This window comes from Paracoccus sp. 08 (genome assembly GCF_024105395.1).
Taxonomy (GTDB): Bacteria; Pseudomonadota; Alphaproteobacteria; order Rhodobacterales; family Rhodobacteraceae; genus Paracoccus; species Paracoccus marcusii.
This window is the reverse complement of record NZ_WEKR01000031.1, coordinates 1-47,537: the sequence shown is the minus strand read 5'-3', so window position 1 is coordinate 47,537 and position 47,537 is coordinate 1. Positions and strand designations below refer to the sequence as shown.

44 protein-coding genes, 1 tRNA gene and 2 pseudogenes are annotated in these 47,537 nt (G+C 68.7%); 24 read left to right on the top strand and 23 right to left on the bottom strand.

Translation table 11 applies throughout. From position 1 onward, the window contains the following. The 5 genes from mrdA to GBO37_RS11920 all read right to left on the bottom strand — a co-directional run. Nucleotides 1-1,309, bottom strand: a 1,309-nt coding sequence (gene mrdA, locus GBO37_RS11940) for a penicillin-binding protein 2 (protein ID WP_252929152.1), incomplete at its 3' end; no start/stop codon positions are given. Nucleotides 1,310-1,319: 10 nt separating this feature from the next. Next, the gene (locus GBO37_RS11935) at nucleotides 1,320-1,841 is read right to left on the bottom strand and encodes a rod shape-determining protein MreD (RefSeq protein WP_252929151.1); all 522 of its coding nucleotides are present in this window, start codon (nucleotides 1,839-1,841) and stop codon (nucleotides 1,320-1,322) included. Then, nucleotides 1,838-2,776: a rod shape-determining protein MreC gene (mreC, locus tag GBO37_RS11930; RefSeq protein WP_252929150.1), complete on the bottom strand. Its 939-nt coding sequence runs from the start codon at nucleotides 2,774-2,776 to the stop codon at nucleotides 1,838-1,840. The genes GBO37_RS11935 and mreC overlap by 4 nt, the downstream gene beginning before the upstream one ends. A gap of 23 nt (nucleotides 2,777-2,799) precedes the next feature. Further along, nucleotides 2,800-3,834: a rod shape-determining protein gene (locus GBO37_RS11925; RefSeq protein ID WP_045982734.1), complete on the bottom strand. Its 1,035-nt coding sequence runs from the start codon at nucleotides 3,832-3,834 to the stop codon at nucleotides 2,800-2,802. Nucleotides 3,835-4,017: 183 nt separating this feature from the next. Continuing rightward, a complete protein-coding gene (locus GBO37_RS11920) occupies nucleotides 4,018-5,580 on the bottom strand; it encodes a 2-isopropylmalate synthase (protein WP_148911657.1) in 1,563 nt (520 codons plus the stop codon). Nucleotides 5,581-5,935: 355 nt separating this feature from the next. Between GBO37_RS11920 and GBO37_RS11915 the strand changes: the two genes are divergently transcribed. The 4 genes from GBO37_RS11915 to GBO37_RS11900 all read left to right on the top strand — a co-directional run bounded on the left by GBO37_RS11915 (nucleotide 5,936) and on the right by GBO37_RS11900 (nucleotide 9,588). Further along, on the top strand, nucleotides 5,936-6,370 hold the full coding sequence (locus GBO37_RS11915) for a universal stress protein (RefSeq protein WP_045982732.1): 435 nt from the start codon (nucleotides 5,936-5,938) through the stop codon (nucleotides 6,368-6,370). 26 nt (nucleotides 6,371-6,396) lie between these two features. After that, complete coding sequence (locus tag GBO37_RS11910; protein ID WP_252929149.1) at nucleotides 6,397-7,929, top strand: sodium:alanine symporter family protein; 1,533 nt, start codon at nucleotides 6,397-6,399, stop codon at nucleotides 7,927-7,929. Between the two features lie 112 nt (nucleotides 7,930-8,041). Continuing rightward, a complete protein-coding gene (gene fucP, locus GBO37_RS11905; protein WP_252929148.1) occupies nucleotides 8,042-9,334 on the top strand; it encodes an L-fucose:H+ symporter permease in 1,293 nt (430 codons plus the stop codon). A 71-nt stretch (nucleotides 9,335-9,405) separates the two neighbouring features. After that, on the top strand, nucleotides 9,406-9,588 hold the full coding sequence (locus tag GBO37_RS11900) for a hypothetical protein (protein ID WP_252929147.1): 183 nt from the start codon (nucleotides 9,406-9,408) through the stop codon (nucleotides 9,586-9,588). On the opposite strand, the gene GBO37_RS11895 is transcribed toward GBO37_RS11900, so the two are convergent. Next, entirely contained in the window at nucleotides 9,585-10,289 is a 705-nt protein-coding gene (locus GBO37_RS11895; protein WP_045982728.1) for a phosphatidylcholine/phosphatidylserine synthase, read from the bottom strand. The two genes, GBO37_RS11900 and GBO37_RS11895, sit on opposite strands and share 4 nt — an antisense overlap. A 48-nt stretch (nucleotides 10,290-10,337) precedes the next feature. After that, entirely contained in the window at nucleotides 10,338-11,072 is a 735-nt protein-coding gene (locus tag GBO37_RS11890; protein WP_046000067.1) for an SseB family protein, read from the bottom strand. A 100-nt stretch (nucleotides 11,073-11,172) separates the two neighbouring features. On the opposite strand from GBO37_RS11890, the gene GBO37_RS11885 reads away from it, so the two are divergent. Next, on the top strand, nucleotides 11,173-12,183 hold the full coding sequence (locus GBO37_RS11885) for a serine hydrolase (RefSeq protein ID WP_252929146.1): 1,011 nt from the start codon (nucleotides 11,173-11,175) through the stop codon (nucleotides 12,181-12,183). 23 nt (nucleotides 12,184-12,206) lie between these two features. Here GBO37_RS11885 and GBO37_RS11880 read toward each other — a convergent pair whose 3' ends face one another. Continuing rightward, a complete protein-coding gene (locus GBO37_RS11880; RefSeq protein ID WP_045982726.1) occupies nucleotides 12,207-12,656 on the bottom strand; it encodes an outer membrane protein assembly factor BamE in 450 nt (149 codons plus the stop codon). A gap of 122 nt (nucleotides 12,657-12,778) precedes the next feature. On the opposite strand from GBO37_RS11880, the gene GBO37_RS11875 reads away from it, so the two are divergent. From GBO37_RS11875 to GBO37_RS11860, 4 genes are all read left to right on the top strand, one after another. Then, nucleotides 12,779-13,315 (top strand): DUF177 domain-containing protein, encoded by a 537-nt coding sequence (locus GBO37_RS11875; protein ID WP_252929145.1) that lies wholly within the window; start codon nucleotides 12,779-12,781, stop codon nucleotides 13,313-13,315. Between the two features lie 241 nt (nucleotides 13,316-13,556). Further along, nucleotides 13,557-13,763, top strand: a complete 207-nt coding sequence (rpmF, locus tag GBO37_RS11870) for a 50S ribosomal protein L32 (RefSeq protein WP_042251337.1) — start codon at nucleotides 13,557-13,559, stop codon at nucleotides 13,761-13,763. A gap of 19 nt (nucleotides 13,764-13,782) precedes the next feature. Then, complete coding sequence (gene plsX, locus GBO37_RS11865; protein WP_045982724.1) at nucleotides 13,783-14,889, top strand: phosphate acyltransferase PlsX; 1,107 nt, start codon at nucleotides 13,783-13,785, stop codon at nucleotides 14,887-14,889. Then, a complete protein-coding gene (locus GBO37_RS11860; RefSeq protein WP_045982723.1) occupies nucleotides 14,886-15,860 on the top strand; it encodes a beta-ketoacyl-ACP synthase III in 975 nt (324 codons plus the stop codon). The genes plsX and GBO37_RS11860 overlap by 4 nt, the downstream gene beginning before the upstream one ends. A 1-nt stretch (nucleotide 15,861) precedes the next feature. Here GBO37_RS11860 and GBO37_RS11855 read toward each other — a convergent pair whose 3' ends face one another. Further along, nucleotides 15,862-16,137 (bottom strand): DksA/TraR family C4-type zinc finger protein, encoded by a 276-nt coding sequence (locus GBO37_RS11855; RefSeq protein WP_252929144.1) that lies wholly within the window; start codon nucleotides 16,135-16,137, stop codon nucleotides 15,862-15,864. A 185-nt stretch (nucleotides 16,138-16,322) separates the two neighbouring features. Here GBO37_RS11855 and ihfA point away from each other — a divergent pair, with 185 nt between their 5' ends. From ihfA to GBO37_RS11835, 4 genes are all read left to right on the top strand, one after another. Next, the gene (gene ihfA / locus GBO37_RS11850; RefSeq protein WP_042251331.1) at nucleotides 16,323-16,625 is read left to right on the top strand and encodes an integration host factor subunit alpha; all 303 of its coding nucleotides are present in this window, start codon (nucleotides 16,323-16,325) and stop codon (nucleotides 16,623-16,625) included. Nucleotides 16,626-16,640: 15 nt separating this feature from the next. Next, nucleotides 16,641-17,132: a MerR family transcriptional regulator gene (locus GBO37_RS11845; protein WP_252929143.1), complete on the top strand. Its 492-nt coding sequence runs from the start codon at nucleotides 16,641-16,643 to the stop codon at nucleotides 17,130-17,132. Between the two features lie 79 nt (nucleotides 17,133-17,211). After that, a tRNA-Pro gene (locus GBO37_RS11840) sits at nucleotides 17,212-17,289 on the top strand. Nucleotides 17,290-17,361: 72 nt separating this feature from the next. Further along, a complete protein-coding gene (locus GBO37_RS11835) occupies nucleotides 17,362-18,432 on the top strand; it encodes a 2'-deoxycytidine 5'-triphosphate deaminase (protein ID WP_252929142.1) in 1,071 nt (356 codons plus the stop codon). On the opposite strand, the gene GBO37_RS11830 is transcribed toward GBO37_RS11835, so the two are convergent. The 7 genes and pseudogenes from GBO37_RS11830 to argS all read right to left on the bottom strand — a co-directional run bounded on the left by GBO37_RS11830 (nucleotide 18,429) and on the right by argS (nucleotide 25,251). After that, the gene (locus GBO37_RS11830) at nucleotides 18,429-19,547 is read right to left on the bottom strand and encodes a class I SAM-dependent RNA methyltransferase (protein WP_252929141.1); all 1,119 of its coding nucleotides are present in this window, start codon (nucleotides 19,545-19,547) and stop codon (nucleotides 18,429-18,431) included. The genes GBO37_RS11835 and GBO37_RS11830 overlap by 4 nt on opposite strands. Before the next feature lie 38 nt (nucleotides 19,548-19,585). Further along, nucleotides 19,586-19,819 (bottom strand): hypothetical protein, encoded by a 234-nt coding sequence (locus GBO37_RS11825; protein ID WP_252929140.1) that lies wholly within the window; start codon nucleotides 19,817-19,819, stop codon nucleotides 19,586-19,588. A 3-nt stretch (nucleotides 19,820-19,822) separates the two neighbouring features. Beyond that, a complete protein-coding gene (gene scpB, locus GBO37_RS11820) occupies nucleotides 19,823-20,461 on the bottom strand; it encodes an SMC-Scp complex subunit ScpB (RefSeq protein WP_252929139.1) in 639 nt (212 codons plus the stop codon). After that, a pseudogene (locus GBO37_RS11815) lies at nucleotides 20,445-21,255 on the bottom strand (ScpA family protein). The gene scpB and the pseudogene GBO37_RS11815 overlap by 17 nt, the downstream one beginning before the upstream one ends. 49 nt (nucleotides 21,256-21,304) lie before the next feature. Next, nucleotides 21,305-22,282 carry a glycoside hydrolase family 3 N-terminal domain-containing protein gene (locus GBO37_RS11810; RefSeq protein WP_252929138.1) on the bottom strand — a complete coding sequence of 326 codons (978 nt, stop codon included), beginning with the start codon at nucleotides 22,280-22,282 and terminating at the stop codon, nucleotides 21,305-21,307. A 4-nt stretch (nucleotides 22,283-22,286) separates the two neighbouring features. After that, on the bottom strand, nucleotides 22,287-23,435 hold the full coding sequence (locus tag GBO37_RS11805; protein ID WP_252929137.1) for an SPOR domain-containing protein: 1,149 nt from the start codon (nucleotides 23,433-23,435) through the stop codon (nucleotides 22,287-22,289). Between the two features lie 73 nt (nucleotides 23,436-23,508). Further along, nucleotides 23,509-25,251, bottom strand: a complete 1,743-nt coding sequence (argS, locus tag GBO37_RS11800) for an arginine--tRNA ligase (protein WP_252929154.1) — start codon at nucleotides 25,249-25,251, stop codon at nucleotides 23,509-23,511. Nucleotides 25,252-25,521: 270 nt separating this feature from the next. Here argS and GBO37_RS11795 point away from each other — a divergent pair. Beyond that, nucleotides 25,522-27,099, top strand: a pseudogene (locus GBO37_RS11795) (DEAD/DEAH box helicase); the annotation flags it as partial. Nucleotides 27,100-27,656: 557 nt separating this feature from the next. Further along, the gene (lnt, locus tag GBO37_RS11790; protein ID WP_252929136.1) at nucleotides 27,657-29,174 is read left to right on the top strand and encodes an apolipoprotein N-acyltransferase; all 1,518 of its coding nucleotides are present in this window, start codon (nucleotides 27,657-27,659) and stop codon (nucleotides 29,172-29,174) included. 19 nt (nucleotides 29,175-29,193) lie between these two features. Here lnt and GBO37_RS11785 read toward each other — a convergent pair whose 3' ends face one another. Continuing rightward, nucleotides 29,194-29,823 (bottom strand): J domain-containing protein, encoded by a 630-nt coding sequence (locus GBO37_RS11785; protein WP_046000058.1) that lies wholly within the window; start codon nucleotides 29,821-29,823, stop codon nucleotides 29,194-29,196. An 82-nt stretch (nucleotides 29,824-29,905) separates the two neighbouring features. Between GBO37_RS11785 and GBO37_RS11780 the strand changes: the two genes are divergently transcribed. From GBO37_RS11780 to GBO37_RS11760, 5 genes are all read left to right on the top strand, one after another. Continuing rightward, nucleotides 29,906-30,166, top strand: a complete 261-nt coding sequence (locus GBO37_RS11780; protein ID WP_045981785.1) for a BolA family transcriptional regulator — start codon at nucleotides 29,906-29,908, stop codon at nucleotides 30,164-30,166. Between the two features lie 73 nt (nucleotides 30,167-30,239). Beyond that, complete coding sequence (gene glpX / locus GBO37_RS11775; RefSeq protein WP_045981784.1) at nucleotides 30,240-31,205, top strand: class II fructose-bisphosphatase; 966 nt, start codon at nucleotides 30,240-30,242, stop codon at nucleotides 31,203-31,205. Between the two features lie 70 nt (nucleotides 31,206-31,275). Further along, complete coding sequence (gene recJ / locus GBO37_RS11770) at nucleotides 31,276-33,027, top strand: single-stranded-DNA-specific exonuclease RecJ (RefSeq protein WP_252929135.1); 1,752 nt, start codon at nucleotides 31,276-31,278, stop codon at nucleotides 33,025-33,027. A 69-nt stretch (nucleotides 33,028-33,096) separates the two neighbouring features. After that, the gene (locus GBO37_RS11765) at nucleotides 33,097-33,789 is read left to right on the top strand and encodes a metal-dependent hydrolase (protein ID WP_148911318.1); all 693 of its coding nucleotides are present in this window, start codon (nucleotides 33,097-33,099) and stop codon (nucleotides 33,787-33,789) included. Continuing rightward, nucleotides 33,786-35,591: an aminopeptidase P family protein gene (locus GBO37_RS11760; RefSeq protein WP_371927569.1), complete on the top strand. Its 1,806-nt coding sequence runs from the start codon at nucleotides 33,786-33,788 to the stop codon at nucleotides 35,589-35,591. The genes GBO37_RS11765 and GBO37_RS11760 overlap by 4 nt, the downstream gene beginning before the upstream one ends. Before the next feature lie 55 nt (nucleotides 35,592-35,646). Here GBO37_RS11760 and GBO37_RS11755 read toward each other — a convergent pair whose 3' ends face one another. The 3 genes from GBO37_RS11755 to gltX form a co-directional block, all read right to left on the bottom strand. Then, nucleotides 35,647-36,312 carry an SDR family oxidoreductase gene (locus GBO37_RS11755; RefSeq protein ID WP_046000053.1) on the bottom strand — a complete coding sequence of 222 codons (666 nt, stop codon included), beginning with the start codon at nucleotides 36,310-36,312 and terminating at the stop codon, nucleotides 35,647-35,649. Nucleotides 36,313-36,400: 88 nt separating this feature from the next. Continuing rightward, nucleotides 36,401-37,690: a citrate synthase gene (locus tag GBO37_RS11750; protein ID WP_252929133.1), complete on the bottom strand. Its 1,290-nt coding sequence runs from the start codon at nucleotides 37,688-37,690 to the stop codon at nucleotides 36,401-36,403. A 79-nt stretch (nucleotides 37,691-37,769) separates the two neighbouring features. Further along, nucleotides 37,770-39,158 carry a glutamate--tRNA ligase gene (gene gltX / locus GBO37_RS11745; RefSeq protein WP_252929132.1) on the bottom strand — a complete coding sequence of 463 codons (1,389 nt, stop codon included), beginning with the start codon at nucleotides 39,156-39,158 and terminating at the stop codon, nucleotides 37,770-37,772. A gap of 107 nt (nucleotides 39,159-39,265) precedes the next feature. Here gltX and GBO37_RS11740 point away from each other — a divergent pair, with 107 nt between their 5' ends. Next, complete coding sequence (locus GBO37_RS11740; RefSeq protein WP_252929131.1) at nucleotides 39,266-41,407, top strand: ComEC/Rec2 family competence protein; 2,142 nt, start codon at nucleotides 39,266-39,268, stop codon at nucleotides 41,405-41,407. 107 nt (nucleotides 41,408-41,514) lie between these two features. Here the strand turns inward: GBO37_RS11740 and GBO37_RS11735 are convergent, their stop codons facing one another. Beyond that, on the bottom strand, nucleotides 41,515-41,739 hold the full coding sequence (locus GBO37_RS11735) for a DUF2798 domain-containing protein (protein ID WP_046000050.1): 225 nt from the start codon (nucleotides 41,737-41,739) through the stop codon (nucleotides 41,515-41,517). A 36-nt stretch (nucleotides 41,740-41,775) separates the two neighbouring features. After that, complete coding sequence (locus GBO37_RS11730) at nucleotides 41,776-43,137, bottom strand: aminotransferase (protein ID WP_045981777.1); 1,362 nt, start codon at nucleotides 43,135-43,137, stop codon at nucleotides 41,776-41,778. Nucleotides 43,138-43,260: 123 nt separating this feature from the next. Here GBO37_RS11730 and GBO37_RS11725 point away from each other — a divergent pair, with 123 nt between their 5' ends. Further along, nucleotides 43,261-44,556 (top strand): alpha/beta fold hydrolase, encoded by a 1,296-nt coding sequence (locus tag GBO37_RS11725; RefSeq protein WP_252929130.1) that lies wholly within the window; start codon nucleotides 43,261-43,263, stop codon nucleotides 44,554-44,556. 4 nt (nucleotides 44,557-44,560) lie between these two features. On the opposite strand, the gene GBO37_RS11720 is transcribed toward GBO37_RS11725, so the two are convergent. Beyond that, nucleotides 44,561-44,881 carry a TfoX/Sxy family protein gene (locus GBO37_RS11720; protein ID WP_045981775.1) on the bottom strand — a complete coding sequence of 107 codons (321 nt, stop codon included), beginning with the start codon at nucleotides 44,879-44,881 and terminating at the stop codon, nucleotides 44,561-44,563. Nucleotides 44,882-44,945: 64 nt separating this feature from the next. Here GBO37_RS11720 and miaB point away from each other — a divergent pair, with 64 nt between their 5' ends. Both miaB and GBO37_RS11710 read left to right on the top strand, forming a co-directional pair. Beyond that, nucleotides 44,946-46,259: a tRNA (N6-isopentenyl adenosine(37)-C2)-methylthiotransferase MiaB gene (gene miaB / locus GBO37_RS11715; protein ID WP_252929129.1), complete on the top strand. Its 1,314-nt coding sequence runs from the start codon at nucleotides 44,946-44,948 to the stop codon at nucleotides 46,257-46,259. Nucleotides 46,260-46,663: 404 nt separating this feature from the next. Further along, entirely contained in the window at nucleotides 46,664-47,503 is an 840-nt protein-coding gene (locus GBO37_RS11710) for a universal stress protein (RefSeq protein ID WP_252929128.1), read from the top strand. Nucleotides 47,504-47,537: the final 34 nt, after the last annotated feature.

Here is a 47,537-nt window from a genome sequence, read left to right as displayed (position 1 = left end):
GGCCGTGGCGGGCCATCTTCCATTCGCGGTCGGGGGCGATCCCTTCGGCCACCGCCGACATGGGCAGGTCGTGGCGCTGGCCCAGGCCAAGCTCGCGCGCCATGATCGCAATCCGGTCGATGCCCACCCGCTGCGCCAGTTCGTAGTAGTAGACGTCGCAGCTTTCCTCGAGGCTCTTGATCGCATCGACGGTGCCATGCCCGCCGCGCCGCCAGCAGTGGAACCGCCGGCCGCCCAGTTCGGTGTAGCCCGGACAATAGAACCGGGTGCCCGCGTCGATCACCCCGGCCTCCAGCCCGGCCATCAGCGTGACCATCTTGAAGGTCGAGCCGGGCGGATAGACGCCCTGCACCGTCTTGTCGGCCAGGGGGCGGTGGTCGTGATCCATCAGCGCGCGGTATTCGGGACTGCTGATGCCGCGCACGAACTTGTTGGGATCGAAGCTGGGCGACGAACAGATCGTCAGCAGCTCTCCAGTCTGGCAGTCGGTGATGACGGCGGCGGCGCTTTCGGTGCCCATCCGCTGCGCGGCATAGTTCTGCAAGGCGGCATCCAGCGTCAGCTGCAGCGTGGCCCCCTGTTCGCCCTGCTGGCGCGACAGCTGGCGCATCTCGCGGCCCTGGGCGTTGACCTCGACGCGGCGGGCGCCCGCCTTGCCGCGCAGGATCTCCTCCATGCGGCCCTCGACCCCGATCTTGCCCAGCTGAAAGTCCGGCAGCAGCAGGACCGGGTCAGGGTCCTCGATCCGCGACAGGTCGTAATCGCTGACGGGGCCGACATAGCCCATGACATGCGCGAAATCGCCCGCCCGCGGATAGGCGCGCGACAGCGCCGATTCGGGCGTGACGCCGGGCAGCGACGGGGCGTTGACCGCGATGGCGCTGAACTGCTCCCAGGTCAGGCGGTCGGCCAGCACGATGGGGGTGATGGCGCTGCGGCGGGAGAACTCGTCCATCAGCTCGGCCATGCGGGCGTCGGTCATGGGCMCCAGCCGCGACAGGCGGCGCAGCACGGCCTGGACGTCGCCGCCCGCCTCCTCGCGCGTCAGGGTGACGCGATAGTTCTGTTCGTTCCCCGCGATGATGATCCCGTTGCGGTCCAGGATCAGCCCGCGCGACGGCGGCAGCAGCCGGATCTTGATCGAGTTGCCGTCCGCCAGCGTGCGGTATTCCTCGGCATGGTCCAGCTGCATCGACCGCATCTTCAGCGCCAGCGTGGTGACGGTGGCCACCTGGATGCCGGCCAGCATCAGCCCGCGCCGGGTGATCTGGCGGGAGCTGTCCAGGATCTCGCGTTGGGACTTCTTCATGCCCTTGTCCTCATGTCGGATCGCCGCGGCCAAGGCGGCGCAGCCCGATCAGCCAACGCGCCCCGAAGACGACCAGCGGATAGGCCGCCACCGTCGCCAGAAACTGCAGGATCACCTGCCCCAGGGCCGGCACCTGCAGCGCGAACACGACCTGCACCAAGCGATAGCCCAGCATCATCAGCCCGATCAGCACGCCCACGCGGAACCATTCAACCATGAATGGCTGATCGCGCCAACGGGGCTCTCGCAGACGTGCGGCCTCGGATCCCAGCAGCACGATGGCGGTCCACAGGCCCAGGGGGCGCATCAGCAGCACGTCCTCGACCAGGATGGCCAGCACGATGACCGGCGCGGCCAGCTGGTCGGGGCGGCGCAGCACCCAGGCCAGAATAAGCGCCAGCGCCAGGTCGGGGCCGGGCCAGCCCATGATGCCCGCCGACAGGGGCAGCAGCCGCACGAACAGCAGCGCCCAGACCGAGGCCAGAAACACCAGCGTTCCCAAGACGAAGCTGCGGCTGGGCAGCTGGATCATGGCGTGGAACCCGGGTCCAGCGGATCGCTGGCCGCCGCCGCGTCGACCGGAGAGGCCGGCAGCTGCGGCCCGATCAGCCCGCTGTCCTGGCCCAGGATGATGGCGGCGCTGTCGACCACCGCCTCGGCCGGATGCGACCGCAGCACGCGCAGGAACTCCAAGCGTTCGTAATCGGCCGCCATGCGCAGGCGCAGCCGCCCGTCGCTGCCCTGCGCGACCTGACCCACCAGCACCCCGGCGGGAAAGACGCCCCCGTCGCCCGAGGTCACGACCCGGTCGCCAGGACGGACGTTGTCGGCCTGCTCGACGAATTCCAGCAGCGGCAGCGGCGTGTTGTCGCCCGTCAGCAGCGCCCGTTCGCCGGTCGGCTGGACCGTCACCGGCAACCGCGACGAGGGGTCCGTCAACAGCACGACGCGGCTGGTCCGGTTCCCAACGCCGGAAATGCGCCCGACCAGCCCCAGCCCGTCCATGGTGGCCCATCCCTCGATGATGCCGTCCTGGGCGCCGACGTTCAGCAGCACCGACTGGCGGAAGGCCGAACCGCTGTCGACCATCACCACGCCCGTGACGCTGGTCAGGGCCGGGTCGATGCGGACGTTGTTCTGCGCCATCAGCTTGGAGTTCTCCTGCTCCAGCTGGACGGCGGCCTCACGCCAGGCGGACATGCGCTGCAATTCGCGGCGCAGTTCCTGGTTCTGCTCATAGATGCGCGCATAGCTTTGAAAGCCCGCGACCATCTGGGTGACCTTGGTCACCGGGGCCACGGCCCATTCGAACCGCGGCACGATGCGGTCGATCATCGCCGTGCGCATCATCTCGGCCCGCGGGCTGTCGATGCGCCAGAACAGGAACACCGCCAGCAGCGAAAGCGCCAGCACCGCGATCAGGACGCGGCGCACGGGGGTGGCGAAATCGGTGCTCTTCTGCGCCATTCAGGCGCTCCCTGCCTGCGCGATCAGCTGTCGTAGTCGATGACGTGACGCAGCTGCTTTTCGAACTCCAGCGCCTTGCCGGTGCCCAGGGCCACGCAGCTCATCGGCTGGTCGGCCAGGCTGATCGACAGGCCGGTCTGCTCGCGCAGCGCCAGGTCCAGCTCGCCCAGCATGGCGCCGCCGCCGGTCAGCATCACGCCGCGGTCGACGATGTCGGCGGCCAGATCCGGGGGCGTCGCCTCCAGCGCGACCATCACGGCCTCGCAGATGGCCTGGACGGGCTCGGACAGCGCCTCGGCGACCATGGCCTGGCTGATCTCGATTTCCTTCGGGATGCCGTTCAGCAGGTCGCGGCCGCGCACCATCAGGGTCGCGCCGCGCCCGTCATCGGGCATGCGGGCGGTGCCGATGCTGGTCTTGATGCGTTCGGCGGTCGATTCCCCGATCAGCATGTTCTGGTTGCGGCGCAGATAGTTGATGATCGCCTCGTCCATGCGGTCGCCGCCGATGCGCACCGAGCGCGCATAGACCACGTCGCCCAGGGACAGGACCGCGACTTCGGTCGTGCCGCCGCCGATGTCCACGACCATGCTGCCGGTGGGTTCGGTGATGGGCATGCCTGCGCCGATGGCCGCCGCGATCGGTTCGGCGATCAGGCCCGCCTTGCGCGCGCCCGCGGACAGGACCGACTGGCGGATGGCGCGTTTCTCGACCGGGGTCGCGCCGTGCGGGACGCAGACGATGATCTTGGGCTTGGAGAAGGTCGTGCGCTTGAACACCTTCTTGATGAAATGCTTGATCATCTGCTCGGCGCTGTCGAAATCGGCGATGACGCCCTCGCGCATCGGGCGGATGGCCTCGATACTTCCCGGCGTGCGGCCCAGCATCAGCTTGGCGTCCTCTCCGACCGCCAGGACGACGCGCTTGCCGTCCTTGACGTGATAGGCGACGACCGAGGGCTCGTTCAGGATGATGCCCTTGCCCTTGACATAGATCAGCGTGTTCGCCGTCCCCAGGTCGATTGCGATGTCGGTCGAAAACAAACCGCCGAATGCCATGCCCGTATCCTTTTCCCGCCGGTTGGCCCGGCCTGCCCTGTTTTGATGGTGCGTGATCGCCCTGACGGACGTGGCCCCGTATAGAGCCGTGCGCCGCACCGGAAAAGCCCCGATGCGCGCATTGGGCCGACAGCGGCATTTCTCGCGGGGGTGGTGCCGGGGGGACACGATGCCCCCCGCGCCTCAGTGCGAATACATGCTGATCTGCTTGGCGTCAGTGTCGCGACCGGTCATCGCGCGGCGCAGAATCAGCCGGTTCAGCGCCCCCACATAGGCCTTGACCGAGGCCAGGATCGTGTCCGTATCGGCGGCCTGGCCGGTGACGATGCGGCCCTCCTCCTCCATGCGGACGCTGACGGTGGCCTGCGCATCGGTGCCCTCGGTCACGGCATGGACCTGGTACAGCTGCAGCCGCGCGTCGTGCGGAAAGATCTCCCGCACCGCGTTGAAGCACGCATCGACCGGCCCGTCGCCGGTCGTCTCGGCCCGCTTCTCGACCCCGTCCACGATCATGGTCAGGGCCGCGGACTGGCCGTCGCTGCCGCAGACGACGCGCAGGTGCTTGACCTGCAGGTGATCCTCGGCCGTGTTGGCGGCAGCGTCCAGGACCAGGGCCACGATGTCGTCGTCATAGACCTCCTTCTTGCGGTCGGCCAAGGCCTTGAACCGCACGAAGATGTCCTTCAACTGGTTGTCCCCGACCTCGTATCCCAGATCGGCCAGCTTGGCGCGCAGCGCGGCGCGGCCCGAATGCTTGCCCATGGCGATGTTGTTCTCGGTCAGGCCAATATCGGCAGGGCGCATGATCTCGAAGGTCTCGACGTTCTTCAGCACGCCGTCCTGGTGGATGCCGGATTCGTGCAGGAAGGCGTTCTTGCCGACGATGGCCTTGTTGAACTGCACCGGAAAGCCCGACACGGCCGCCACGCGACGCGAGATGCCCATGATCTTGGTCGTGTCGATGCCTGTGCGGAACGGCATGATGTCGTTGCGGACCCGCATCGCCATCACCACCTCCTCCAGCGCGGTGTTGCCGGCGCGTTCGCCAAGACCGTTGATCGTGCATTCGATCTGGCGGGCACCGGCCTCGACCGCGGCCAGGGCGTTGGCGGTCGCCATGCCCAGGTCGTTGTGGCAATGCGTGGCAAAGATGATCTGGTCCGCGCCGGGCACGCGCTCCAGCAGCATTGCGATCAGGGCGGCGCTTTCGCGCGGCGCGGTATAGCCCACCGTGTCGGGGATGTTGATCGTGGTGGCGCCGGCCTTGATGGCGATTTCCACCACCCGGCACAGATAATCATGCTCGGTCCGCGTGGCGTCCATGGGCGACCATTGCACGTTGTCGCACAGGTTGCGCGCATGGGTCACCGTCTGGTGGATGCGGTCCGCCATCTGGTCCATGTCCAGGTTCGGGATCGCCCGGTGCAGCGGCGAGGTGCCGATGAAGGTGTGGATGCGCGGCTGGCGGGCATGCTTCACGGCCTCCCAGCAGCGGTCGATATCGGGCAGCTGGGCGCGGGCCAGACCGCAGATCACGCTGTTCCTGGACTGTTTCGCGATCTCGGACACGGCGGCAAAGTCGCCTTCCGAGGCGATGGGAAATCCGGCCTCGATCACGTCCACGCCCATCTCGTCCAGCATAGCAGCGATTTCCAGCTTTTCGGCGTGGGACATGGTGGCGCCGGGCGACTGTTCGCCGTCGCGCAGCGTGGTGTCAAAGATCACGACGCGGTTCTGTTCGGTCATTGGCTTGGTCCTTCTTACGTGGTCCTGTGGGGTTTCCCGGGCGCTGACCTGTCTGAGCGGCGGCCCGGAAGACCCGCTCAGCGCAGCGTAAGAAGCAGCAGACCGCGAAGCTGCACGGCCAGACGCGCGCCGTGGGGCGCGGTGCGGGCGGTGGCGATGTGGCGCATCCGGGTCATGGCCGCGAATATGCCCCCCCGCGCGCATCTTGAAAACCCCTGATCGACACCGCCCGTCCGCAAGGCAGTTCCGACCTTTGCCATTGTAGCGACACATTTATGTCTGGCCCCGCCCGGCAAGCCTGCCTATCCTTTGATCACGACAACGAAAAACGACAACCAACAGATGAGGGCAACGAATGTCACGCAAGATCGTCGTCGGTTTCGACGGCAGCGATGCCTCGATCCGCGCCTTGGACTTTGCCATCTCGCGCGCGCAGGCGCAGGGCGATCACATCCTGATCGCGCATGTTCTGGAATGGTCGCCCTACAGCTTCCTGACGCCAAGCGAGGTCGAGGAACGACACCGCCGCCGCAAGGAGGAGCTGCAGCGCGCCGAAGCCGCCATCCTGACCCCCATGGTCAAGCGGGTCGAGGACGCGGGCATCCCCTGCGCGACCACGCTGCGATACGGCCACATCGCCGAAACGCTGTGCCGCATCGCCAAGGATGAGGGCGCGGCGATGATCTTCATCGGCCGGATGGGCGATTCGGGCTTTGCCTCGCGCATCTTCGGATCGGTCGCGGCGACGCTGGCGCAGGTCGCGCCGGTGCCCGTGGTCATCGTGCCGTGACCGGCCAACCAACAGGGACAAGAGCAATGAGAACACGCATCACAGCCGCGGCCCTTGCGGCGCTGGCCGCGGGGCCCGCCGCGGCACAGGGCATCGACGAAACCGTCAACCAGGTCTTTGCCAATTCCACGGGCTGGTTCGTCAGCCTGATCTTTTCCAACTTTCCCGGCACCAGCTTTCCCTGGATCGTCGCCTGGCTGGTGATCGCGGCCACGACCTTTACCATCTATTTTGGCGTGATCCAGCTGCGCGCCTTCGGCCATGCCATTGCGCTGGTCCGGGGCGACTATTCGGATCCGAACGACGCCGGAGAGGTCAGCCATTTCCAGGCGCTGACCACCGCCCTGTCGGGCACCGTGGGCCTGGGCAACATCGCGGGCGTCGCGGTGGCCGTCAGCATCGGCGGGCCGGGCGCCACGTTCTGGATGATCCTGGCGGGTCTTCTGGGCATGGCGGCCAAGTTCACCGAATGCACGCTTGGCGTCAAATACCGCAACGAATACGCGGACGGCACCGTGTCGGGCGGCCCGATGTACTATATGGTCAAGGGATTCGCCGAACGCGGCCTGCCCGGCGGGCGCATCCTGGCCGTGCTGTTCGCGATCTTCTGCATCCTGGGCAGCTTTGGCGGCGGGAACATGTTCCAGGCCAATCAGGCCCATGCCCAGCTGATCAACGTGGTGGGCGACTATCCCGGCTGGATCACCGGCGTGGTGATGGCGATCATCGTGTTCCTGGTCATCGTCGGCGGCCTGAAATCCATCGCCAGCGTGACCGAGAAGATCGTGCCCTTCATGGCCGCGCTCTACGTCGGGACGGCGCTGATCATCATCGTCATGAACTATGACATGATCGGTCAGGCGTTCTATCAGATCTTCGCGGGCGCCTTCACCAATGACGGCGTCGTGGGCGGGGCCATCGGGGCCCTGATCCAGGGCTTCCGCCGGGCCGCCTTCTCGAACGAGGCCGGCATCGGTTCCGCCGCGATCGCCCACAGCGCCGTGCGTACCAAGGAGCCGGTGACCGAGGGCTTCGTGTCGCTGCTGGAGCCGTTCATCGACACCGTCGTCATCTGCACCATGACCGCGCTGGTGATCATCATCACCGGGCAGCTGATCGCCGACCCCACGACCGGCATGTTCGTCCTAAACGAGGCGGGCGACCAGATCCGCACCGTGACCGGCAACACGGGCGTTGCCCTGACGTCGGATGCCTTCAGCAGCGCGTTCGGCTGGTTCCGCTATGTGCTGGTGCTGGCGGTGGTGCTGTTCGCCTTCTCGACCATGATCTCGTGGAGCTATTACGGGCTGAAGGCCTGGACCTTCCTCTTCGGGGAGGGCCAGACCAAGGAGCTGATCTTCAAGATCATCTTCTGCCTGTTCGTGGTCATCGGCGCCTCGGCCAGCCTGGGCCCGGTCATCGACTTCTCGGACGCGATGATCTTTGCGATGGCGATCCCCAACATCATCGCGCTGTACCTGCTGATGCCCGTCGTCAAGGCCGAGATGAACCGCTATCTGGGCCGCCTGAAATCCGGCGACATCCGCAAGTACGAATAACGCCCGCGACAGCGACGCGACCAGGGGGCGGGGAACCGCCCCCCTTTTCATTCGCGGTGGTCCGCGCGGACGATCTGTGCCAAACGGCGCCGGTCCGCGCAGGAGAACCCCGATGCCAAAGCCCCCCTTCGTCCATCCCGGAATGCGGTTGCCCTTCGCGCTGCTGGTGACCTGCTTCGCGGCTTGGGGGATCGCGGCGAACATGACCGACCCGCTGGTCCAGGTCTTCTCGCGCATCTTCTCGATGTCGACGCTGCAGGCGTCCTTCGTCCAGTTCGCCTATTACGGGGCCTATTTCCTGCTGGCCCTGCCCGCGGCCTTCATCAACCGGCGCTTCTCCTACAAGACCGGCATCCTGACGGGCCTGGGCTGCGCGGTGGCGGGCGCCTTCCTGTTCTATCCGGCGGCGCAGGCCATGACCTTCGGGTACTTCCTGGCCGCGCTGTTCCTGCTGGCGGGGGGGCTGTCGATCCTGGAGACCTCGGCCAACCCCTTCGTCATCGCGATGGGCCCCGAGGGCAATGCCACGCGCCGCCTGAACCTGGCCCAGGCCTTCAATCCGGTCGGCACGAACATCGGCGTGTTCCTGGCCGCGACGCTGATCCTGCCGCGTCTGAACCCGGCAACCGACGCCGAACGCGCCGCCATGCCCGCCGCGACGCTGGAGCAGATCCAGCGCGCCGAGCTGTCCGCGGTCATGACGCCCTATGTCGGGCTGGCCTTCGTGCTGCTGGTCATCTGGATCGCCATCGCCTTCCTGCGCATCCCGACCGACCGCGAATCCATCGCCCCCGACGCCGCCCGCGTTCAGTTCGCACCGACGCTGCGGCGGCTGCTGTCGAACCGGCATTACGTGTTCGGGGTGGTGGCCCAGTTCTTCAACGTGGCCGCCCAGACCTGCGTCTGGACCTTCACCATCCAGTACGTGATCGCCGCCATTGGCGGGACCGAGGCGCAGGCCGGATGGTACCTGCAGGCCAGCCTGATCGTGTTCCTGATCGCCCGTTTCGTGATGGTCGGCGTGATGGGCGTGATCCGCCCAGCGGCGCTGCTGACGGTAATGGCCGTGGCGGGGACGGGCCTGTGCCTGTTCGCAGCCACCGGGCCGGGGCTGGCGGGTGTCTGGGCGGTGGTCGCCGTATCGGCCTGCCTGTCGCTGATGTTTCCCACCATCTACGGCATCGCCCTGCACGGCCTGGGCGACGACACCAAGTTCGGCGCGGCGGGCCTGGTCATGGCGATCCTGGGCGGTGCGACCGTGCCGCTGATCCATGGCGCGGTCATGGATTCCCACGGCGCGGCGCTGTCCTATGTGGTGCCGGGATTGTGCTTCCTGGTCGTCGCGACCTTCGGGCTGTTCGACCTGCGCTCGACCCGCCATGCGGATGCTGCAACGCAGCATTGACCAGCCAGGCGGTTGCCTGCTGGGCTGATAGCGCCAACATAGGGGTCAGGATCTGCGAAAGGACCACCCCCATGCTTGCCTATCACGGACTGTATCTCGACGACGCCGGCCGGGCGATGGCGCGCCGTGCGCCGCGGCCCACCGCGGGGCTGTTCCTGCTGCCCCATCAGATCGGCGCATTGAACGCCACGCGCCACGGCGGACCCCTGCGTGCGCTGCTGCGGCGGCTGACCGGACGGCTGCGCGCGGCCTAAGGGCGGCGGCGGCGACGTACCGGGATCATCTGCTGCGCGCCACCGGCCACCAGCAGCCATGCCGAGGTCAGGACAAGACCCCAGTTCGCCCAGCTTTCAGGGTGAAAGTCGACCACAGCGGCCCAGCCCGCGAACAGCACCCAAGCCAGCGCCACCGGCAACGAGATCGCCTGCCAGCGCTTAGTCCGGACGGGGTGGATGAACTTGATGTTGGTGAACATCGCGGCGCTCAACGCCGTGACGATCAGCAGGATGATGGTCCAGTGCGGCTTGACCGCGAACAGGACCAGGATGACCATGTTCCAGCAGCCGGGAAAGCCCGCGAAGGAATTGTCCCGCGTCTTCATCCGCGTGTCCGCGAAATAGACGACGCTGGTGAACACGATCACGATGATCGCGAACCAGCCCGTCCAGCCCGACAGCAGCCCCGACTGGAACAGCGCAAAGGCCGGGATGAACACGTAGGTCAGATAGTCGATGATCAGGTCCATCAGCACGCCGTCATAGGCGGGCCAGTTCTTCTTGACGTCGTAACGTCGCGCCAGCGGGCCGTCGATGCCGTCGACGACGAAGGCCACCACCAGCCACAGGAACATCAGCGCCCAGTCCGCCTGCACGGCGGCCAGCATGGCCAGCATGGCCAGAACGGCTCCGGTGGCGGTCAAAAGATGGACGGAAAGGGCTTTGTGACGCATCTGCATGCGGTTTAATCGCAGGTTGAACCCCCCAACGCAACCGCACTTGCCCGGTCAGCGCAGGATCGGGGGGCCTTTCGGGCGCGGTGCCGGTTCCTCGGGCGCGGGGGGCGTCAGGTCGAACAGCAGCGCACCGGCCGGGGGCGGCGCGTCCGAAAAGCTGATGTCGACGCCGCCGGGCTGGGCGGGAAGGAACGCCAGCGCCTCGGCCAGGGCCTTGGCGATGGCCGGCTGGCGGTCGACGGGCGCGCCGGTGATGACCAGGAGATGCCCGGCACCGTCCCCCGACGCGCCGACCAGCGCCGCGCCTGCGACCAGTCCGCGCAGGTCGGCCAGCCGTTCGGCCAGCGGATCGGCCAAGGCCTGCGCCACCTGCGGGTCGGGCGCGGTCAGGCGCAACCGGGCCTGGCCCTCCTGAGGGGCGGCATCCAGCGCACCTGTCAGCCAATCCAGCATGCCGCTGTCCAGCAGCATCTCGGACGGGTGGCCGGGATTGACCAGCAACCCCGCTCCGTCCGCATTCAGCAGTCCCGCCAGCACCCGCCCCGGCAGCGCCGCGTAAGCCACGGGATGGCCGAAGAAATCCGCCAGCCGATCCTCGGCGTCGCAGGCCAGCGCGACGCGCGCCCCGTCCAGATCGAAGATCTGCAATTCGACCTGGTCATGCACCGGCTCGCGCAGCAGGGCCACGGTCAGCTCGGTATCCGCCAGCCGCGACAGCATCCGCGCCCGCTGCGGCGCATCCGCGTCGTGGAACGGGACGGGGGCAAGATCATCCAGCGCGCTCATGGTCGGGCCTTTCCGAATTGGCTGGCCAAGCGGTAAAGCCCGCGCCGTGCCCACGCAAGCGTGATTGCCCATGCCCGGCCCCCCGCCCCATATTGTGCGCATGAAAAGACGCGCCCTGATCCTGACCGCCGCCGCCCTGCCGCTGCTGGCAGCCCCCCGCATCGCCCGCGCCAGCCTGGCCCCCCTGCTGTCGCAGGCCGGATCGATGCCGCCCCTGCGCGCCATCGCCCTGTGGCAGGACGACGGCGCCCAGGGGGCTGAACTGGCGGCCCAGGGCTATCACGGCTTTACGCCGGACAGCCCGACGAACATCAAGTCGGCGTCGAAATCGGTGGTGTCGGCGCTGGCGGGCATCGCCATCGGCCGCGGCCTGCTGGAGAGCGCGGATCAGCCCATCGCACCGCTGCTGCGCAGCGACCTGCCCGCATCGGCCGACCCGCGGCTGGCGCGCGTCACCCTGGGCAACCTGCTGTCGATGCAGGCCGGGCTGGAACGCCAGTCGGGACAGAATTACGGCCGATGGGTCAGCAGCCCGAACTGGGTGCGCAGCGCGCTGGCCGCGCCCTTCGTCCAGGATCCCGGCACGCGGATGCAGTATTCGACCGCATCGACGCATCTGGTCGCGGCGATCCTGACCCGCGTCACCGGCCGCCCGCTGCTGGACGTCGCACGCGACTGGCTGTCGCCCATTCCCGGATTTCGCATCACCGGATGGGACCGCGATCCGCAGGGCATCTATCTGGGCGGCAACCAGATGGCGATGAGCACCCGGTCGCTGCTGGCCTTCGGTGCGACATACGCGCGGGGCGGTCAGGCGGGCGGGCGGCAGGTCGTCCCCGCGGCCTGGATCGACGAAAGCTGGCGGCGCCGCACCTCCAGCATCTTCAGCGGCCAGGGATACGGCTATGGCTGGTTCCTGGGGCGGATGGCGGGGCGGGACGTGCGCTATGGCTGGGGCTATGGCGGGCAGATGGTCTATGTGTTCCCCGCGACGCGGCGCCAGCCGGCGCTGTCCATCGCGATGACGTCGGACCCGGACCTGCCGTCGGGGCGCACCGGGCATCGCGATGACCTGCACCGCCTGGCGGAACAGCTGGCCGGCGCGGTCTAGGCGACCGCGCCCGGCCTGCGCCGTCAGTCGACGAAATCGCCGGCCTGGAAGTTGCCCAGGTTGCCCAGAAGCTGTCCGATGAACGAGATGTCGGTCACGCTGCCGTCGGTCACGCGGCGCGACAGGCTGACCACGCGGCCGCGTTCCAGCCCAAAGGTCTCGACATTGCTGACCACGCCGGTGGGCGCGAACGAGATGGCGACGACCTTGCGGTCGATCTCGCGCGGGGCGGCTGGGCCGAGGCGGCGCCAGCGCGATCCGACATAGTACCAGCCGGACCCCGTCAGCAGGCCCTGGGCCGACGGGCGACCGATCAGACCGGGCAGTTCCTCCATCGTGGTCTGCCCCGGCACGACCTGCGCCAGCTCCAGATCGGGGGGGACGTATCCGTGGTTCCGTTCGATGGGTGCACAGGCGGCAAGCCCGAGGACAGCCAGAAACGCCAGTGTCATCAGGCTTCTGATGGCGGACATGGGCGGGTTCCCTCCTTGGGGCGGTTGACGCGGCCCGCCCTGCCTAGCAAACTCGGCCACCCTGCTCAAGAATATCAATCCTCGGGGTCACGCGCCCCGCGCCGCATCGACAAAGGTCCGACATGATCACCCCCGAATCGCATCCGCAGCGGCTGCGCGTCGCGCATCTGAACCCGAACGCGCCGACGACCTTTCACCTGCGCCCCGACGAAGGCGTGCGGGAGGCCCTGGCGGCCGAGCTGGGACTGGACGCACTGACGCGCCTGGACTTTCGCGGCACGCTGCGCGCGCATGGCACCGACAGCTGGCTGCTGACGGCCACGCTGGCCGCGCGGGTGACGCAACCCTGCGTCATCACGCTGAAGCCCGTGCGCACCGACATCTCGGAACCGGTCCGCATCCAGTTCTCTCCGCATGTGGCCGCCCCCGAGGGCGACGAGATCGAGATGCCGGACGAGACGCTGGAACCCCTTGGCAACTTCATCGACCTGACCGCGATCATGGTCGAGGCCCTGTCGCTGGCCCTGCCCGCCTATCCGCGGGCCGAGGGGGCAAGCCTGCCGCAGGCCGCGGCGGCCGACGACGATGCCGCCGGCGACACACGGCGTCCCTTTGCCGGGTTGGACAAGCTGCTGGGCGGCAAGGACCGCGAATCCTGACCCGGGCTGCGTGGCCATCGGGCCACAGGTGGGCGCGAAATGCGCCCGAACCCGCCGCCGGGGGGCGCAATCGCGACTCGTTCGCGGCAAAGGGGGGCCATGTGCGGTGCGTTTGCGGCCGTCCCCTGGCCTTCGGGGCTTGCGGGCGCGGTCGTCATGGCGTATCTGCGCGGTTCATTTACGAATTCAAATCTGGTGTGATCGCGTTCTGGCGCCGCACCCTGACAACCGAGGTGGTGACATGGCTGTCCCTCAGAATCGCGTAACCCGGTCCAAGCGCAACATGCGCCGTGCGCATGATGCGCTGGTCGCGGGCAACCCGAACGAATGCTCCAACTGCGGCGAGCTGAAGCGCCCGCATCACGTCTGCCCGTCCTGCGGCCACTACGCCGACCGCGAAGTGATCGCGAAGGCGAACGAGATCGACCTGGACGACGACGCGGCCTGATTCCGGCGCGCCCGTCCTGATGTCCGTCCCCTCCGCGAGCACGCCGACACCGCGCGTCCCCGAATCCGGGGGCAGCGTGGTGATATCGGTTGACGCCATGGGTGGCGACCGCGGCCCTGCCGTCGTCGTCGCAGGCATGGCCGAAAGCGCCGAGAAGAACCCCGAGATCCGCTTCATCGTCCATGGCGACGAGGCAGAGCTTGCGGGCCTGATCGCGCGCCGCAAAGTGCTGGCGGGTCGCTGCGACATCCGCCATGCTGCGGGCGTGGTGACGATGCATGACAAGCCCAGCCAGGTCCTGCGCAAGGGCGAGGGCACGTCGATGTGGTCCACGCTGGAATCGGTCAAGGCTGGAGAGGCGCAGGTCGCCGTGTCCTGCGGGAACACCGGCGCGCTGATGGCGCTGTCGATGATGCGCCTGCGCAAGCTGCCGGGCGTGAACCGGCCGGCCATCGCCTGTCTGTGGCCGTCGCGCAACCCCCAAGGGTTCAACATCATGCTGGACGTGGGCGCGGACATCCGCGCCGATGCGCATGACCTGCTGCAATATGCCCTGATGGGGGCATCCTATGCGCGCAACGGCCTGGGCCTGCCCATGCCGCGCGTCGGCCTGCTGAACGTGGGCACCGAGGAACACAAGGGCCGCGCCGAACTGAAGCAGGCCCACGAGATGATCGAGCAGGCCGCCGCCGGCAGCTATACCTATGTCGGCTTCGTCGAGGGTGGCGACCTGCCGTCCGACCGCGTGGATGTGATCGTCACCGACGGATTCACCGGCAATGTCGCCTTGAAGACCGGGGAAGGCACCGCCAAGCTGGTCGGCGACTTCCTCAAGGACGCCTTCTCGAATTCGATCATGTCAAAATTTGCGGCCGTCCTGGCCATGAGCTCGCTCAAGCGCCTGCAGAAGCGGATCGACCCGCGCCGCGTGAACGGCGGCATCTTCCTGGGCCTGAACGGCACGGTCGTGAAATCGCACGGCTCCGCCGATGCGACCGGCGTGTCCGCGGCCATCAAGCTGGCCTTCACCCTGGCCAAGTCGGGCTTCCAGGACCGCCTGGCCGCCCGCGTGGCCCAAGGTGCCGCGGCATCCGCCAGCGCCACCGATACAGGAGCATCGTCGTGACGCGTCGTTCGGTCATCTGCGGCACCGGGCATTACCTGCCTGAACGCATCGTCGAGAATAGCTGGTTCGAGGACAAGCTGGACACCACCGACGAATGGATCCGCTCTCGCACCGGGATCGAGCGTCGCCACTTCGCGGCCGAGGGCCAGACCACCAGCGACCTGGCCATCCGCGCCGCCAAGGCCGCGCTGGACCGCGCAGGCATGACCGCAGACGACATCGACGGTGTCGTGCTGGCGACCTCCACCCCCGACTTCACCTTTCCGGCCGTCGCGACCATGGTCCAGGCCGGTCTGGGGATGAAGCGCGGCTTTGCCTATGACGTGCAGGCCGTCTGCGCGGGCTTCGTCTTTGCGCTGGCCAATGCGGACGCGATGATTCGCGCGGGCCAGGCTGACCGCATCCTGGTGATCGGGGCCGAGACCTTCTCGCGGATCATGGACTGGACCGACCGTGGCACCTGCGTGCTGTTCGGCGACGGCGCCGGCGCGGTCGTCCTGCAGGCTGAGGACGGTGCAGGCACCAGCGATGACCGGGGCATCCTGGCCAGCGACCTGAACAGCGACGGCACCTATCGCGAGCTTCTGTATGTCGATGGCGGCGTGTCCTCCACCGGGACGGCAGGCCAACTGCGGATGCAGGGCAACCTGGTCTTCCGCCATGCGGTCGAAAAGCTGGCCAAGACGGCGCATACCGCGCTGGACCGTGCCGGGCTGACGCCTGCCGACGTGGACTGGCTGGTCCCGCACCAAGCGAACATGCGCATCATCACCGCCACCGCGCAGAAGATGCAGCTGCCGCTGGACAAGGTCGTGCTGACCGTGGCCGATCACGGGAACACCTCGGCCGCGTCGATTCCGCTGGCCCTGTCCGTCGCCGACGGCCAGGGACGGTTCGCGCCAGGCCAGGTTCTGGTGACCGAGGCGATTGGCGGCGGTCTCAGCTGGGGCGCCGTCGTCCTGCGCTGGTAGACTATTTCAACAACGCATCCTTGCTGGCGCGGCGGTTCATCCCGCCCGAGGGTCGTCTTGCGCGATCATGGCCCGACTGACAGGCCACGCACAGCTGCACCCCGGGCTGCGCGGCGCGGCGCGCCTCGGGGATCGGTTCGTCGCATTCCGCGCAGACCCGTGCGCTGTCGCTCACCTGACGGCGCGACGCGGCCAGCCGGGCACGGGCGATCGCCTCGGCCGTGCTGACATCGATCTGGTCGTTCACCGCGTCGTCGCGGGCCCATCCGCCTGCCATCCTGTCCTCCATCGCTATCCTGCTGCCTCAACAGATGGGAAGCATCGCGCCGGAATCAATCGCCCTACCCTGTCCAAGGGCGTGCCGGCGCATGACAAGTATCGGGCGGGGAACGATTTCCCCGCGGGCCTCGTTGACAGCCATGGGAATTCGAACCATCCTTCCCGCATTCAAGAGGATCAATCATGGGCGACAAGACCTTGACCCGGATGGACTTGGCCGAAGCGGTATTCCGTGACGTCGGCCTGTCCCGTCACGAATCGGCACAGCTGGTCGAAAGCGTGCTGGACCACATCTCGGACGCGCTGGTGCAGGGAGAGCAGGTCAAGATCTCGTCCTTCGGCACCTTTTCGGTGCGCGACAAGAACGAGCGGATCGGCCGCAATCCCAAGACCGGCGAAGAGGTGCCCATCACGCCCCGCCGCGTGCTGTCCTTCCGGCCCTCGCACCTGATGAAGGATCGCGTGGCAGCCGGAAACAAGCGATAGCCCCGGCCCGACCCCATGGCGAAAGGCGCAGAGGCATTCCGGTCGATCGGAGAGGTGGCGACCCTGATCGGCGTCGCCCCTCATGTCCTGCGCTATTGGGAAACCCAGTTCTCGGCGCTGAAGCCGATGAAGCGCCCCGACGGCAGACGCTACTATCGCCCCGCCGATGTCGAGATGGCAGCGGGCATCTGTGCCCTGCTGCGAGACGACGGGCTGACGATTCGCGGAGCGATTCGCCAGATCGCCACCGACCGCGGACAATCCGTCCGCAGGCGGGGCGCACAGCAGCTCTCTCCGCCGCGGGACACAGCACCCCCGGCCCCTGCCCCCGCACCCGCACCCGCGCGCATCGCCCCTGTCAGCCCTCCATCGCACCCCCCCGTCTGGCTGGCACGCCTCAGCGATATGGCGCGTCATCTGCAGCAGATTTCACCCGTCGATCGACGCTGGCCGCGGGCCAAGCCTGTTGTCATCCGGCTGGCGCAGGCCATGTTGAGCCTGTCCTGATCCCCGCATGCGATTTGTCAAAGTTTTCCGCGCCCAGGCCCTTGTGCTGGCCTGCCGGATCGCTTTATAGCATGCGCGTCGGGCCGTGGCGCAGCCTGGTTAGCGCGTCCGTCTGGGGGGCGGAAGGCCGAGAGTTCGAATCTCTCCGGCCCGACCATTCCGAAAACGCCCATCCTTTTCCAAGGGTGGGCGTTTCCCTTATCCCCCACCCGCATCAGGGGCTTGCGACATGAATGGCGTTCTGCCCGACAGCGATATCCGCAATCTGATCGACCAAGGCGTCATCCGCGCCGATGCCCCCGTCACGCTCGAACAGATCCAGCCCGCCAGCCTGGACCTGCGGCTTGGCCGCACCGCCTATCGCCTGCGTGCCAGCTTTCTGGCCGGGCGCGGGCGGCGCATCGCGGACCGGCTGGCCGATTTCCAGATGCACCAGATGGACCTGTCCGACGGCGCCGTGCTGGAACGCGGCTGCGTCTACCTGATCCCGCTGCAGGAGCGGATCGCCCTGCCCGCGGGCATGTCGGCGGTCGCCAACGCCAAGTCATCGACCGGGCGGCTGGACCTGCTGACGCGGCTGGTGACCGATGACGGCACCGAATTCGACCGCCTGCCCGAGGGTTACGACGGACCGCTTTACGCCGAGATCTGCCCGCGCAGCTTTTCGGTGCTGGTGCGGCCCGGCATGCGCCTGAACCAGCTGCGCCTGCGCCGGGGTCAGGCCGTCCTGTCGGACGCCGATCTGACCGCGCTGCATGCGGATCAGCCGCTGGTGGGCGGTGCGCCGGTGCTGATCGATCACGGTCTGGGCTTCTCAGTCGATCTGCGTCCTGCGCAGGGCGATCTGGTCGGCTATCGCGCCCGGCCGCATAGCGGGGTGATCGATCTGGACCGCATCGGCGCCTATCCCGTGGCAGAGTTCTGGGACGAGCTGCGCACGACCGAGGGCCGCCTGATCCTGGATCCCGGCGCCTTCTATATCCTGGTCAGCCGCGAATCGGTGGCGATCCCTGCCGACTACGCGGCCGAGATGGCGCCCTATCTGGCGATGGTGGGGGAATTCCGGGTCCATTACGCGGGCTTCTTCGATCCCGGCTTTGGTATCGGGGATGAGGGGCACGGGGCACGCGGCGTCCTCGAGGTACGCTGCCACGAGGCGCCCTTCGTGCTGGAACACGGCCAGACTGTCGGCCGCCTGGTCTATGAACGCATGGGCGCCCGCCCGCAGCGCCTTTACGGCGAGGGGATCCGGTCGAACTATCAGGGTCAGGGCCTGAAGCTGGCCAAGCAGTTTCGCTAAAGCGGCCCGGTCTGCCACAGGCGGACCTTAAGCCCGCCATGGGCCACGACCGGACCCGGTGCCTTCCATGGCAGGGCGGTGGCCTTGGCCAGTCCGGCCTCGGACGTGACCATGCCGATGCGCCACCCTTGGAACCGGTCCCGGAACACCGTGCCCATCTGGCCGTGCAGGCCGAACAGCGGACCCTTGTTGCCGATCCGGGTGCCATAGGGCGGGTTCACAATCACGATGCCCGGCGGGCCGTCGGGGCGCTGCAGGTCGGTCACCTGCCCCGCCTGGAACCGCGTCACCGCGGACACGCCCGCACGGGCGGCATTCGCCTCGCTCATCCGGATCGCGCCGGGGTCACGGTCGAAACCCAGGAACCGGATGGACAGGTCGCGCGGCGCGGGCGCAGCGTTCATCGTGGCGAATGCAGCTGCGTCGTAATTCGCAAATCGCTGGAATGCGAAGCCGCGGCTGCGGCCGGGCAGAAGGCCCAGGGCGATCTCGGCAGCCTCCAGCACGAAGGTGCCCGATCCGCACATCGGGTCCAGCACCGGCTGGCTGCCGTCAAAGCCCATCTCGGCCAGGAACATCGCGGCCATGGTCTCGCGCAGGGGGGCCTTGGCGACGGCCTCCTTGTGGCCTCGCTTGTGCAGCGATTCGCCGGTCGTATCCAGGCTGAAGGTCACCAGGTCGTCCTCGATCCGCGCCTTGACGGTGATCGACGGGCCGCGATCCTTCGGCGTGGCCAAGGGGGCGCCCAGCTCCTCGGTGATGGCGCGTTCGATGCGCTGCGTCGCAGCGCCGGCATGATAGATCCGGGAGGCGCGGCAGATGCTCTCGACCCGCACGGGCAGGTCGCGGGGCAGCAGGTCCGCCCAAGGGAACTTGCGGGCGCGCTTGTCCAACTGGGCCAGGTGCATGGCGCGGAACCCGCCGATGCGGGCCAGCACGCGCGTGGCCCCGCGCAGCATCAGGTTCGCGCGCCAGACATCGGTCCAGCCGCCCGTGATGGTGACGCCGCCGGGCTGGATCACGCCGGTCCAGCCAAGGGCCTTGGCCTCGGCCGCCAGCGGCGCCTCGAGGCCGGGGGTGGCCACCAGAAAGATCTCGAAAGGGGTGTTGTCCATCGCGCAGCCCTAGCGCGCGTCGCGGGGAAAGCCCAGCCTCAGCGACGCGTCAGCCGCGACAGGGTCCGCATCTTGCGCGCCAGGTCCTGCATCTGCGCATCGCTGCGGCGCTTGCCCGACCCCGACTTGCCGAACCCTGCGTTGCCGAAACCCGTCTTGCCGGACCCGGTCTTGCCACGCGACAGGGTGCCCAGCCCCTTGTTGATGCCCCAGGTCATCGCACGGCGCGCGACAAGGCGGGTGAACATGCTGATCAGCTGGTTGGCGTTCATCGCTTACTCATCCTCGAACAACTCTTCGGGGTCGATATCGGGGTCCGCATCCCCGCCGACAAGGGGCAGGCCCAGACCATCGGCGGGCGGGCGCGATTCCAGCAACCCCGCCGCGCGCAGTTCCGCAAGCCCGGGCAGATCGCGCGCCGATTCCAAGCCGAAATGGTCCAGAAACGCCTCGGTCACGATATAGGTCGCGGGACGGCCGGGCGTCATGCGGCGGCGGCCGACACGCACCCATTCCATCTCGATCAGCTGGTCAAGCGTGCCGCGGCTGAGGGCGACGCCGCGCACCTCCTCGATCTCGGTCCGGGTGACCGGCTGATGATAGGCGATGATCGCCAAGGTCTCGATGGCGGCGCGCGACAGGCGGCGGGTGTCCACCGTCTCGGTCTGCATCAGGAACGACAGGTCGGGCGCGGTCCGAAAGGCATAGGCGTCGCCGATGCGTTCCAAGACCACGCCGCGCCCCTGATAGGTCGCGCGCAGCCGGGCCACCGCCGCGGCCGGGTCGCAGCCCTGCGGCATCCGCACGGTCAGATCGCGCAGGCTCATCGGTTGCACGGCCGCGAACAGGATCGCCTCGACCATGCGGGCCTGTTCGTCCAGCGCCGGAGAGGTGGGGTCAGCTGTGGTCGTCATGGGACTTTTGCCGGTAATGGATGGGCGCGAAGGTTTGCGCCTGCCGTATCTCCAGCCGGCCCTGGCGCGCAAGCTCCAGCGAGGCGGCAAAGGTCGCGGCGGTGGCGCTGCGCCGCCGCTTTGGGTCGTCCGACCAGCCGTCGGGCAGGAACACCGACAGGTCGGTCCACTGGCCGGTGAACCCGATCATCCGCCGCAACCGGTCCAGCGCCTGTTCCATCGTGAAGATGTCATGCCGGTCGAACGCATAGGGGCGGAACTCGTCGCGCGTCTTGAGCCGGGCATAGGCGCGCATCAGGTCGATCAGCCCCGCCTGCCATTGGGTGCGGCGGGGGGGTGCGCGCGACGGTTTCGGGGGCGCCGCGGGCGAAGCGCGACAGGCCAAGCCGGTCGCGGCCCATCAGCTGCGCCGCCGCCTGCCGCATCGCGGCCAGACGCTCCAGCTGGAAGGCCAGATGGGCGGCCATGTCCTGGGCCGAGGGGCCTTCGGCCTCGGGGTCGGGGGGCAGCAGCAGGCGGGATTTCAGGAAGGCCAGCCAAGCGGCCATGACCAGATAGTCGGCTGCAAGCTCGATCCGCAGGGCGTGGGCCTTCTCGACAAAGGCCAGGTACTGTTCGGCCAGGTCCAGCACCCGGATCTTGAGCAGATCCACCTTTTGCGTGCGCGCCAGCGTCAGCAGCAGGTCCAGCGGCCCCTCATAGCCGTCGACATCGACGATCAGCGCCTCGTCCGCGCGCCGCTGCGCGACATCGGCATCCGCGACGGGCTGAAGATAGAGAACCTGTCTGGCCACGAAGCCTCCTTGGCACGGGCGCAAAGGGTCATGCCCCCGCGCCTGCCTGTCAAGCGCTCAGCACCCGCCACTGATCGATCAGCGCGGCGATGTCGGCCTCTGCCGGCGTCTGTCTGCGGGCCAGGGCGGCATCGGCGCGGCGCATGGCGTCCCGCGTCATCGGACCGGCGGCCTCGACCACAGGCGCCATCTGGTCGATCGTGCCGTTGCAATGCAGCACCAGAKCGCAGCCCGCCGCGATGGATGCGGCCGCGCGTTCGGCCTGCGTCCCCGACAGCGCGTTCATCGTGATGTCGTCGGTCATCAGCAGGCCGTCGAACCCGATCCGGTCGCGGATCAGCCCGATCATCCGGCGCGAGGCCGTGGCGGGCCCATCATCAAGTGCCGGAAAGCGGATATGCGCGGTCATGCCCATCGGCAGATCGTTCAGCGCCCGGAACGGCGCGAAATCGACCGCGTCCAGTTCGGCCTCGGTCGCGTCGACCACGGGCAGGCCATGATGGCTGTCGACCTGCGCGCGACCATGGCCCGGCATGTGCTTGACCACCGGCAGAACGCCCGCGGCCAGCAACCCGTCCGCCGCCGCGCGGCCCAGTTCGGCCACGCGGTCAGGGTCGGTGCCCAGGCAGCGGTTGCGCAGGAAGGGATGCGTCCCGTCCTGCGCCACGTCCAACGTGGGGGCGCAGTTCGAATCGATGCCCACGGCCCGCAGCTCTTGCCCGATCAGGTGATAGTACAGCCACATCGCCTGCGGTCCCGCCCGCGCCTGGTCCAGCGGCGCCGGCCAGTCGGTCCAATGGGGCGCGCGCATGCGCTGCACACGCCCGCCCTCCTGGTCGATGGTGATCACGCAGTCGCGGCCTACGGCCTCGCGCAGCTGCGCGGTCAGGCGGCGCAGCTGATCGGGCGCGTCGACATTGCGTCCGAACAGGATGAAGCCCCAGGGGTCGGCCTCGCGAAAGAACGCGGCCTCGTCCGGCGTCAGGGACAGGCCACCGACGCCGCCCAGAATGGTTGCGTTCTGCACGGCCTCAGCCGCCAAGCGCCAGGCAGTCGGTCCCCGAGGATTGCAGCGCGGAACAGAACTGCCGCGCCTCGGACAGCGAATCAAAGCCCGCGACCCGCAGCCGCCAGAAGGTGCGGCCGTTCGACTGATGTTCCTGGATGACCGGCGACTTGCCCGAGAACAGGCCGCCATTGCGCCCCGCCAGCCGCTGCCATTCGCCATTGGCGATGGAGTCGCTGTCGAACGCGCCGACCTGCACGACGGGACCGCTGGCGCTGCGCGCCGCGGCGGGTGCCGGGGCCGGCGTGGGTGCTGCCGCGGGACGGTCGGGGGCCGGCGCCGGGGCCTGGGCCAGGGCGGTCTGCGCGGCGACGGGTGCGGGTGCCGCGGCAACCTGCGTCACACGGGGGCGCGGCGTGGGGCGGGCCGATGCGACGACCACGGCGGGGTTCGCCTCGGCCTGGGCCTGTGCCAGCGCCTCGGCGATGGCCGCGGACTGTGCCGGAAGGCCGTTCTCGTCGGTGACGACCTCGGTCACCGCACCCTCGCTGGCGGGGGCGTCGATGATCGCGGCCTGGTTGACGGCGTGATCGGCCAGGGCGCGTTCCGCGGCGGCGGCCGCCTCGGCCTCGGCCAGGGCGCGGGCCTCGCTGTCGGACAGCGGCACGATGGGCTCGCCCGCGAAGGTCAGCGGCGTCTCCGACGGGTTCGAGGGTTCGCGGGCGGTGGCGCCCAATTCTCCCATGGCGACGTCATCGGCGGACAGGTCCACCGGCGCCGGCGCGATCGCGACCTGCTCGGTCGGCGACAGGACCTGCCCACCGGCGACCGAATTCACGGCAAGTCCGGTATGATTGGTCAGCTGACCGCCCGGATCCTCGGCGGTGGTGCGGGCCTCGCCCTGGACGGCGCGGATGACGGGCACGCCCGACACGTCGCGCGACACCAGCTGCCAGCCCCAGGCCATCAACCCGACCATCAGCGCCACCGATGCGACCGCGCCCATGTAATGGGTCACCCGCGCCAGCCGCGCCGGCAGGCCGTCGGCCTGCCCGGGTTGCTGTGCCTGACCGGCAGCCGCTGCCGGCTGTCCGTTCTGATCGTAAGAGAATTCGCGCTTCACCTTGTGACGCGAGAAAACGTAGCCGCCTTCGCGGAAGTCCATCACTGCCATGTTCGCCTGCCCGCCGGTTGTCCCGGATTAACTTTTGCCTGCTCTCAGCCTTCCCCGACGGCGATGCATTCGGTCAGCGCATTTCTTCCGCCGGAGTGACGCCAAGAATAGCGAGACCAGATGAAATAACAACGCCAACCGCCCGGACCAGCGCAATTTTTCCTTGGCTTGTGACCGCATCGCCATCCTGGATGAATCGCAGCGACATGTCGTCATTGCCGCGATTCCACAGCGAATGCAGGTCGGATGCCAGTTCATACAGGAAGAACGCCACGCGATGGGGCTCGTGCGCGCGGGCCGCGTTCTCGACCAGGCGCGGCCATTCGGCGACCTTGCGGGCCAGCTCCAGCTCGGCCGGGTGGGACAGGACGGACAGATCGGCATCCGCCAGGGTCGAATCGTCGACCGCGATCCCGGCCTCGGTCGCGCGGCGCAGCACCGAATGGACGCGGGCGCTGGCATACTGGACGTACCACACCGGGTTGTCCTTGGACTGTTCCAGCACGCGGGCAAAGTCGAAATCCAGCGCCGCGTCGTTCTTGCGCGTCAGCATGATGAAGCGGGTGACGTCGGCCCCCGCCTCCTCGACCACGTCGCGCAGGGTCACGAAGGTGCCGGCGCGCTTGGACATCTTGAACGGCTCGCCGTTCTTGTACAGCTTGACCAGCTGGATCAGCTTGACGTCCAGCGGCACGCGGCCGTTCGACAGCGCCTTGACCGCCGCGTTCATCCGCTTGACGTAGCCGCCGTGATCGGCGCCGAAGACGTCGATCAGCTGATCGAAGCCGCGGTCGATCTTGTCCCAGTGATAGGCGATGTCGGGCGCGAAATAGGTCCAGGCCCCGTCCGACTTCTGGATCGGCCGGTCCACGTCGTCGCCATGCGCGCTGGAGCGGAACAGCAGCTGCTCGCGCGCCTCCCAGTCCTCGGGCAGCTTGCCTTTCGGCGGCTCCAGCACGCCGCGATAGATCAGGCCCTGCGTGTCCAGGCGCGCGATCGCATCCTCGATCCGCCCGGTGCCGTACAGCGCCTTCTCGCTGGAATAGACGTCCATCTCGACGCCCAGGATCGCCAGGTCGCCGCGGATCTGCTCCATCATCGCCTGCGTCGCGAATTCGCGGATCTCCTCCAGCCATTCGGCCTCGGGGCGGTCCAGCAGGCTGTCGCCGTACTTGGCCTTCAGCGCCTCTCCGACGGGGATCAGATAGTCGCCGGGATACAGCCCCTCGCGGATCTCGGGCTCCAGCCCGTTCGCCTCGCGATAGCGCTCGTACGCCGAGCGGGCCAGCACGTCGACCTGCGCGCCGCCGTCATTGATATAGTATTCGCGCGTGACGTCATGGCCGGAGAACGCCAGCAGCCGCGCCAGCGCATCGCCGAAGACCGCGCCGCGGACATGGCCCACATGCATCGGACCGGTGGGGTTGGCGCTGACGAACTCGACGTTGACCTTGGCATTCGCCCCAAGGTCGGACCGCCCGAATTCGGTGCCGGCCTGCAGGGCCGACCGGATCACGCCCTGCCAGACCACCGGAGACAGGCGCAGGTTCAGGAAACCGGGGCCCGCGACCTCGGCCGCGCTGATGCGGGGGTCGGTCAGGCGCGCGGCCAGGCGGTCGGCGATCTCGCGCGGCTTCATGCCGGCGGGCTTGGCCAGCACCATCGCGGCATTGGTGGCCMTGTCGCCATGCGCCGGGTCGCGGGGCGGTTCGACCGTGACATTGGCGGTATCCAGGCCGGCGGGCAGCTCTCCTGCGGCGGCCATCTGGTCCAGCGCCTCGACGACGACGCCGCGCAAATCGGTGAAAAGGTTCATCATGGGCTTCCTGATTGACCCCCGGGGGTTACCCTTTCGGACGGGGAGAGGTCAACCGAAAGCCCCGCGCCACCGCCCCGCCGGCGGGACGGACCACGCAAAAGATTGACGCGGCAGCGCCTTTGGTCTACGCGATGCGGGCCTGCATCCGGCAGGCATCAAGGCGGGGCGTCCGTGTTTGCGTCCCAACTTAGCCGCCACTGCGCCAGACGGGCGCGCGGCTTGGAACGCATCGCGCCAGAACGGGCGCGGCTTAATGGAAAGCCCCGAATGACCAAGTTCTCTGATCTGAAGCTGGACCCCAAAGTGCTGCAGGCCGTGCTGGAAGCCGGCTACGAGACGCCGACGCCCATCCAGCAGGGGGCGATCCCGCCCGCCCTGGAAGGCCGCGACGTGCTGGGGATAGCGCAGACCGGAACCGGCAAGACCGCCAGCTTCACCCTGCCGATGATCACGCTGCTCGGCCGTGGCCGGGCCCGCGCGCGCATGCCGCGCAGCCTTGTGCTGTGCCCCACGCGTGAACTGGCCGCCCAGGTGGCCGAGAATTTCGACACCTATGCCAAGCACACCCGCCTGACCAAGGCGCTGCTGATCGGCGGCGTCAGCTTCGGCGAACAGGACAAGCTGATCGATCGCGGCGTGGACGTGCTGATCGCCACCCCGGGCCGCCTGCTGGACCACGTCGAGCGTGGCAAGCTGCTGCTGACCGGCGTTCAGATCATGGTCGTGGACGAGGCCGACCGCATGCTGGACATGGGCTTCATCCCCGATATCGAGCGCATCTTCCAGCTGACGCCCTTCACCCGCCAGACGCTGTTCTTCAGCGCCACCATGGCCCCCGAGATCGAGCGGATCACCAACACCTTCCTGCACTCGCCCGAACGGGTCGAGGTCGCGCGCCAGGCCTCGGCCAGCGAGACGATCACGCAGCGCCTGATCCAGCTGACCCCCACCCGCCGCGACATGGCCGCCAAGCAGAAGCGCGACCTGCTGCGCGCCCTGATCGACGCCGAGGGCGAGGGGCTGACCAACGCCATCGTCTTCTGCAACCGCAAGACGGACGTCGACATCGTCGCCAAGTCGCTGGCGAAATACGGATACGACGCGGCCCCGATCCACGGCGACCTGGACCAGAGCCAGCGGACCCGCACGCTGGAATCGTTCCGCGACGGCAAGCTGCGCCTGCTGATCGCATCCGACGTCGCGGCGCGCGGCCTGGACATCCCGGCGGTCAGCCATGTCTTCAACTATGATCTGCCCAGCCATGCCGAGGACTATGTCCACCGCATCGGGCGCACCGGCCGCGCGGGCCGTCTTGGCACCTCGATCAGCATCGCCGTGCCGTCCGACGACAAGTATCTGGCCGCGATCGAGCAGTTGCTGAAATCCTCGCTGCCGCGGGTCGACGCGCCGGCAGGATTTGCCGGTGGCGACGCGCCTGCGCGCGACGACCGCAAGGCCGAAGGCAACGCCACGGAGGATCGCAAGGGCGGATCGCGCGAACGCGGCCGTCGCCGCCGTCGCGACGAACCCCGCCCCGAGGCGGAAGCCGCAGCGCCCCCCGCACCCGTCGCGACCGCAGCCGAACCGGAGGCCCGCATGGAGCCCAAAGCGCAGCCTGAACCCCGCCCCGAACCCGAAGCACGCGCCGAGCAGCCGCGCCGCGAGGAGACCCGCAAGGACGAACGCCGCGAGGATCGTCGTGACGACCGCCGCGGCGACCGCCGGGATGACCGTCGCGACGGACGCCGTGGTCGCGATCAGGACCACCGCGGGTCGCAGGTGATGGGCATGGGCGATCACATCCCCCAGTTCATGCTGGTCGAACTGCGCAGCGTCGGCCTGTCGGACGACGCCCCGACCGAAACCGTGGCAGAGGCCCCCGCCGCCGATCCCGCCCCCAAGCCCGCACGCCGGTCGCGCGGCCGCGGTCGCGGCAAGGCGCAGGCCGAGACGGCGACCGAAGCCCCCGTCGAAGCCCAACCCCAGGCCATGCAGCCCGAGACCGTACCGGCCGATGCCGTTCAGGACGCGCAGCCCGTGGCTGAAGCGCCCGTTCAGGCAGAGACACCGGCGGTCGAACCCGCTGCGGAACCCAAGCCCAAGCGCACCCGCGGCCGCAAGAAGGCCGAGACGGCCGAAACCGACTCCCCTGCCGCCGAGCCGGTCGAGGAGACAGCGCCCAAGCCCAAGCGGACGCGCAGCCGCAAGCCCGCCACCGATGCGGCAGAGGCCCCTGCCGAAGCCTCGGTTGATGCGCCCAAGCCCACCCGTCGCCGCAAGGCCGCGACCGCCGATGCGCCCGCCGCCGATGCCGCGACGGACGCGCCGGAAAAGCCCAAGCGCACCCGCCGCAAGAAGGCCGACGCCGACGCGCAGCCCAAGGACGCTGACGCGCAGGCCTGATGCGCGGCACGCCTCGCCCGCTATCCCGACTGCGCGGGGGCCGTCCGCCCCTGCGCAGTCTTCTGCCCGATCTTGCCTTGGGCCTGATCGCCGCCCTGGGCCTTGCGCCCCTGGGCATCTGGGCCGCGACGCCGCTGGCGATGGCCGCGCTGATCTGGCGCCTGTCGCCCCTGCCCGCCGCCGCCGTGTTCTGGCACGTGCTGGCCGCGGGCTTTGGCTGGTTCGCCCTGTCGCTGTCCTGGATCACCGAACCCTTCCTGGTCGACATTGCCCGCCACGGCTGGATGGCGCCCTTTGCGCTGATCCTGATGGCGTTTGGGGGTGCCCTGTTCTGGGCGGTGCCGGCCGGCGCGGCCGCGCGTCTGGCCCGCGGTCCCGCTGCGCAGGCCACGGCGATCGCTGCGGCACTGGTCCTGTCGGACTGGCTGCGCGGCTGGATCTTCACCGGCTTTCCCTGGGCCCAGATCGGCCACGCATGGATCGACACGCCCGTCGCCCAGATGGCCGCGTGGACCGGGGCCCTGGGCCTTGGCACGCTGACGATGGCGCTGGCCGCACTGCCGGTTCTGTTGCGCGGGCGCGCGGTGATGGCGACAGCCCTGGCCGCGGCCCTGCTGGCAGGTCCGTGGATCGCGGGGACGATGCGGCTGGCCGCGCCGATGCCCGCCGACCGGCCCGTGACCCTGCGGATCGTGCAGCCCGATGCGGCGCAGCACCTGAAGTGGGACCCCGAATGGTCCACGGTCTTCTTCCAGCGCCTGCTGGACCTGTCCGCCGAACCCGGCCCCCGCGATCTGGTCATCTGGCCCGAGACGGCCGTGAACTTCCTGCTGGAGGATGCCGACGCGGTCCTGCCGATGATGTCCCAGGCCGCGGGCGCGCCTCTGGTCATGGGCATCCAGCGCCGCGAAAGCAGCCGCTTCTTCAACAGCCTTGCGACCGTCGTGCCGGGCGGACAGATCACCCAAGTCTATGACAAGTTCCATCTGGTGCCGTTCGGCGAATACGTTCCCTGGGGCGACGCACTGGCCCATCTGGGCATCGGCGCCTTTGCCGCGCGGCAGGGCAACGGCTATTCCGCCGGTCCCGGACCGCAGATCATGTCCGCGCCGGGCGTCCCCGACTTTCAGCCGCTGATCTGCTATGAGGCGATCTTTCCCCAGCACCTGCGCCATCTGGACCAGCGCCCCGGCTGGCTGCTGCAGGCCACCAACGACGCATGGTTCGGCACCCTGTCGGGCCCGTACCAGCATCTGGACCAAGCCCGCCTGCGTGCGATCGAGACGGGGCTGCCACTGGTGCGCGCCGCGAATACAGGGGTCAGCGCGGTGATCGACGCCCGCGGGCGCATCCTGGCCAGCCTGCCCCTGAACCAGCTCGGCAAGATCGACGCATCGCTGCCCGGGGCGCTGCCCGCGACGCCGTGGCTGGCGGTCGGGAACGTGCCGGTCGTGACACTGCTGTTGCTGGTTCTGGGCCTGGCCCTATGGCCGCGCCGCCGGGGGCGCACGGCCTGACGCTGTCCGCCTGGCGACCCTAGTCGCGGATGAACCGGCTTTCCTTGATCTGATCCCAGGCCCAGACCACCTCGGACAGGCGATCCTCGTCGGAACGGTCGCCGCCGTTCATGTCGGGGTGCAGGTCCTTGACCAGCGACTTGTACTGCTTGCGGATCTCGGCGCGGGTCCAGTGATCCTTGGCCTCCAGGATGTCCAGGGCGCGGCGTTCGGTGGGCGGCAGCTTGCGCGCGCTGGACTGCGCGCGCGATTCCGGCGCGGTGCCGTTCGCGCCCAGGATCTCCAACGGGTCGCTGACGCCGTGGCGGGCCCACTTGTCCTCGGCCGCGGCGCGACCGAAGGGCTTGGTGGGGCGTTCCCAGACCGTCGCATTGTCGATGAACTGCTGGAACTCCTCCTCGGACTGGCCCTGGAAGTAGTTCCAGTTCGCGTTGTAATCGCGGACGTGCTCTTTGCAGAACCAGAAATAGTCGTCCAAGTTGCGCGGGTTCTTGGGCGCGCGATACTGGCCCGGCTCGTCGCATCCCTCGCGCTCGCAGGTGCGGGTCGAGGTCTCGAACGCCCCCGACATGCCGCGCCGCCCTTTGGTCTTGCGCTTCTTGTCCTTGGCGGCGGAAATGTCGAAACCGAACGGGTCGTTCTTGCTCATCCTGGGGCACCTTTGCGACTCAAGGCGGGCAGTTTAGGCTATCTGACGGGACATGAAACCCCTTGACGGAAAGGATATGCGGATGATCGCGGACCAGATGACCGAACGGCTGGCAGCCCTGCAGCCCACGACCCTGCAGGTGCTGGACGAAAGCGAGGATCATCGCGGCCATGCAGGCTTTCGCGACGGGGGCGAAAGCCATTTCCGCATCCGCATGGCCAGCCCGGCCTTTGCCGGGCTGACGCGGATCCAGCAGCACCGCCTGGTCCATGCGACCCTGGGCGACATCGTGCCGCGTATCCACGCGCTGGCGCTGGAACTGTCGGAAAGCCCGGACCGTTAGCGCCGTCAGGCTTGCTGCCCCCTGCCCCGCCCCCTAGAAAGCCCCCAACCTGCAGCACGAAGGGATGAGGGACATGACCGCGCCGAAGGATTTCAACGACAGGATGCTGTCCCTGGGCCTGGCCCGCGTCAGCGAGGCGGCGGCCCATGCCTCGGCCCGGCTGATCGGCCGCGGCGACGAGAAGGCCGCCGACCAGGCCGCGGTGAACGCGATGCGCGACCAGCTGAACATGCTGGACATCAAGGGCGTCGTCGTCATCGGCGAGGGCGAGCGCGACGAGGCGCCGATGCTGTTCATCGGCGAGGAGGTCGGCACCGGCGAGGGCCCCGAGGTGGACATCGCGCTGGACCCGCTGGAAGGCACCACGCTGACCGCTAAGGACATGCCGAACGCGCTGACCGTCATCGCGATGGCGCCGCGCGGCACGCTGCTGCACGCGCCCGACGTCTATATGGACAAGCTGGCCGTGGGGCCGGGTTATCCCAAGGACGTCGTCAGCCTGGACATGAGCCCTTCCGAACGCGTGCGCGCCCTGGCCCGCGCCCGCGGCTGCGAGGACGGAGACATCACCGTCTGTATCCTGGAGCGTCCGCGCCATGAGGAGATGATCGCCGAGGTTCGCCAGACCGGCGCCGCGATCCGCCTGATCACCGACGGCGACGTGGCCGGCGTGATCCACTGCGCCGAGGCCGAGCTGACCGGCATCGACATGTACATGGGTTCGGGCGGCGCGCCCGAGGGCGTCCTGGCCGCGGCGGCACTGAAATGCATGGGCGGGCAGATGTGGGGCCGGCTGATGTTCCGCAACGACGACGAACGCGGACGCGCGAAGAAGGCCGGGATCACCGACCTGGACCGCATCTATGCCCGCGACGACCTGGTCACCGACGACGTGATCTTTGCCGCGACCGGCGTCACCGACGGCTCGATCGTCGCCGGCGTCAAGCGCGAGCCGGGATACCTGACGACCGAGACCATCCTGATGCGGTCCAAGACCGGATCGGTGCGGCGCATGACCTATCGCAACCCGGTGAAGTGAGGTAAGGGGGGCCCCGCGCCCCCCTGTCCCGTCCCGGGACGACCCCGGGGCCCTTGGACAAAGAAGACACATGACGGCATTTCTGGGCATCGACAGCTCGTTGACCGGGCGGCGGTGGATCGGACCGCCCGCCGATCTGGAACGGCTGGCCGAAGGGCTGGCCCAGCAGGCGGCCCTGCCCCTGCCGGTGGCCCGCGTGCTGGCCGAACGCGGCGTGCCGCCCGCCGAGGCGGCCGGGTTCCTGGCACCCAAGCTGCGCGACCTGCTGCCGGACCCGCTGACCCTCCGCGACATGGACGTCGCCGCCGAACGGCTGGTCGATGCCGCCGTCAACGGCCAGCGCATCGCGATCTTTGCCGATTACGACGTGGACGGCGGATCGTCGGCCGCCCTGCTGATCGACTGGCTGCACCAGCACGGGCGCCAGGCGACGCTTTATATCCCCGACCGCATCGACGAGGGTTACGGCCCCAACGTCCCCGCCATGACCGCGCTGGCAGCGGCGCACGACCTGATCGTCTGCGTCGACTGCGGGACGCTGTCCCATGACGCGCTGGCCGCCGCCGCGGGCTGCGACGTGATCGTCCTGGACCACCACCTGGGCGGAGAGACCCTTCCCCCCGCGCTGGCGGTCGTGAACCCCAACCGCATGGACGAGGACGGCGCCCTGGGCCATCTGTGCGCCGCGGGCGTGGTGTTCCTGACGCTGGTGCAGGCCGGTCGCGTGCTGCGCCAGCGGGGCCTGCCGCAACCGGACCTGATGGCGATGCTGGATCTGGTCGCGCTGGCCACGGTCGCCGATGTCGCGCCGCTGGTCGGCGTCAACCGCGCGTTTGTCCGCCAGGGGCTGGCCGTGATGGCGCGCAGGCAGCGGGCGGGTCTGGTCGCGCTGTCCGACATCGCCCGGCTGGACGGCGCGCCAAGCGCGTTCCACCTGGGCTTCCTACTGGGTCCGCGCATCAATGCGGGTGGGCGCGTGGGTCGCGCCGATCTGGGCGCGCTATGCCTGTCCTGCCGCGACGCGTCGCAGGCCGATCAGCTGGCCCGTCAGCTGGACGCGCTAAACAGCGACCGCCGCGCGATCGAGGCCGCCGTCCGCCTAGAGGCCCTGGCCCAGGTCGAGGCGCGGGGCGATGCGCGCCTGTCCTGGGCTGCGGGCGCGGGCTGGCACCCGGGCGTGGTCGGCATTGTCGCCGCCCGCGTCAAGGAGGCGACCGATCTGCCATCCGTGGTGATCGGGGTCGATCACGGCATCGGCAAGGGCAGCGCCCGGTCGGTCCCCGGCGTCGATCTGGGCCGTGCGATCCAGCGTCTGGCGCATGAGGGTCTGCTGCTGAAGGGCGGCGGGCACACCATGGCCGCAGGCCTGACCGTCGAGGAGGCAAAGATCCCCGCCGCGATGGACCGCCTGGCCGAACTGATCGCCCGCGATCTGGCGGGCCGCACCGGGTCGGGCGACCTGCGCATTTCGGGCCTCCTGGAGCCGTCGGGTGCCACCGCGCCCATGTACCGCATGCTGGAGGATGCCGGTCCCTTCGGGCAGGCCGCCCCCGCGCCGCGCTTTGCGTTTTCCGACCAGCTGATCGACAGCGCCGCGACCATGGGCGACCGCCACCTGCGCCTGCAGTTCCGCAGCCCCGGCAGCCCCCCGATGGAGGCCGTGGCCTGGGGCGCGATGGACGGCCCGCTTGGTCCCGGCCTGATCGGCGCCAAGGGGCGGCGGTTCCACCTGGCCGGCAAGCTGGAGCTGTCGACCTGGGGCGGGCGGGAACGCCTGCGCCTGCGCCTGGACGATGCGGCACCCGCGACCGGCAACCTTTGACCCCGCCGGGGGTTCTGGTCACGACCGGACGCGGCCGCTAACCTGCCGCGACAGCGCGAAGGAGACCCCATGAAACTGACCTGGCTTGGCCATTCCGGCTTTCGTCTACAGATCGAACAGGCCGTGATCCTGATCGACCCCTGGTTCAGCGGAAACCCCGTCTTTCCCGACGACCGGCGCGCCGAGGCCATCGACGGCGCCACGCATATCCTGATCACCCACGGCCATGGCGATCATACCGGCGACACGCTGGCCCTTGCCAAGGAGCTGAAGATCCCCGTCGTGGGCATCTTCGACCTGATCGGCCATTGGGAAAAGACCGACAAGATCGAGGGCATCGGCTTCAACAAGGGCGGCACGGTCGACCTGGGCGGCGCGCAGGTGACGATGGTGAACGCGACGCATTCCAGCTCGATCAGCGGGCCGGACGGTCCTGTCTATGCGGGCCACGAATCGGGTTACATGATCGCGGGCGACGGGCATGTGATCTATGTCTCGGGCGACACCGACATCATGGCCGACATGGAATGGATGGGCGACCTGCACAAGCCAGACATCGGCATCCTGTGCGCGGGCGGGCATTTCACCATGGACATGTCGCGCGCGGCCTATGCGGCCAAGCGCTATTTCGACTTTAAGACCGTGATCCCCTGCCATTACAAGACCTTCCCCCTGCTGGAACAGTCGGCGCAGGTGCTGATCGACGCCCTGCCCGGCGTCGACGTGATCGAACCCAAGGTGATGGAGGCCGTCGCGCTGTGAGCTTTCAGACCTTCGACGACCCGGCGGGCGGTGGCGATCATGCCGCCCGCCTGACCGCCCTCCGCCAGTTGATGGCCCGCGAACAGCTGGACGCGGTCATCGTGCCGCGGGCCGATGTGCATCAGGGCGAATACGTGGCCGATGCCGACGCCCGACTGGCCTGGCTGACCGGGTTCACCGGCAGCGCAGGATTCGCGATCGTGACGGCTGACCAGGCGGGCGTCTTCATCGACGGCCGCTATCGCGTGCAGGTGCGCAGCCAGATCGACCTTGGTCATTTCACCCCGGTGCCCTGGCCCGAGACGCGCCCCTCCGCCTGGCTGGCCGAGGCCTTGCCCCACGGCGGGCGCGTGGGTTTCGACCCCTGGCTGCACACACGCAAGGAGATCGCCGGAATGGAGGGCGCGCTGACCGACACCGGCATCGCCCTGATCGCGCTGGACCACAATCCGGTCGACGCGATCTGGCCCGACCGCCCCGCCCCGCCCGTGGGCCCTGCCCGCATCCACCCCGACGCCATCGCCGGAGAGAGCGCGGCGCAGAAACGCGCCCGCCTGGCCACCGATCTCAAGGCGCAGGGGCAGGCAGCGGCGCTGTTGACGCTGCCCGACTCGATATCCTGGCTGCTGAACATCCGCGGCAGCGACCTGCCCAAGAACCCGGTGGTGCAATCCTTTGCGGTGCTGTCGGACAGCGGCGATCTTGCGCTGTTCGCGGACCCGGCCAAGTTCGACGCCGACCTGCGCGCGCATCTGGGCAATCATGTCCACATCCTGCCGCATGACGCGCTGGCTGCGGCGCTGACCGACCTCGAAGGCCCCGTTCGCCTCGATCCCGGCTCCGCGCCCGAGGCCGCGTTCCGCATCCTAGAGGCCGCGGGCACCACCGTCGTCGCAGGCCCCGATCCCGCCGTCCTGCCCAAGGCCCGCAAGAACGCGGCAGAGCTTTCGGGCATGCGCAGCGCCCATCACCGTGACGGGCTGGCCATGGTGCGCCTGTTGGCATGGCTAGACCGTCAGGATCCCGCCGCCCTGTCCGAGATCGACGTGGTCCGTCAACTGGAGCGGCTGCGCCGTGATCAGGGCATCCTCGATATCAGCTTCGACACGATCATGGGCGCCGGTCCGAACGGCGCCATTGTCCATTACCGCGTGACCGAGGCGACCAACCGTCGGTTGGCTGCGGGCGACCTGCTGCTGATCGATTCCGGCGGCCAATACGCCGACGGCACCACCGATATCACCCGCACCGTGCCCTTGGGCGATCCGCGCCCGGACGCGGTCGGGCCCTTCACCGCAGTGCTGCGCGGCATGATCGCCCTGTCGCGGGCGCGCTTTCCGACCGGCGTGACCGGGGGGCATCTGGACGCCCTGGCGCGTCAGTTCCTGTGGTCGCAGGGTCTGGACTACGATCACGGCACCGGCCACGGCGTCGGCGCGGCACTTTGCGTGCATGAAGGACCGGCGCGGATCAGCCGCGTCAGCGACGTGCCGCTGGAACCCGGCATGATCCTGTCGAACGAGCCCGGCTACTATCGCGAAGGCAGCTTCGGCATCCGAATCGAGAATCTGATCGTCGTGACCCAGGCCGATGCCGAACCGGGCCGCCAGATGCTGGGCTTCGACACGCTGACGCTGTGCCCCATCGACCGCCGCCTGATCGACCGCGCCGCGCTGTCGGCCGACGATGTCGCCTGGCTGGACGCCTATCACGCCCAAGTTCGGATCAGCCTGTCGCCCGATCTTCAGGGGCAGGATCTGGACTGGCTGACGGCGGCGACAGAACCGCTCGGCCAGGTGTGACATCCGGGGGGTGCGGGGGGCAGGCAGCCCCCCGCGCCGCCGCGGGACGCAAACCTCACAACAGCGACAGGATGCGCGCCGCCTCGTCCCTGCACGGTGCCAGCGCGCCGCGATCCTCGCCCGGATGGAACCGCGCGCGGACGGCGGTCGGCATGGGCGCCGGCGAATCGATCAGCACCCGTGGGCCGGTCTGCACCGTCTCGGCCTGCCAGCTGCGCGCCAACGCGATCTGCGCGGCCTTGGACGCGCCGTAGGCGCCAAAGAACTTCTGCCCGCCCCGCGCATCGTCAAAGAACAGCGCCGTTCCCCGGCGCTGGCGCAGCAGCGGCTCCAGCATGGCGATCAGGCCGCGGGTGACCTCGACATTGACCAGCATCGACTTGGACCAGTCGCGCCCCTCGATATGGGGTGCAGGCGACATCGGCGCCGCATGAACCGCGCAATGCGCCCACAGGTCCAGCCCGCCCCACCGGCCGGCGATGGCCTGGGTCATCTGCTTCATCGCCTCGGGTTCGGTCACGTCCATCGGCGCCAGTGTCGCCTGGCCACCGGCCGCACGGATGCGGTCGTCCAGCTCCTCCAGCGCGCCCACGGTCCGCGCGACCGCCAGCACGTGATAGCCCTGCGCCGCCAGCCCTTCGGCCAGCGCCGCCCCAAGCCCCCGAGAGGCCCCCGTCACCAGCGCCAGCCGGGTGGCGCCTGTCTGTTCGATCTCGCTCATGTCCGGTCCCTTGCCACCGCGCGTCCCCCCGCGCAACCACGAAAAAGGGGCCCCCGAAGGGACCCCCATGCCTGACCTGCCAGGACGCTCAGCGCGCCTTCAGGTCGACATAGTCGCGGCGGTCGCTGCCGACATACAGCTGGCGCGGGCGGCCGATCTTGTTCTGCGGATCGCCGATCATCTCTTTCCACTGCGCGATCCAGCCCACCGTGCGCGACAGCGCAAAGATCGGTGTGAACATCGACGTGGGGAAGCCCATCGCCTCAAGGATGATGCCCGAATAGAAATCGACGTTGGGATACAGCTTCTTCTCGATGAAGTACTCGTCCTCCAGCGCGATCTTCTCCAGCTCCTTGGCGACCTGCAGGACCGGGTTGTCGCCCACGCCCAGCAGGTCCAGGACCTCGTCGGCCGATTCCTTCATGACCGTCGCGCGCGGGTCGAAGTTCTTGTAGACCCGGTGGCCAAAGCCCATCAGCTTGAACGGGTCGGACTTGTCCTTCGCCTTGGCGATGTATTCCGGGATCCGGTCCACGGTCCCGATCTCGCGCAGCATCTCCAGGCAGGCCTGGTTGGCGCCGCCATGGGCGGGGCCCCACAGGCAGGCGATGCCCGCCGCGATGCAGGCAAACGGGTTCGCCCCCGACGATCCCGCCAGGCGCACGGTCGAGGTGGACGCGTTCTGCTCGTGATCGGCATGCAGGGTGAAGATGCGGTCCATGGCGCGGGCTAGGGCCGGGTTCACCTCGTATTTCTCGGCCGGGACCGAGAAGCACATGTTCAGGAAATTCGACGCGTAATCCAGGTCGTTCTGCGGATAGACGAAGGGCTGGCCGATCGAATATTTATAGGCCATCGCCGCGATCGTGGGCAGCTTGGCGATCAGGCGGATCGCCGCGACCTCGCGCTGCCATTCGTCGTTCACGTCGGTCGAGTCGTGATAGAAGGCGGACATGGCTCCCACGACGCCGACCATGGTCGCCATCGGATGCGCATCGCGACGGAAGCCGCGGAAGAAGTTGTGCATCTGCTCGTGCACCATCGTGTGGCGCGTGACGCGGGCGCGGAAATCGTCCATCTGCGCCTCGGTCGGCAGCTCGCCGTACAGCAGCAGATAGCAGACCTCCAGATAGCAGGACTTGGCGGCCAGCTGCTCGATCGGATAGCCGCGATACCACAGCTCGCCCTTGTCGCCGTCGATGAAGGTGATCGTCGAATCGCAGCTGGCGGTCGAGGTGAAGCCGGGGTCATAGGTGAAGACGTCCGCCTGGCCATACAGCTTGCGGATGTCCAGAACGTCCGGGCCCTTGGTGGGCGACAGGATGGGCAGGTCATAGTCCTGCCCGTTCAGGTGCAGTTTAGCGGTCTTGTCGGCCATGCAAAGGCGTCCTTCCGGCTAAGGCCGGGCGGTCCGTCGCGTAAACCCGTCAGACAGCCCTGGCATGTGAGGGCAGGCTTCAGCCTGCCAAATCGGTCTGGTCCTGCAGCCGGGCCAGCGTTTCGTCGCGGCCAAGCGCAGTCATCATGTCGAACACACTGGGGGTGGCGCTCGTTCCGGCCAAGGCGGCGCGCAGCGGTGCCGCGATCTTGCCCAGTCCGACACCGTTTTCCGTGGCAACCTGCTGGGCCGCCTCCTCCAGATCGTCTCGGGTCCAGCTAGCATTCTGCACCGCAGCAGTCAATGATTTCAGCATACCACGGGATACCGTATCCAGGTTACGCGCCGCCTTCTCCTCGACCGTGATGGGGCGTTCGATCATCGCGAACCGCGCCTGGTCCAGCAGTCCGGGCAGCGTTTTCGCCTTTTCCTTCAATGCGCCCATCGCCGCCAGGATGCGGCTGCGCTGGGTGTCGGTCAGCGCGGGCGCGCCGGTTTCCGACAGGTAATCCTGCAGCGCGGCCAGCACCTGATCGTCGGGCATCCGCCCGATATGGTGGCCGCTGACATGCTCCAGCTTCTTGAAGTCCAGGCGCGCGGGCGCGCGTCCGATCCCCTCCAGCCCGAACCAGTCACGGGCCTGGGCATCGTCGAACAGCTCGTCGTCGCCATGGCTCCAGCCAAGCCGCGCCAGATAGTTGCGCATGGCCGCCGGCGGATAGCCAAGCGCCGCGAATTCGTGCAGCCCCACCGCGCCGTGACGCTTGGACAGCTTCTTTCCGTCCTCTCCGTGGATCAGCGGGATATGGGCATAGGTCGGGCGCGGCCAGCCCATCGCGTCGATGATCTGGATCTGGCGCGCGGTGTTGGTCAGGTGGTCGTCGCCCCGGATCACGTGGGTCACGCCCATGTCGTGATCGTCCACCACCACGGCCAGCATATAGGTGGGCGTCCCGTCGCTGCGCAGCAGCACCATGTCGTCCAGCTGGTCGTTGGCGACGCGCACCGCGCCCTGCACCTGATCGTCGATCACCGTCTCTCCGTCGCGCGGCGCCTTCAGGCGGATCGCATAGGGGGCGTCGGGCAGTTCGGTCGCATCGCGCCACGGGCTGAGGAAGGGCTGGCGCGGGTTCGCCTCGCGCCAGGCCGCGATCTCGTCGGTGGTGGAGAAGCACTTGTAGGCCGTGCCCTGGTCCAGCATCTGGCGGGCGACCTCGGCGTGGCGGTCCTTGCGTTCGAACTGGCTGACGGGTTCGCCGTCCCAGTCCAGGCCCAGCCAGGTCAGGCCCTTCAGGATTGCCGCGGTGGCCTCGGGGGTTGACCGGGCGCGGTCGGTATCCTCGATCCGCAACAGGAACTTGCCGCCCCGCCCCCGCGCGAACAGCCAGTTGAACAGCGCCGTCCGGGCGCCGCCCACATGCAGGTATCCGGTGGGAGAGGGGGCGAAACGGGTAACGATCTGGGTCATGGCGGCCTTCGGGCAGGGTCTGGCGCGGCACGGCGTTAACGCTTTGGTAAGCATCCCCGTGCCATCTTGCGGCCAAGTGATAGTCACCGGGTCGCGAAAGGACAAGGATGTTGCCCCAATCGGGTGCGGTCGCGCCCCCCCTGCCCCAGCCCGCAACCCGCCCCTTGGCCGCCCCGCGCCCCGCCGCGGCGCTGCGCGCGGGACTGTTTCCCTGGGTGCCGGTCTGCCTGTCGGCCGGGATCGGGCTGTGGTTCCTGCATCCGACGCTGTTCGGCGCGGCCCATTGGACGGTGATGGCCTGCCTTCTGGCGCTGTCGCTGACCATCGCACGCCACGCGCCCCTCTGGGCCGACCGAGGCCGGATCGGCTGGCCTCAGGCCGATGCCGTCCATCTGGCCGCACTGGCGCTGTCCTTCGTGATCGCCGGCACCGGCCCGGTCGCGTTCCGCGCCGCGCATGTCGCGGCCCCGGTCTTGGAATGGCGCTATTACGGCCCGGTCGAGGGGCGGGTGATCCAGATCGACCGGTCGGGGCGCGACCGGATGCGCCTGACGCTGGACGGCGTCGTGCTGCATGACCTGTCGCCCGACCGCACGCCCGCGCGGGTGCGCCTGTCGCTGATGGGCGACGACGCGTTGCCGCCCTTGGGCCAGCGCGTGATGCTGACCGGGCATCTGGGCCCGCCCCCGGCGCCGTCGTCTCCGGGCAGCTTCGATTTTCGGATGTTCGCATGGTTCGACGGCCTGGGCGCCGTCGGCTATTCGCGCACGCCGATCATGGCCGTGGCGCCGCCGCAGGGGGGCGTGTGGTGGGCGCACCGGGCGCGCATGTCGATCAGCGCCGCCATTCAGGACCGCATCGGCGGACAGGCCGGCGCGGTGGCCTCGGCCCTGATGACCGGCGACCGCTCCGGCATCGCCGAGGAGACGAACGAGGTGATGCGCGCCTCGAACCTCTACCACATCATCTCGATCTCGGGGCTGCACATGGGGATGCTGGCGGCCTTCGTCTATGGCGCGGTGCGCATGGTCCTGGTGGGGGTGCAGGGCGCAGGGATCGGCCTGGCGCGACCGATGCACAAATGGGCGGCCGGTATCGCGCTGGCGGCGGCGGCGGCCTATCTGTGGCTGTCCGGCGGCGGGGTCGCGACCGAACGGTCGTTCATCATGGTCGCCGTCATGCTGGGCGCGATCATCGCCGACAGGCGGGCAATTTCCCTGCGCACGGTCGCCCTGGCCGCGACCATCGTGCTGATCTACTCGCCCGAGGCCGTCGTCAGCGCCGGCTTCCAGATGAGCTTTGCCGCCACCGTGGCCCTGATCCTGGTCTATGGCCCCTGGGCGCGGGTGTCCCCGCGCCTGCCATGGTGGCTGCGCCCGGTGGCGATGCTGATCGTGTCGTCGCTGATCGCCGCCGTGGCGACATCGCCCATCGCCGCGGCGCATTTCAACCGCATGGCGCAATACGGTCTGCTGGCGAACCTGCTGGCGGTGCCGGTCATGGGCACGCTGGTGATGCCTGCGGGCGTCATCGGCGCCGTCCTGGCCCTGGTCGGGCTGGAGGCGCCGGCCCTGTGGGTCATGGGCATCGGCACGGAATGGATGCTTTGGGTCGCGCGATTCGTGGCCGATCTGGGCGGGGCGGTGACCGGTGTGGCCAAGCCGCCCGCCGCCGTGGTGCCGCTGATGGGCTTTGGCGCGGTGCTGGGCATCCTCTGCTGGCGCCCCGCGGCGCGGCGTGGGGTGCTGACACAGGCAGGCTTCGTGCTGGCGATGACGCTGCTGATCGCCGCCGCCGCGCTGTGGATGACTGCCCGCCGCCCGCTGCTGCTGATCGCGCCGGAGGGCGAGGCCGTGGGCCTGATGACCCCCGAGGGCCGCGCCATCTCGAAACCCTCGGGCGGCGCCTTCGTCGTCTCGACCTGGCTGCAGGAGGACGGCGACATGGCCGACCAGGAAACCGCCGCCGCCCGCCCGGCCTGGACCGGCGACCGCCGCGACCGGCAGGCGGCCCTGTCCGGCGGCTGGCAGGTCTGGCACCTGACCGGAAAGGGGTCGGGGACCCGCGCCGTCGCCGCCTGTCGTGCCGACCGCATCGTGGTCGCGACCGAACCCGTCGACATCGACGGCAAGCCGCGCTGCCTGCTGCTGGACCCGAAACGCCTCCGCCGCAGCGGCGCCGTCGCGATCCGCATGACCGCGGATGGACCGCAGGTCACCACGGGTCAACCGATGCGGCTGTCGCGATAGCACGGGCCCGCGGCCCGGACGGCGATCGCGGCGCACGGTCGGCCGGACAGGTTCTTACGACCCGCAGGCGCCCCCCGCGCCATGCGCAACCGCCGACAGGGTCGTCGTCAGGCCCGCGTCAGTCGCGCGACCAGATGCCGCGTCACCGGGGCCACCACCAGCACCGCCGGAAAGGCCACCGCCCAACTGGACAGCCAGTTCCCCAGCCACAGCCCCGCGACCCCGTCGGACAGACCCACCGCCCGGACCGTGGCGATCCCCGACACCAGCGACGACATCAGCCCCGACAGGAAGAAGCCGAACAGGATCGGGGCATAGCGTGCGGGTATCATCTGGCGATCGTTCCGAAACGCATCCCCGCCCCTCGCTCAGGCCAGCTCGGCAAAGACCTTGCCCAAGGCCTTGTCCAGCTTCTCGAACATCTCGTCCATCTGCGCGGGCGTCAGGATGAAGGGCGGGCACAGCACGATCGACTGCCCCAGGGGGCGACAGATCAGGCCCATGTCGGTGCAGGTGTTGGCAATCCGCTCGCTGACCGACAGATGCCCCTCAAAGGGCGTCTTGGTCGCCTTGTCGCGCACCGCCTCCAGCGCCCACATGAAGCCCACGCCGCGATATTCGCCGATGTTCGGATTCTGCGCCAGCTGCCGCAGCCCGTCCTCGAAGCGCGGGGCCAGGTCGATGACGTTCTGCGCCAGCCCCTCGTTCATCACCACGTCGATGGCCTTCAACGCGATCGCGCAGCCGACCGGGTGGCCCGACGCGGTGAAGCCGTGCGGGAACTCCTCGATCTTGTCGATGGCGGCCTGCAGGCGGTCGGTCAGTTCCGGCCCCAGGATCACCGCGCCCATCGGGAACAGCCCCGCCGTCAGGTTCTTGGAGCTGATGATCGCGTCGGGGACGAAATCATAGGTCACCGAGCCCCAAGTGTTGCCCGTACGTCCGAACCCGGTGATCACCTCGTCCGCGATCATCGGGATGCCGTGCTTTTTCAGCACCGGCAGGATTGCCTGGAAATACCCCTCGGACGGCGGAATGACCCCGCCCGCGCCCTGCACGGGTTCCGCGAAAAAGCCCGCGATGGTGTCCGCGCCCTCGCGCTGGATCGTCTCGTCCAGCTCGCGCGCCAGGCGCTGCGTGAACGCCGCCTCGGTCTCTCCCTCCTCTCCGAACCGCCAGTAGTGCGGGCAGGTCAGGTGGATGAAGCCCGGCAGCGGCAGGCCGAACACCTCGTTATAGGGCTTGCCCGTCATGCTGGCCGAAACGGCGGTCACGCCGTGATAGGCGTTCCAGCGCGTCAGGATCTTGCGCTTTTGCGGATTGCCCTCGCTGGCATGCATGAACCACAGCATCTTGACCATGGTGTCGTTCGCCTCGGAGCCGGAGTTCGTATAGAACACCTTGCCACGCGAAAACGGCGACACCTCGACCAGCTTCTCCGACAGCATCACGGTCTGGTCGGACATCCGCCCGAAGAACGCGTGATAGCCCGGAAAGCGGTCGTACTGATCCTTGGCGGCCTGGGCCAGGCCCTTGTGGTCAAAGCCCGCGACCATGTTCCACAGGCCCGAATTGGCGTCCAGATAGCGGTTGCCGTTCACGTCGACGACATAGGGGCCCTCGCCATGGGTCAGGACGACGGCGCCGCGCTTGTGGACGCTTGGCAGGTCGGTGAAGCCGTACAGCGAGTATTCGTCGGCGCGTGCTTCCCAGCTTTGCGGGGTGGTCATGGTCGGTCTCCTTGCCGGATCTTGGGGGCAGGCTAGCCGGGCGCCGGGCGGCGTTCAATGGGGGACGCTTGTGCAGATCGTGCAACCGGGGCACAGTTCGCCCGAACCGCCGGAGGAGCCCCCATGAGACACCTGATGCTGGCCGCTGCCGCCACCCTGGCCTGCGCCGCCCCCGCCCTGTCCGAAAACCGCATCGACCTGATCCGCCCCGACGCGCCGGAACTGGCCGCGCGCGGCCCGCATCCGGTCGGCGTGCGCGCCGCCAGCTTCACCGACCCGGACCGCATCGACGTGATCGCGACCACCGCCACGGGCACGCCCCCCACCGCGGAACGCACCCTGCAGGCAGAGATCTGGTATCCTGCGGCCGACGGCACCGAACCCGGCACCACCTATGACACGATCCTGCGCGATGGTGTCACGCCCACCACCCTGACCGGCAGCGCCGCCCGCGACGCAGCACCGGCCGAGGGGTCGTTCCCGCTGGTCATCCTGTCGCACGGCTATCCCGGCAACCGCTACCTGATGAGCCACCTGGCCGAGAACCTGGCCTCCAAGGGATACGTCGTGGTCGCCGCAGACCATCCCGACAGCACGTACGACGACATGGGGGCGTTTGCCTCGACCCTGGTGAACCGGGCGGTGGACCAGCGGTTCCTGCTGGACAGCATGGCCGGGCTGGAGGACGAGATCGGCGCGATCACCGATGCCGACACGGCGGCCGTCGTGGGCTATTCCATGGGCGGATACGGCGCGATGATCTTTGGCGGCGCGGGCCTGTCGCAGACCGCCATCGACCGGACCGAGCCCGAACGCTTCATCCCGCCGCAGAAGCTGCTGTCCCGGCTGGCCGCGGGCAGCGAGGATCACGCCGCCCTGGTCGATCCGCGCGTCAAGGCCATCGTGGCCATCGCCCCCTGGGGCCGCCAGCACGAGTTCTGGGACGCGGACGGGCTGGCCGGCATGACCAAGCCGCTGCTGCTGGTCGCGGGCAGCGATGACGACGTGTCGATCTATGACGCGATCCGGCAGATCTTCGACCAGACGACCGCGGCGACACGGCACCTTCTGACCTTCGATCATGCCAACCACAACGCCGCTGCCCCGATCCCCGCCCCGGTCGAGGCCTGGGCCTTCTCGGAATCCCTGGGCCGCGCGCCCTTCGACCATTACGCCGATCCGGTCTGGGACAGCGTGCGAATGAACAACGTCCTGCAGCATTTCACCACGGCCTTCCTGGACCAGCACCTGAAGGGCGAGGATCGCGGCGCCTTCCTGGACCTGGTGCCCGATGCCGAGGACGGGGTCTGGTCGGTCGATGACGCGGGCACGCCAGATGCGACCCACAGCTATTGGCCGGGCTTTCCCGAGCGCAGCGCCAAGGGGCTGATGTTCGAAACCAAGAACGCCGGTCAGTAGGCCGTCAGGGGCGGCGCAGGCCGATCTGGTCCAGCGCCGCCTCCAGCGCCGTCATCGGGCGACGCTCGGCCACCAGCGCGTCGAACCGCGCGCGCAGGGCGGCCTTTTCGGCGCCCTTGCAGTCGTTCCAGGGCCGCCCCTGCAGCGCCATGTGCAGCACGTAATATCCGATGAAATGCGGACGCTCTCCGGCGTCCATCAAGGCGCGATAGGCCGCGTCCGCCCCCATCGCCCGCAGCGCCGCCGCGTCCGGCACGCCGGCCGCGATCAGCGCCTGCGCGGTGGCGGGGCCGATGTTGCGGATGGTGGTCAGGTCGCTCTCCATCCCGTGCCTTTCCAAAAGCCTGCATTTCCTGTACCGCTGCGCGACCTTCAGGAACAGGCATGACATGACCGCCCATAACCCGGCCGCGAAGAAACTGTTCATCAAGACCTACGGGTGCCAGATGAACGTCTATGACAGCCAGCGCATGGCCGAGGCGATGGGCGCCGAGGGCTATGTCCTGACCGAGGATCAGTCGGACGCCGACATGGTCCTGCTGAACACCTGCCACATCCGCGAGAAGGCGGCCGAGAAGCTGTATAGCGACCTGGGCCGGCTGAAGCCCCTGAAGGCCGCGCGCCCCGACCTGAAGGTCGGTGTCGCGGGCTGCGTGGCCCAGGCCGAGGGGGCCGAGATCATCCGCCGGATGCCGCTGGTTGATCTGGTCGTCGGGCCGCAGACCTATCACCGCCTGCCCGCCATGGTGCGCGGCGAGGCGCCCGCCATCGACACCGATTTCCCCGAAGAAGACAAGTTCGACCACCTGCCCGCCCCCCGCGCAACGCGGCGCGCGCCCGCGGCCTTCCTGACCGTGCAGGAGGGCTGCGACAAGTTCTGCGCCTTCTGCGTGGTGCCCTATACCCGCGGCGCGGAGATCAGCCGCCCCGCCGAACGCATCTTGGCCGAGGCCCGTGACCTGGTCGGACGCGGCGTGCGCGAGATCACCCTGCTGGGCCAGAACGTCAACGGCTGGCATGGGGGCCCGGGCGGTTTCGGCGCCCTGATCCGCGCCTTGGGCGAGATCGACGGGCTGCTGCGGATCCGCTATACCACCAGCCATCCCAACGACATGGCAGATGACCTGATCGAGGCGCATCGCGACGTGCCCCAGCTGATGCCCTATCTGCACCTGCCCGTGCAGTCGGGCAGCGACCGCATCCTCAAGGCGATGAACCGCAAGCACACCGCGGACCAGTACCTGCGCCTGATCGACCGCATCCGCGCGGCGCGTCCCGACATCCTGCTGACCAGCGACTTCATCGTCGGCTTTCCCGGAGAGACGGACCAGGATCACGCCGACACCCTGCGCCTGATCGAACAGGTGGGCTTCGGCATGGCCTACAGCTTCAAGTATTCGCCGCGTCCGGGCACCCCCGCCTATGACCGCCCCGAGGTCGACACCGCCGTGGCCGACGCCCGCCTGCAGGAGTTGCAGGCCCTGCTGACCCGTCAGCAGCATGCGGTCCAGGACGGCATGATCGGTCGCACCGTCGACGTGCTGTTCGAGAAGGCGGGCCGCGAGGCGGGCCAGATGATCGGCAAGTCCGACTATCTGCATTCCGTCTTTGTCGACACCGACCGCGCCCAGATCGGTGACCTGCACCCCGTGCGCATCATCGGCAGCCAGCGCAACTCGCTGCACGGTGAACTGGTCGCATAGCCCGGCGACGGGGCGGCCCGTTCGGGTCTGTGACCGGGTCATCCGCCGGGTCCGGACCGGCCTGCCGCCACATGCGACATGCGGAACGGCCCTGGACCAAGGTCATGAACCAGGCGGCAGGTCTGTGCCCATGCCGCCACCGTTGTCGGAACGGCAGGATCCGTGATGACGCGGCACTCTTGCATCGCTCCATCATTGCTGCCAGCGCTGCGCCCCGCATCGCCCGCGACCAGGGCCGGCGCGCTGCTAGGGCCAACGCGCGGCCGTGACAAGCGTCCTGATGGATCCCCGCGGCACGATTGACGGCGTCCCTTCGCTGCTGCGCATCGCGCGGGGTTTGATCAGGATCAAGGCGCCGCCCGCTCCGCACCGCTACGATGGCTTATCCGCAACAGGAGGCGATTATGGCCTACAAGACGATCCTGACAGTCCTCAGCCACCCGTCCCAGGTGCTGCAGCTGGACGATGCCGCGGCGCTTGCCGCGGCGCATGACGCGCATCTGGATATCCTCTGCCTGGGCATAGACCACAGCCAGGCCGGGTACTTCTTTCCCGGCGGCACGTCCTATGGATGGCAGGAGGCGATCGACAGCGCGCTGACCGATGCCAATGCGCTGGACCGCAAGGTGCGCGACCGCATGGCCGCGTCCCACGACCTGCGCTGGTCCTGCGAGGCCGCGGTGACCCAGTCCTTGGGCATCGCATCGCTGGTGGGCCTGCGGGCGCGGTTCTCGGACCTGGCGATCCTGGCCAGCCCCTATGCCAAGGGCCAGCCCGGCGACGCCGAACTGATCACCGAGGCCGCGCTGTTCGAGGGGGCCTGCCCCGTCCTGGTCCTGCCGCAGGGCTGCGAGCCGGTTGCCGCGCCCCGCCGCATCCTGGTCGCCTGGAACCAGTCCGCCGAGGCCCTGGCCGCCATCCGCCGCGCCCTGCCCCTGCTGCGCGCCGCCGAGATGGTCGAGGTGACCTGCATCGATCCGCGCAGCAGCGGGCCGGAACGCTCCGATCCGGGGGGGGCGCTGACGCAGATGCTGACGCGGCACGGCGTCCACGCCCAGATCGCGGTGCTGGCCCGCACCGCCCCCCGCATCAGCGACGAGATCAACCGCCGCGCGATAGAGGTCGATGCCGACATGGTGGTGATGGGCGCCTATGGCCATTCCCGCCTGCGCGAGGCGATCCTGGGCGGTGCGACGCGCAACATGCTGGAACAGGCGCGCGTGCCGGTCTTCCTGGCGCGTTGAAGACGTACGCCGCCTTGCGGGGATGCGCGCAGGG

Coding starts and splice junctions, on each gene's coding strand:
- fucP (WP_252929148.1), top strand. CDS start 8,042: ATGCCAAAGCCCCCCTTCGTCCATCCCGGAATGCGGTTGCCCTTCGCG.
- rpmF (WP_042251337.1), top strand. CDS start 13,557: ATGGCTGTCCCTCAGAATCGCGTAACCCGGTCCAAGCGCAACATGCGC.
- GBO37_RS11920 (WP_148911657.1), bottom strand. CDS start 5,580: ATGACCGAACAGAACCGCGTCGTGATCTTTGACACCACGCTGCGCGAC.
- ihfA (WP_042251331.1), top strand. CDS start 16,323: ATGGGCGACAAGACCTTGACCCGGATGGACTTGGCCGAAGCGGTATTC.
- GBO37_RS11755 (WP_046000053.1), bottom strand. CDS start 36,312: ATGAGCGAGATCGAACAGACAGGCGCCACCCGGCTGGCGCTGGTGACG.
- GBO37_RS11730 (WP_045981777.1), bottom strand. CDS start 43,137: ATGACCACCCCGCAAAGCTGGGAAGCACGCGCCGACGAATACTCGCTG.
- GBO37_RS11895 (WP_045982728.1), bottom strand. CDS start 10,289: ATGCAGATGCGTCACAAAGCCCTTTCCGTCCATCTTTTGACCGCCACC.
- GBO37_RS11750 (WP_252929133.1), bottom strand. CDS start 37,690: ATGGCCGACAAGACCGCTAAACTGCACCTGAACGGGCAGGACTATGAC.
- plsX (WP_045982724.1), top strand. CDS start 13,783: ATGTCCGTCCCCTCCGCGAGCACGCCGACACCGCGCGTCCCCGAATCC.
- GBO37_RS11845 (WP_252929143.1), top strand. CDS start 16,641: ATGGCGAAAGGCGCAGAGGCATTCCGGTCGATCGGAGAGGTGGCGACC.
- GBO37_RS11710 (WP_252929128.1), top strand. CDS start 46,664: ATGGCCTACAAGACGATCCTGACAGTCCTCAGCCACCCGTCCCAGGTG.
- GBO37_RS11765 (WP_148911318.1), top strand. CDS start 33,097: ATGAAACTGACCTGGCTTGGCCATTCCGGCTTTCGTCTACAGATCGAA.
- GBO37_RS11900 (WP_252929147.1), top strand. CDS start 9,406: ATGCTTGCCTATCACGGACTGTATCTCGACGACGCCGGCCGGGCGATG.
- GBO37_RS11805 (WP_252929137.1), bottom strand. CDS start 23,435: ATGGCAGTGATGGACTTCCGCGAAGGCGGCTACGTTTTCTCGCGTCAC.
- recJ (WP_252929135.1), top strand. CDS start 31,276: ATGACGGCATTTCTGGGCATCGACAGCTCGTTGACCGGGCGGCGGTGG.
- GBO37_RS11725 (WP_252929130.1), top strand. CDS start 43,261: ATGAGACACCTGATGCTGGCCGCTGCCGCCACCCTGGCCTGCGCCGCC.
- GBO37_RS11785 (WP_046000058.1), bottom strand. CDS start 29,823: ATGAGCAAGAACGACCCGTTCGGTTTCGACATTTCCGCCGCCAAGGAC.
- GBO37_RS11780 (WP_045981785.1), top strand. CDS start 29,906: ATGATCGCGGACCAGATGACCGAACGGCTGGCAGCCCTGCAGCCCACG.
- glpX (WP_045981784.1), top strand. CDS start 30,240: ATGACCGCGCCGAAGGATTTCAACGACAGGATGCTGTCCCTGGGCCTG.
- mreC (WP_252929150.1), bottom strand. CDS start 2,776: ATGGCGCAGAAGAGCACCGATTTCGCCACCCCCGTGCGCCGCGTCCTG.
- GBO37_RS11740 (WP_252929131.1), top strand. CDS start 39,266: ATGTTGCCCCAATCGGGTGCGGTCGCGCCCCCCCTGCCCCAGCCCGCA.
- miaB (WP_252929129.1), top strand. CDS start 44,946: ATGACCGCCCATAACCCGGCCGCGAAGAAACTGTTCATCAAGACCTAC.
- GBO37_RS11875 (WP_252929145.1), top strand. CDS start 12,779: ATGATCACCCCCGAATCGCATCCGCAGCGGCTGCGCGTCGCGCATCTG.
- lnt (WP_252929136.1), top strand. CDS start 27,657: ATGCGCGGCACGCCTCGCCCGCTATCCCGACTGCGCGGGGGCCGTCCG.
- GBO37_RS11925 (WP_045982734.1), bottom strand. CDS start 3,834: ATGGCATTCGGCGGTTTGTTTTCGACCGACATCGCAATCGACCTGGGG.
- GBO37_RS11735 (WP_046000050.1), bottom strand. CDS start 41,739: ATGATACCCGCACGCTATGCCCCGATCCTGTTCGGCTTCTTCCTGTCG.
- GBO37_RS11915 (WP_045982732.1), top strand. CDS start 5,936: ATGTCACGCAAGATCGTCGTCGGTTTCGACGGCAGCGATGCCTCGATC.
- GBO37_RS11935 (WP_252929151.1), bottom strand. CDS start 1,841: ATGATCCAGCTGCCCAGCCGCAGCTTCGTCTTGGGAACGCTGGTGTTT.
- GBO37_RS11885 (WP_252929146.1), top strand. CDS start 11,173: ATGAAAAGACGCGCCCTGATCCTGACCGCCGCCGCCCTGCCGCTGCTG.
- scpB (WP_252929139.1), bottom strand. CDS start 20,461: ATGACGACCACAGCTGACCCCACCTCTCCGGCGCTGGACGAACAGGCC.
- GBO37_RS11890 (WP_046000067.1), bottom strand. CDS start 11,072: ATGAGCGCGCTGGATGATCTTGCCCCCGTCCCGTTCCACGACGCGGAT.
- GBO37_RS11830 (WP_252929141.1), bottom strand. CDS start 19,547: ATGGACAACACCCCTTTCGAGATCTTTCTGGTGGCCACCCCCGGCCTC.
- GBO37_RS11880 (WP_045982726.1), bottom strand. CDS start 12,656: ATGTCCGCCATCAGAAGCCTGATGACACTGGCGTTTCTGGCTGTCCTC.
- GBO37_RS11835 (WP_252929142.1), top strand. CDS start 17,362: ATGAATGGCGTTCTGCCCGACAGCGATATCCGCAATCTGATCGACCAA.
- gltX (WP_252929132.1), bottom strand. CDS start 39,158: ATGACCCAGATCGTTACCCGTTTCGCCCCCTCTCCCACCGGATACCTG.
- GBO37_RS11855 (WP_252929144.1), bottom strand. CDS start 16,137: ATGGCAGGCGGATGGGCCCGCGACGACGCGGTGAACGACCAGATCGAT.
- GBO37_RS11910 (WP_252929149.1), top strand. CDS start 6,397: ATGAGAACACGCATCACAGCCGCGGCCCTTGCGGCGCTGGCCGCGGGG.
- GBO37_RS11720 (WP_045981775.1), bottom strand. CDS start 44,881: ATGGAGAGCGACCTGACCACCATCCGCAACATCGGCCCCGCCACCGCG.
- GBO37_RS11825 (WP_252929140.1), bottom strand. CDS start 19,819: ATGAACGCCAACCAGCTGATCAGCATGTTCACCCGCCTTGTCGCGCGC.